At 53.4% G+C, this 57,671-nt stretch carries 53 protein-coding genes, 1 tRNA gene and 3 riboswitches (2 of these 57 cut by a window edge); of the genes, 32 read left to right on the top strand and 22 right to left on the bottom strand.

Translation table 11 applies throughout. The annotated features are described in order from the left end of the window. From LMED105_RS07125 to LMED105_RS07115, 3 genes are all read left to right on the top strand, one after another. Nucleotides 1-181, top strand: the 3' portion of a protein-coding gene (locus LMED105_RS07125; protein ID WP_008249715.1) for a hypothetical protein. 407 nt of this gene lie to the left of the window's left edge; only the last 181 of its 588 coding nucleotides appear in the window; its start codon lies off the left edge, out of view; its stop codon occupies nt 179-181. Nucleotides 182-278: 97 nt separating this feature from the next. Continuing rightward, nucleotides 279-599, top strand: a complete 321-nt coding sequence (locus LMED105_RS07120) for a hypothetical protein (protein WP_008249712.1) — start codon at nt 279-281, stop codon at nt 597-599. 167 nt (nt 600-766) lie between these two features. After that, nucleotides 767-1,753: a CsgG/HfaB family protein gene (locus LMED105_RS07115; RefSeq protein ID WP_198006810.1), complete on the top strand. Its 987-nt coding sequence runs from the start codon at nt 767-769 to the stop codon at nt 1,751-1,753. A 74-nt stretch (nt 1,754-1,827) separates the two neighbouring features. Here the strand turns inward: LMED105_RS07115 and LMED105_RS07110 are convergent, their stop codons facing one another. Together LMED105_RS07110 and thiC are read right to left on the bottom strand one after the other, a co-directional pair. Then, complete coding sequence (locus tag LMED105_RS07110; protein ID WP_008249709.1) at nt 1,828-3,138, bottom strand: hemolysin family protein; 1,311 nt, start codon at nt 3,136-3,138, stop codon at nt 1,828-1,830. A gap of 264 nt (nt 3,139-3,402) precedes the next feature. Then, the gene (gene thiC, locus LMED105_RS07105; protein ID WP_008249707.1) at nt 3,403-5,319 is read right to left on the bottom strand and encodes a phosphomethylpyrimidine synthase ThiC; all 1,917 of its coding nucleotides are present in this window, start codon (nt 5,317-5,319) and stop codon (nt 3,403-3,405) included. A gap of 266 nt (nt 5,320-5,585) precedes the next feature. Here thiC and LMED105_RS07100 point away from each other — a divergent pair, with 266 nt between their 5' ends. Further along, nucleotides 5,586-6,143, top strand: coding sequence for a cob(I)yrinic acid a,c-diamide adenosyltransferase (locus LMED105_RS07100; protein WP_008249705.1), 558 nt, complete (start codon nt 5,586-5,588; stop codon nt 6,141-6,143). A gap of 1 nt (nt 6,144) precedes the next feature. Here the strand turns inward: LMED105_RS07100 and LMED105_RS07095 are convergent, their stop codons facing one another. The 4 genes from LMED105_RS07095 to mscL all read right to left on the bottom strand — a co-directional run bounded on the left by LMED105_RS07095 (nt 6,145) and on the right by mscL (nt 12,148). After that, a complete protein-coding gene (locus LMED105_RS07095; protein WP_008249704.1) occupies nt 6,145-8,202 on the bottom strand; it encodes a site-specific recombinase in 2,058 nt (685 codons plus the stop codon). Nucleotides 8,203-8,246: 44 nt separating this feature from the next. Further along, nucleotides 8,247-10,064: a glutamine--tRNA ligase/YqeY domain fusion protein gene (locus LMED105_RS07090; protein WP_008249702.1), complete on the bottom strand. Its 1,818-nt coding sequence runs from the start codon at nt 10,062-10,064 to the stop codon at nt 8,247-8,249. Between the two features lie 46 nt (nt 10,065-10,110). After that, nucleotides 10,111-11,400: a D-amino acid dehydrogenase gene (locus tag LMED105_RS07085; protein ID WP_008249700.1), complete on the bottom strand. Its 1,290-nt coding sequence runs from the start codon at nt 11,398-11,400 to the stop codon at nt 10,111-10,113. 54 nt (nt 11,401-11,454) lie between these two features. Continuing rightward, a riboswitch (glycine riboswitch) is annotated at nt 11,455-11,566 on the bottom strand. Continuing rightward, a riboswitch (glycine riboswitch) is annotated at nt 11,567-11,662 on the bottom strand. Between the two features lie 45 nt (nt 11,663-11,707). Further along, nucleotides 11,708-12,148 (bottom strand): large conductance mechanosensitive channel protein MscL, encoded by a 441-nt coding sequence (gene mscL, locus LMED105_RS07080; protein ID WP_040512736.1) that lies wholly within the window; start codon nt 12,146-12,148, stop codon nt 11,708-11,710. Nucleotides 12,149-12,290: 142 nt separating this feature from the next. Here mscL and LMED105_RS07075 point away from each other — a divergent pair, with 142 nt between their 5' ends. From LMED105_RS07075 to LMED105_RS07005, 15 genes are all read left to right on the top strand, one after another. Next, the gene (locus LMED105_RS07075; RefSeq protein ID WP_008249696.1) at nt 12,291-13,016 is read left to right on the top strand and encodes a YebC/PmpR family DNA-binding transcriptional regulator; all 726 of its coding nucleotides are present in this window, start codon (nt 12,291-12,293) and stop codon (nt 13,014-13,016) included. Nucleotides 13,017-13,037: 21 nt separating this feature from the next. After that, nucleotides 13,038-14,309: a phosphoribosylamine--glycine ligase gene (gene purD / locus LMED105_RS07070; RefSeq protein WP_008249694.1), complete on the top strand. Its 1,272-nt coding sequence runs from the start codon at nt 13,038-13,040 to the stop codon at nt 14,307-14,309. 15 nt (nt 14,310-14,324) lie between these two features. Next, entirely contained in the window at nt 14,325-15,236 is a 912-nt protein-coding gene (gene hemF, locus LMED105_RS07065) for an oxygen-dependent coproporphyrinogen oxidase (RefSeq protein ID WP_008249693.1), read from the top strand. Nucleotides 15,237-15,239: 3 nt separating this feature from the next. Continuing rightward, complete coding sequence (gene nadD, locus LMED105_RS07060) at nt 15,240-15,890, top strand: nicotinate-nucleotide adenylyltransferase (RefSeq protein WP_008249691.1); 651 nt, start codon at nt 15,240-15,242, stop codon at nt 15,888-15,890. 42 nt (nt 15,891-15,932) lie between these two features. Beyond that, nucleotides 15,933-16,355: a ribosome silencing factor gene (gene rsfS, locus LMED105_RS07055; RefSeq protein ID WP_008249689.1), complete on the top strand. Its 423-nt coding sequence runs from the start codon at nt 15,933-15,935 to the stop codon at nt 16,353-16,355. Between the two features lie 15 nt (nt 16,356-16,370). Continuing rightward, nucleotides 16,371-16,841: a 23S rRNA (pseudouridine(1915)-N(3))-methyltransferase RlmH gene (gene rlmH / locus LMED105_RS07050; RefSeq protein WP_008249687.1), complete on the top strand. Its 471-nt coding sequence runs from the start codon at nt 16,371-16,373 to the stop codon at nt 16,839-16,841. A gap of 8 nt (nt 16,842-16,849) precedes the next feature. Next, nucleotides 16,850-17,521 (top strand): nucleoside triphosphate pyrophosphatase, encoded by a 672-nt coding sequence (locus LMED105_RS07045; RefSeq protein ID WP_008249685.1) that lies wholly within the window; start codon nt 16,850-16,852, stop codon nt 17,519-17,521. Nucleotides 17,522-17,541: 20 nt separating this feature from the next. After that, nucleotides 17,542-19,017, top strand: a complete 1,476-nt coding sequence (gene rng, locus LMED105_RS07040; RefSeq protein WP_040512730.1) for a ribonuclease G — start codon at nt 17,542-17,544, stop codon at nt 19,015-19,017. 6 nt (nt 19,018-19,023) lie between these two features. After that, nucleotides 19,024-20,202 (top strand): 8-amino-7-oxononanoate synthase, encoded by a 1,179-nt coding sequence (locus LMED105_RS07035; RefSeq protein WP_008249681.1) that lies wholly within the window; start codon nt 19,024-19,026, stop codon nt 20,200-20,202. Next, complete coding sequence (locus LMED105_RS07030; protein WP_008249679.1) at nt 20,199-20,942, top strand: hypothetical protein; 744 nt, start codon at nt 20,199-20,201, stop codon at nt 20,940-20,942. The genes LMED105_RS07035 and LMED105_RS07030 overlap by 4 nt, the downstream gene beginning before the upstream one ends. A gap of 17 nt (nt 20,943-20,959) precedes the next feature. Further along, on the top strand, nt 20,960-21,760 hold the full coding sequence (locus LMED105_RS07025) for a methyltransferase domain-containing protein (protein WP_008249677.1): 801 nt from the start codon (nt 20,960-20,962) through the stop codon (nt 21,758-21,760). After that, entirely contained in the window at nt 21,757-22,374 is a 618-nt protein-coding gene (gene bioD / locus LMED105_RS07020) for a dethiobiotin synthase (protein ID WP_008249676.1), read from the top strand. Before LMED105_RS07025 ends, bioD begins: the two co-directional genes overlap by 4 nt. A 6-nt stretch (nt 22,375-22,380) precedes the next feature. Further along, the gene (bioA, locus tag LMED105_RS07015; protein WP_008249674.1) at nt 22,381-23,727 is read left to right on the top strand and encodes an adenosylmethionine--8-amino-7-oxononanoate transaminase; all 1,347 of its coding nucleotides are present in this window, start codon (nt 22,381-22,383) and stop codon (nt 23,725-23,727) included. 9 nt (nt 23,728-23,736) lie between these two features. After that, nucleotides 23,737-24,732, top strand: a complete 996-nt coding sequence (gene bioB, locus LMED105_RS07010) for a biotin synthase BioB (protein WP_040512726.1) — start codon at nt 23,737-23,739, stop codon at nt 24,730-24,732. 194 nt (nt 24,733-24,926) lie between these two features. Then, nucleotides 24,927-25,328, top strand: a complete 402-nt coding sequence (locus LMED105_RS07005) for a hypothetical protein (protein ID WP_008249669.1) — start codon at nt 24,927-24,929, stop codon at nt 25,326-25,328. 193 nt (nt 25,329-25,521) lie between these two features. Here the strand turns inward: LMED105_RS07005 and LMED105_RS07000 are convergent, their stop codons facing one another. From LMED105_RS07000 to LMED105_RS06990, 3 genes are all read right to left on the bottom strand, one after another. Next, a complete protein-coding gene (locus LMED105_RS07000) occupies nt 25,522-26,652 on the bottom strand; it encodes a porin (protein ID WP_008249665.1) in 1,131 nt (376 codons plus the stop codon). 292 nt (nt 26,653-26,944) lie between these two features. Further along, the gene (locus LMED105_RS06995) at nt 26,945-27,754 is read right to left on the bottom strand and encodes a hypothetical protein (RefSeq protein WP_008249663.1); all 810 of its coding nucleotides are present in this window, start codon (nt 27,752-27,754) and stop codon (nt 26,945-26,947) included. After that, the gene (locus LMED105_RS06990) at nt 27,754-28,887 is read right to left on the bottom strand and encodes a glycosyltransferase family 4 protein (RefSeq protein WP_198006809.1); all 1,134 of its coding nucleotides are present in this window, start codon (nt 28,885-28,887) and stop codon (nt 27,754-27,756) included. Before LMED105_RS06990 ends, LMED105_RS06995 begins: the two co-directional genes overlap by 1 nt. A 163-nt stretch (nt 28,888-29,050) precedes the next feature. Between LMED105_RS06990 and rfaQ the strand changes: the two genes are divergently transcribed. Then, entirely contained in the window at nt 29,051-30,094 is a 1,044-nt protein-coding gene (gene rfaQ, locus LMED105_RS06985; protein ID WP_198006808.1) for a putative lipopolysaccharide heptosyltransferase III, read from the top strand. On the opposite strand, the gene msbA is transcribed toward rfaQ, so the two are convergent. The 4 genes from msbA to LMED105_RS06965 all read right to left on the bottom strand — a co-directional run bounded on the left by msbA (nt 30,067) and on the right by LMED105_RS06965 (nt 37,296). Further along, on the bottom strand, nt 30,067-31,833 hold the full coding sequence (gene msbA / locus LMED105_RS06980; protein WP_008249657.1) for a lipid A export permease/ATP-binding protein MsbA: 1,767 nt from the start codon (nt 31,831-31,833) through the stop codon (nt 30,067-30,069). The genes rfaQ and msbA overlap by 28 nt on opposite strands. Before the next feature lie 573 nt (nt 31,834-32,406). Beyond that, a complete protein-coding gene (gene dnaE / locus LMED105_RS06975) occupies nt 32,407-35,937 on the bottom strand; it encodes a DNA polymerase III subunit alpha (RefSeq protein ID WP_008249656.1) in 3,531 nt (1,176 codons plus the stop codon). A gap of 61 nt (nt 35,938-35,998) precedes the next feature. Beyond that, nucleotides 35,999-36,559 carry a flavodoxin family protein gene (locus LMED105_RS06970; RefSeq protein ID WP_008249653.1) on the bottom strand — a complete coding sequence of 187 codons (561 nt, stop codon included), beginning with the start codon at nt 36,557-36,559 and terminating at the stop codon, nt 35,999-36,001. A 26-nt stretch (nt 36,560-36,585) separates the two neighbouring features. Then, complete coding sequence (locus tag LMED105_RS06965; protein WP_008249651.1) at nt 36,586-37,296, bottom strand: pirin family protein; 711 nt, start codon at nt 37,294-37,296, stop codon at nt 36,586-36,588. A 98-nt stretch (nt 37,297-37,394) separates the two neighbouring features. Between LMED105_RS06965 and LMED105_RS06960 the strand changes: the two genes are divergently transcribed. Both LMED105_RS06960 and gluQRS read left to right on the top strand, forming a co-directional pair. Then, nucleotides 37,395-38,306: a LysR substrate-binding domain-containing protein gene (locus LMED105_RS06960; protein WP_008249648.1), complete on the top strand. Its 912-nt coding sequence runs from the start codon at nt 37,395-37,397 to the stop codon at nt 38,304-38,306. A gap of 12 nt (nt 38,307-38,318) precedes the next feature. Then, nucleotides 38,319-39,227, top strand: a complete 909-nt coding sequence (gluQRS, locus tag LMED105_RS06955) for a tRNA glutamyl-Q(34) synthetase GluQRS (RefSeq protein WP_008249646.1) — start codon at nt 38,319-38,321, stop codon at nt 39,225-39,227. Between the two features lie 9 nt (nt 39,228-39,236). Here the strand turns inward: gluQRS and LMED105_RS06950 are convergent, their stop codons facing one another. Together LMED105_RS06950 and LMED105_RS06945 are read right to left on the bottom strand one after the other, a co-directional pair. Beyond that, nucleotides 39,237-40,856, bottom strand: a complete 1,620-nt coding sequence (locus tag LMED105_RS06950; RefSeq protein WP_008249643.1) for a DEAD/DEAH box helicase — start codon at nt 40,854-40,856, stop codon at nt 39,237-39,239. Nucleotides 40,857-40,975: 119 nt separating this feature from the next. Continuing rightward, a complete protein-coding gene (locus tag LMED105_RS06945; protein ID WP_008249642.1) occupies nt 40,976-41,905 on the bottom strand; it encodes an NAD(P)-dependent oxidoreductase in 930 nt (309 codons plus the stop codon). 120 nt (nt 41,906-42,025) lie between these two features. Between LMED105_RS06945 and LMED105_RS06940 the strand changes: the two genes are divergently transcribed. Next, nucleotides 42,026-42,259 carry a CsbD family protein gene (locus tag LMED105_RS06940; RefSeq protein ID WP_008249641.1) on the top strand — a complete coding sequence of 78 codons (234 nt, stop codon included), beginning with the start codon at nt 42,026-42,028 and terminating at the stop codon, nt 42,257-42,259. Here LMED105_RS06940 and LMED105_RS16235 read toward each other — a convergent pair. Further along, nucleotides 42,249-43,829 carry a diguanylate cyclase gene (locus LMED105_RS16235; RefSeq protein ID WP_156799583.1) on the bottom strand — a complete coding sequence of 527 codons (1,581 nt, stop codon included), beginning with the start codon at nt 43,827-43,829 and terminating at the stop codon, nt 42,249-42,251. The genes LMED105_RS06940 and LMED105_RS16235 overlap by 11 nt on opposite strands. Nucleotides 43,830-43,994: 165 nt before the next feature. On the opposite strand from LMED105_RS16235, the gene LMED105_RS06930 reads away from it, so the two are divergent. The 3 genes from LMED105_RS06930 (at nt 43,995) to LMED105_RS06920 (ending at nt 46,056) form a co-directional block, all read left to right on the top strand. Continuing rightward, nucleotides 43,995-44,081: transfer RNA gene (locus LMED105_RS06930), tRNA-Leu, on the top strand. Nucleotides 44,082-44,095: 14 nt separating this feature from the next. Then, the gene (gene queA / locus LMED105_RS06925; protein WP_008249639.1) at nt 44,096-45,184 is read left to right on the top strand and encodes a tRNA preQ1(34) S-adenosylmethionine ribosyltransferase-isomerase QueA; all 1,089 of its coding nucleotides are present in this window, start codon (nt 44,096-44,098) and stop codon (nt 45,182-45,184) included. Next, a complete protein-coding gene (locus LMED105_RS06920) occupies nt 45,181-46,056 on the top strand; it encodes an alpha/beta fold hydrolase (RefSeq protein ID WP_008249638.1) in 876 nt (291 codons plus the stop codon). Before queA ends, LMED105_RS06920 begins: the two co-directional genes overlap by 4 nt. A 52-nt stretch (nt 46,057-46,108) precedes the next feature. Here LMED105_RS06920 and LMED105_RS06915 read toward each other — a convergent pair whose 3' ends face one another. The 5 genes from LMED105_RS06915 to LMED105_RS06895 form a co-directional block, all read right to left on the bottom strand. Continuing rightward, nucleotides 46,109-47,554 (bottom strand): NAD(P)(+) transhydrogenase (Re/Si-specific) subunit beta, encoded by a 1,446-nt coding sequence (locus LMED105_RS06915; RefSeq protein ID WP_040512635.1) that lies wholly within the window; start codon nt 47,552-47,554, stop codon nt 46,109-46,111. Nucleotides 47,555-47,578: 24 nt separating this feature from the next. Further along, on the bottom strand, nt 47,579-47,872 hold the full coding sequence (locus LMED105_RS06910) for an NAD(P) transhydrogenase subunit alpha (RefSeq protein WP_008249635.1): 294 nt from the start codon (nt 47,870-47,872) through the stop codon (nt 47,579-47,581). 13 nt (nt 47,873-47,885) lie between these two features. Then, nucleotides 47,886-49,013, bottom strand: a complete 1,128-nt coding sequence (locus LMED105_RS06905) for a Re/Si-specific NAD(P)(+) transhydrogenase subunit alpha (protein ID WP_008249634.1) — start codon at nt 49,011-49,013, stop codon at nt 47,886-47,888. A gap of 234 nt (nt 49,014-49,247) precedes the next feature. Then, nucleotides 49,248-50,120: a cobalamin-binding protein gene (locus tag LMED105_RS06900; RefSeq protein WP_008249633.1), complete on the bottom strand. Its 873-nt coding sequence runs from the start codon at nt 50,118-50,120 to the stop codon at nt 49,248-49,250. A gap of 5 nt (nt 50,121-50,125) precedes the next feature. After that, nucleotides 50,126-52,051, bottom strand: coding sequence for a TonB-dependent receptor (locus LMED105_RS06895; RefSeq protein WP_156799582.1), 1,926 nt, complete (start codon nt 52,049-52,051; stop codon nt 50,126-50,128). Between the two features lie 193 nt (nt 52,052-52,244). After that, nucleotides 52,245-52,454: riboswitch (cobalamin riboswitch) on the bottom strand. Between the two features lie 58 nt (nt 52,455-52,512). Between LMED105_RS06895 and LMED105_RS06890 the strand changes: the two genes are divergently transcribed. Both LMED105_RS06890 and mnmA read left to right on the top strand, forming a co-directional pair. Continuing rightward, the gene (locus LMED105_RS06890) at nt 52,513-53,028 is read left to right on the top strand and encodes an NUDIX hydrolase (protein ID WP_040512632.1); all 516 of its coding nucleotides are present in this window, start codon (nt 52,513-52,515) and stop codon (nt 53,026-53,028) included. 2 nt (nt 53,029-53,030) lie between these two features. Next, nucleotides 53,031-54,110, top strand: coding sequence for a tRNA 2-thiouridine(34) synthase MnmA (mnmA, locus tag LMED105_RS06885; protein WP_156799581.1), 1,080 nt, complete (start codon nt 53,031-53,033; stop codon nt 54,108-54,110). On the opposite strand, the gene LMED105_RS06880 is transcribed toward mnmA, so the two are convergent. Further along, a complete protein-coding gene (locus tag LMED105_RS06880; protein WP_008249629.1) occupies nt 54,104-54,715 on the bottom strand; it encodes a glutathione S-transferase C-terminal domain-containing protein in 612 nt (203 codons plus the stop codon). The genes mnmA and LMED105_RS06880 overlap by 7 nt on opposite strands. A 191-nt stretch (nt 54,716-54,906) precedes the next feature. Here LMED105_RS06880 and purB point away from each other — a divergent pair, with 191 nt between their 5' ends. The 4 genes from purB to LMED105_RS06860 all read left to right on the top strand — a co-directional run. After that, entirely contained in the window at nt 54,907-56,283 is a 1,377-nt protein-coding gene (purB, locus tag LMED105_RS06875; protein ID WP_008249627.1) for an adenylosuccinate lyase, read from the top strand. 112 nt (nt 56,284-56,395) lie between these two features. Next, complete coding sequence (locus LMED105_RS06870) at nt 56,396-56,842, top strand: type IV pilin protein (protein WP_008249624.1); 447 nt, start codon at nt 56,396-56,398, stop codon at nt 56,840-56,842. Next, complete coding sequence (locus LMED105_RS06865) at nt 56,835-57,323, top strand: Tfp pilus assembly protein FimT/FimU (protein WP_008249622.1); 489 nt, start codon at nt 56,835-56,837, stop codon at nt 57,321-57,323. Before LMED105_RS06870 ends, LMED105_RS06865 begins: the two co-directional genes overlap by 8 nt. Continuing rightward, on the top strand, nt 57,316-57,671 hold the 5' end (the start) of the coding sequence (locus LMED105_RS06860) for a hypothetical protein (protein WP_008249620.1). It continues 364 nt past the right edge of the window; the window shows 356 of its 720 coding nt (coding positions 1-356); the start codon lies at nt 57,316-57,318; the stop codon falls past the right edge of the window. Before LMED105_RS06865 ends, LMED105_RS06860 begins: the two co-directional genes overlap by 8 nt.

Raw genomic sequence — 57,671 nt, 5'->3', positions numbered from 1 at the left:
TTCAATTGGCAACAACTTCAGCCTGAACCTTGACAATGCCAGCCTGGCTGAATTGTCAGTGGCCCAGTGCAACGTCAGCGACAACGTGGCCGTGGCTGAATACCGTTGGGACCCCACTCGCCTGACAGCTTCAGCCACTGCAGTTGGCAACAATATTTCAATTGGCAGCGCGCGTCCTTAATTGAACTTTCTTGCCCCGGGCGACAACCTACAGCCAATGGTCGCTTGGGGCAAACCGCCCCGCTAACACCATCCGGAAACATCAAGGAAACCATCGAATGAATTTACTCAAGCTTTGTATTGCCACCCTTGCCCTTGGCTTCAGCAGCGCAAATGCCCAAACCTTTGAGGGCAATGTCAGCTCATTCGAAACACCGTTTGGCATGCGCAGTGTCACCGACATCGACTCCCCTGCAGGCACACGCCGCGACGCAAACCTCAACCGCACCCAAGTTGAATCACCTGGCTGGGGCTTCGCCTCCACGGCCATCGGCAACTTGATCAATGTACAAACCGAAGGCAACAACAACACCGTTGTCATTACCGCCACCCAGATCAACAACGGCTCTCAAAACGCCTCCATCGACGGCGGCTTCTGATTCCAAGTTACTTACTGCTCTTGAATACACAAAGGCCCACTATGTTCCGCTACCCGCTTCCAAAGTTTGCATTGATCTCGGTGATTGCCGCATCGGCCAGTGCTTGTACAACGCTCCCCTCTTTCAGTGAAGCGGAGTACGTCAGCCCCTTTGATGGGGCAAGCGTAGTGGAAAACACAACCCGCTACAGCCCTGCACTTGAATGCCTGAAACCCTTGGTAGGCGGGCGAGGCCCCAATGCAAAACGCTTTGCCGTGGGGCGGGTCAGTGACTTCACAGGCAAAGAAGACCTGGTCAACGGAAAACGAATCACACAAGGTGCAGCCTTGATGGTGATTTCTGCTCTGGCAAAAACCGGGGTCCCAATGGTCGAGCGGTTCGACACTACCATCGCCGACATGGAATTGAAGTACGCCGACAACAAACTCATCACTGACAACCCGGACAGCAAAGCGCATCGGCAAATTTTTTCAGGCTCCCTGCCCGGCTCTGATTATCACATCGTGGGTGGCATCACCGAGGTGAATTACAACATTCGCAGTGGCAGCCTGGAGTCATCCATTCGATTCATTGGCGCAGCCGCCCGCTACTTTGTCATGAACGTGGCAGTCGACCTGCGTGTGGTGAATACCAAAACGCTTGAAGTGGTGAATACGCAAAGCCTTCAAAAACAGATTATTGGCACTGAATTGAATGGTGGGTACTTCCGGTTGTTCAGCGATGGGCTCGTCGATGTCAGCGCTGCTGAAAGAACGCAAGAACCCATTCAAAAAGGGGTTCGCATGGTGATTGAGCATGCGGTGTTCAACATGCTGACCGAGATGAACAATGTGTCAGCGCAAAGCTGTGCCAGGTTAAGTACAGCGAAATCCGGCGAATTGCGCAACAAGCCCATTGTGCTCACACCACCACCCGCTTCAACGGCCTCAAAGCAAGACCCCAGCGTTGTGATTGACCCCTACACCGGTGAAATCATTCGCGAAGCTGCCAATGAGAACACCGCAACCGCATCATCACAAAGTGAAGTCACTGAATTAAAAGGCCTGTTTGGAAGTGGCGGTGCTGCGCCTGCAACGTCTCAGGAATCAACCAGCAATACCACCCGCGAAATGCAAGAAAAGCTGCTGTGGGGCAACCGTCCACAAATTCGTTAATCGCTCGTAAAACTGCGGCCACAGCAACAAAAAAGCCTCAAGTTTCCTTGAGGCTTTTTTGCTGGTTTGCTGCCTTAGGCCGATTCATCGACCTGTTCGCCGCCTTCCTTGATCGGTGAGGCCAAAATTTTATCGATTCGTTTTTGGTCCATATCCACCACTTCAAACCGCCAACCTTCCCAATCCACCGTGTCTCCGGTGGCTGGCAAGCGCCCAGTCAGCAGCATCACCATGCCGCTCAGGGTGTGGTAACGGCCCTTTTCTTCTTCTGGCACACTCTTGATGTTCAAGGTGTCTTTCAGTTCCAGAATGGCAATGGCGCCGTCGAGCAACCAGGATCCATCGTCACGCTGCACTGCCCAAGAATCTTCCTTGTTGTGCGGGGTAAATTCGCCGGTTAGGGCTTCCATCAAATCATGCAGGGTCACAATGCCTTCAAGCTCGCCGTACTCGTCGATCACAAAAGCAATGTCCATGTTATTGCTGCGGAACTGGGTCAGCAGCTCCATACCCGTCAGGGTTTCAGGCACAAACACGCACTGCTGCAAATTACTGGAAAAGTCGGGCATCTTGCCCTGCGCGGCGTAAGCCAAAGCCTGCTTGGCGTGAATAACACCAATCAGGTTGTCCAGATTGCCATCTACCACCGGGAAGCGCGAGTACTCCGACTCAATCACCCGTTTCAGGTTCTCTTCCTGAGGCAGGCGAATGTCCAGATACAACACATCTGAACGGGGGATCATGAGTGAACCCAGTTGGCGATCGTCCAAGCGGAACACATTGCGCAACATGGTGTGCTCGCTGCTTTCAATCACGCCTGAAACCGAACCCTCGTCCAGCATGGCGTGAATTTCTTCCTCAGTCACACCATTGTCCGTGTTTTCTTTCACACCCATAATGCGCAATAAACCACGGGTAGAAAAAGATAAAAACATGACGAAGGGGCGTGTAGCGATGGCCAGAATTTGCATGGGCCTTGCCACCAAGCGGGCAATGACCTCCGGGCTGATTTGCCCCAAACGCTTGGGCACCAGTTCACCGACCACAATTGACACATAGGTAACACCAACAACCACAATGGCAGTCGACACCACATCTGTCATCGCCACTTCCAGGCCGAAGGTTTGCAGCCAGAGCGCCAGTGGTTTGGCCAATACAGCCTCACCGACAATACCGCTAAGCACGCCAATCGATGTGATACCAATTTGCACAGTCGACAAAAACTTGGTGGGATCTTCAGACAACTTAAGCGCAACCGCAGCGGATTTGTCGCCTTCTGCAGCCAACTTCACCAAACGCGCCTTTCTGGCCGTAACCAGCGCAATTTCGGACATGGCAAACAAGCCATTGGTCACAATAAGACCAATCAGAATCAGCACTTCCATGTCGACACTCCAATATTCAAGGGCGCAACAAAGGCATCAAGCACAAAGCTTGTTTGAGCATTGCCAGGCAGGAAGGACTTGGAAAAACGACGCGCAACAGGCGCTTTGAGGGGGGTAGCCATTGATGGCTGAGTGAAGTTTAAGCAACTTCGACAACTGGAACTATCCATATACGGTCGGGAAAGGCCCGAGCACTCCTGTAAGAAAAAAACACCGCCTAATCGTACAAAGACGAGGGGGCGGTGTCAATTTTTCTTTTAAAAATCAGGTCTTGTGGTAAATCTCAGACCCTTTCTTGATGAACTCAATCGATTTTTCTTCCATTCCCTTGCTCAAGGCATCTTTCTCGGAAACTCCCAGCTTTTCGGCGTATTCACGCACATCTTGGGTAATTTTCATAGAGCAGAAGTGCGGACCACACATGGAACAGAAGTGGGCCACTTTCATGCTTTGCTTGGGCAAGGTTTCATCGTGGAATTCACGGGCCGTGTCGGGGTCGAGACCCAAATTGAATTGGTCATCCCAACGGAATTCGAAACGGGCCTTGCTCAAGGCGTTGTCTCGGATTTGTGCACCGGGGTGACCTTTGGCCAAATCAGCAGCGTGGGCTGCAATTTTGTAAGTGATGATGCCGTCCTTCACGTCTTTTTTGTTCGGCAAACCCAAGTGTTCTTTGGGGGTGACATAACACAGCATGGCGCAGCCGTACCAGCCGATTTGCGCTGCACCAATTCCACTGGTGATGTGGTCGTAACCAGGGGCAATGTCGGTGGTCAGTGGGCCAAGGGTGTAAAACGGGGCTTCATGGCACTCTTTCAATTGAATGTCCATGTTCTCTTTGATCAGTTGCATCGGCACGTGGCCAGGGCCCTCAATCATCACCTGCACATCGTGCTTCCAGGCAATCTGGGTCAGTTCACCCAAAGTGCGCAGTTCGCTCAACTGGGCTTCATCATTGGCATCCCAAATTGAGCCAGGGCGCAAGCCATCGCCCAGCGAGAAGCTCACATCGTAAGCCTTCATGATTTCGCAAATGTCTTCGAAATGCTCGTACAGGAAGCTTTCCTTGTGGTGCGCAAGGCACCACTTCGCCATGATGGAACCACCCCGAGACACAATGCCGGTCATGCGGCTTGCCGTCATCGGCACATAGGCCAAACGAACACCGGCGTGAATGGTGAAGTAATCCACCCCTTGCTCGGCCTGCTCGATCAGCGTGTCACGGAAAATTTCCCAGGTCAGGTCTTCGGCCTTGCCATTGACCTTTTCCAGGGCCTGGTAAATTGGCACGGTACCAATCGGCACTGGGCTGTTGCGCAAAATCCATTCGCGGGTTTCATGAATGTGCTTGCCGGTGGACAGATCCATCACCGTGTCGCCGCCCCAACGAATGGACCAGGTCATTTTCTCGACCTCTTCACCAATTGAAGAAGACACTGCCGAGTTACCGATATTGGCATTGATTTTCACCAGAAAGTTGCGGCCAATAATCATCGGCTCAATTTCAGGGTGATTGATGTTGGCGGGAATAATCGCGCGGCCACGGGCAATTTCATCGCGCACGAATTCAGGCGTAATCTGCTCGGGAATGGACGCCCCAAAAGACTGCCCAGGGTGCTGACGCGTCAACAGGTCAACCATCTTGGCGCCGATTTTCCCGCCAGCGTGTTTGAGGCTTTCAATGTACTCTTGGCGGCGCAGATTTTCACGAATGGCCACATACTCCATTTCTGGCGTAATGATGCCTTGGCGAGCGTAATGCATTTGCGACACATTCTTGCCAGCCTTGGCCTTGCGGGGTTTGCGCTGCAGGTTAAAACGCAGCTCGGTCAACTTGGGGTCGTTCAGGCGTTCAATGCCATATTCGGAACTCGGGCCACTCAGCAGGTCGGTGTCATTGCGCTCTTCGATCCAGGCGCTGCGAATCGCAGGCAGCCCTGAACGAATGTCAATTTTCGCATTGGGGTCTGTGTATATGCCCGAGCAGTCGTACACATAAATTGGCGGGTTTTTCTCGCCGCCGAATGAAGTAGGCGTGTCGTCTTGTGAAATTTCACGCATGGGCACCTGAATGTCGGGCCGGGAGCCCTGCACATAGACCTTGCGGGAATTGGGAAGTGGTTTGACCGCAGCTTCGTCAACCTTGGCGGTTGCGGCTAGAAAGTCTGGATTGGCGCTCATTAATACTCCTGTTGGGCGTGAATCGTGTTTGTGCCGGGTGCATAAACATTCCACCCAGCCACCCTAGGGAGTAAGCCAGTGAAACGCTTCCTGCAAACAGCATTATCTGCACAGGTGTGAGGGTTTTTCTCACCCGGCAACAATTTGCCAGGACCCCTGCGTTAAACTTCAATAAGCTCAAAGTATAGGCCCGCCACGTAAAGACCTCAATAAGCGGTTTGCACAAGGCGCTCTTTTTGTTCAACTTTATCGGATCACGCAATTCAATGGGTAACAGACTCAGTTCAATCACCACCCGCACTGGCGACGATGGCACGACAGGCCTGGCCGACGGCAGCCGTTTGGCGAAAAACGACCTTCGCGTTCATGCCATGGGCGATGTCGATGAATTGAACAGCCACCTTGGTTTGATACTGACCGAAGCCCTGCCCGAGCGACTGGCCACCGAACTTACCCGCATTCAGCATGACCTGTTTGATTTGGGAGCCGCCCTTTGCATGCCAGGCTTTGATGTATTTCCTCCCCAGGCAGTGGCAAGACTGGAGGACCTCATCAAGGAATTCAATGAGCCCCTGCCTCGCCTGGAAGAATTTATTTTGCCCGGCGGCAGCAAAGCCTCGGCTTATACCCACGTGGCTCGCACCGTTTGCCGCAGGGCGGAACGTGTGTTGGTCGACCTGAATCAACAACAGAAACTACCCGAAGATCTGCTGCTGTACATGAACCGCCTTTCCGACTTTTTGTTTGTGGCCTCCCGCTGGATTCACCACAAAAAAGGCGTTCGCGATGTACAGTGGAAAAAAGGATTCAACCGCCCTGAATAGTTTATTTTTCCTCAGTGACTGAATCGTTTTGCAGCCCAGAGTTGTCTTTTTTAGGTGTTGGTGGAAAGAAAAACTCCGTGGGTGTCTTAAGAAATCGCAGGCCCACCTTACGGGTCAGATCGAAAACACCCAAGTGGTGAACGCCACGCGCTTTTACCGCTGTATACAAAGCCAAGGCAAAGCTGACCGACAAGTTTCCCGCCCCAATCAAAGCAACGCCTACCAAAGCGAACAACAAGCCAGATAACCCTGACTCAAACCCTCCTGCCTGCATGGAATAGCCGACCTGGGCTGATGAAAATGCAAAGTGTGTTGTGTCGATCGGCAAGCCTAATAAAAAGCCGATGAACCCCAGTGAGCCAAGCATAAGCCCCAAAAACAAACTTCCCATGATCGCGCCAAGGTTATGCTCTGCATAATCGGCTAGCCGCGCTAAGCGTTGAACCCCCAGCAGTTTGCGCAACCAGATTACCTTGCGAATGCGAAGTGGCACCCTTTCATAAATACACAAATTGTCGTAGTACCCCGAAACGACTCCGGTCAAGAAAAGGGCGATACCCGCCATTGCGGCATGCGGTATGGCCATTGACGCTAAAGGGTTGACCTGATGAAGGAAAAGATCCCTTTTTTCCTCATCAATGGGAGGCGAGCCGAATAATAATGTCCAACCGTACCCGATCAGCAAAGCAGTAGAGAAGGCGAGCAACATATTCCCTGCAATCGCAATAAACTGCGTTCTTGCAACTTGGGCAATCAAATCGACCACGCCATCCATGGAGCGCAATCGACCGTTGCGGGAATCGATCGCAGATGCAATGCGTGCGGCAGTCATGGCAGGCTGTTTAGTCGCAACTGTGCCATGTAGCAAATGAATGACCACAAAACAGGCGCCGTAATTCAAACTAAAAATCATGGCTTCCCAAAATGGCGGAAGTTTCAGCGCCACCATCCACACTTTAATGAACGCAAATATCGCGATTACAAAACCGCCAATCACCGCAGCACGTCCCATTTGCCAATACTCAGACCTGGACTCTGCGGTGTAATGTTCGCCCGCCTTGCTCGCATGCTCAGTAATTCGCAAAGCCAGCTTGTCGGTTAATCCTTGCCAAAGATCTGCGATGGAATGTTTGCGATTCTCTTCTCGAGTTAAGGTACACAAAAATTCTACACAAACGCTCACCCGATTTTCAGTGGGTAGCGCACCCGTGAGTTGCAACAACTTACGCATGCGAGCAATAGACTGCTCAAGACGAATCAAATGCATGCTTAAAGTCACAGAAATTCCCAGCACCTTGGCTTGCGCATAGGCTCTCTTGATTTGATCCGTGCATTGATCAAGCAAAACATCGAGATGATCACCCAAATCTGCCAGTGACTCATGTTGGTTTAGGCGCTCATGAGCCTGCGCGATCATTGCGCGAAGTTCTAGGTGCTGCTCTACGAAGGGGGATGTGTGCCGATCAGACATACCCAAACATCTAACTACTTCAGCCTCAATTCCCAGTGCCGCAATTCGAACAGCCAACATTTCAAGGGCTTCCAACATTTCGTGTTGAATACGCAACCAGATTGGCAAACGAGGATCAAGCCACTCAAGCAAAAAGAAAAGCCGGGTCCAGCTCTCTGTAGAAATCGATCCGAGCCACTCATGGTCGTCAGCTTTCGGGAACATTAAGTTGAGCGACTCACGCACGGTTTTGTCGTCTACTGTGGCAGGTAGCAAACGCTGAAAAATTCTACTCTTCATCGCTTTGCCAAAAGTTTCACTGCCCAGAATGCCGAGCTCGGCAAAGGTATACCTGTAACGTGATTCTTTCAGGAATTGTTCAAGATAGCCTTTGACCTGCACGCGCAGGTCATTGGACTGTTCAAGCGCCTCCACCAGCATGGAGAATCGCCGCTCGATTTCGAAGTCAGAGCCAGGAGCCCCTTCTCGAAACCATTCCATGAGGTGGCACAGGTGGGCAATGTCCGCCTCGTGCTCGTTGTCTGGACCCATCCCGTTCAGGATGGTCAGCAGCGCACCTCGAATATTGTAGTTTGGGTTCGTTGCCATATTCTGAATACCTAGTCCGAGGGCTAGTGTACCCGATGAATTGGCTATTTACTCCAACTGTCCTTCAGCGTAGTCGCCCGGTTAAACACCGGGTTGTCCAAGGTATTGTCTTTCAGGTCGTGAACGAAATAACCATGGCGCTCGAACTGGTAAACAGTTCCAGTGAAAGCGTCTTTCAAGCCAGCCTCCAGGTAAGCCTTCACCTCAGTCAGTGAATTCGGGTTCAAGCTGTCCATGAAGTTCTTGCCACCTGAATCTGGGTGCTCTTCGGTAAACAGGCGATCATAAAGGCGCACCGTGGCGGGCAGGCAGTCCTCTGCATCCACCCAGTGAATATTGCCTTTCACCTTGTAGGTATCTGCACCCGGAGTACCCGATTTGCTATCCAGAAACACCTGGGCATGCACTGCAGTCACCTTGCCGCTTTCATCTTTGTCGCAGCCGGTACACTCAATCACATAGCCATAACGCAATCGAACCCTGTTGCCGGGAAACAGGCGGAAAAACTTTTTCTCCGGGTTCTCCTGAAAGTCTTCTGCCTCAATCCACAGACGCTTGCCGATTGTGAACTGGCGCATGCCCCACTCGGGGTGATGCGGGTGAACCGGCGCTGTACACAAGTCGGCCCAGTCGTCGTCTACGTTGTCCAGAATCAGCGGAATAGGATCCAGCACCGCCACCGCGCGGTGAGCGATTGGGTCCAGCGTGTCGCGCAATGCGCCTTCCAGCACGGAATAGTCAATCCAGGAGTCCGATTTGGACACACCAATTCGGGCACAGAACAACTGAATCGCTTCAGGGGTATACCCACGACGGCGCAAACCCACGATGGTCGGCATGCGGGGATCGTCCCATCCACTGAGTTTGTTTTCGGTCACCAATTGCTGCAATTTGCGCTTGCTGGTCACCACATAGCTCAGGTTCAAACGTGCAAATTCAATTTGCTTGGGCAGCGGGTGGCTCAACAAGGGCTTCAGTACACTACCATCGGCCGCCTTGTGTTCGCTGGCCAGGTTGTTCAGCAACCAATCATAGAAGGGGCGCTGGTCCTCAAATTCCAGTGTACAGAAGGAATGGGTAATACGCTCCAGCGCATCCTCAATGGGGTGCGCAAAGGTATACATGGGGTAGATACACCAGTCATCGGCTGTGCGGTGGTGAAAGGCACGGCGAATGCGGTAAATGGCCGGGTCGCGCATGTTCATGTTCGGGCTGGCCATGTCGATTTTGGCACGCAGCACGGCAGCACCGTCTGGCAATTCACCGGCGCGCATGGCACGGAAGCGGGCCAAGCTTTCTTCGGCAGGCCTGTTGCGGAACGGTGAATCAACACCCGCTTGGTTCAAGGTGCCCCGATTGGCCCGCATGTCGTCGGCGTTTTGTTCGTCCACGTAGGCCAAGCCCGCCTGGATCAGAAACTCAGCCGCCAGATACATAAACTCAAAATAATCGCTGGCGTAATACAGGTTGTCGTCGCCGAAGTTTTCCCACCGAAAACCAAGCCAGTGCACCGCATCCAGAATCGAATCCGCAAACTCTTCGCTTTCTTTTTCAGGGTTGGTGTCGTCAAAGCGCATGTGGCAAGCGCCGCCGTATTCCTTGGCCAAACCGAAATTCACGCAAATGGCCTTGGCGTGGCCCACATGCAAATAACCGTTGGGTTCAGGCGGGAAACGCAAGCGAATGCTTGCTGGGTCAGCGGGCGCACCTTCGTGCGCATCGGCACCGCCAGGCCGGCCGCCCCACGGGCGCACCTGGTACTCGGGCTTTTTCAAGTCCGCATCGATGATGTTGCGAAGAAAATTGGAGGCTGGGGCGTTGTCAGCCCCGGCATGGGTATTTTTGTTTGCAGAATCAGACATCAGCACATCCTGTTGGCGAATGCGCTGATGTTAGCAAAAACAAGCCTTAGGCAACGGCCAAGGCCTCGCCCTTCTTGGAAGAAATTCCAGTAAATGCGAAATCTAGTTCGGGCTGCTTGCCATTCATGATGGAGGCGATTGAGCGGCCTGAGCCACAAGAGTGAGTCCAACCCAAGGTACCGTGGCCTGTGTTCAGGTACAGGTTTGAAATTTTGGACACACCAATGTACGGCACATTCGAGGGTGTTGCGGGGCGCAAACCCGTCCAGTACACAGCCTGCTCTGGGTCGGCCATGCCGGGGAACAGTTCCATGACACGGCGGGTAATTGCCTGGCAACGCACATGGTTCAAGTTGGTACTGTAGCCATTCAATTCTGCGGTGCCTGCAATGCGCAACTTGTCGCCCAGACGGCTGAATACCAGTTTGTATTCATCGTCTGTCAGGCTGACTTGTGGGGCCTTGCTGGCGTCGTCGATTTGCAGGGTGGCCGAGTAACCTTTGGCTGGGTAAATCAGCAGGTCAACGCCCAGGTCCTTCACCAACATGGGGCTGTAGCTGCCCATGCACAAAAGGTACTTGTCGGCTTTCAGCACTTGGACCTGACCATCTGCGCCACGCACGCGCACGCCGCTGATCTGGCCGCCTTCGGTATCCAGGCCCAAAATTGCAGTGTCGTACTTGAATTCAACACCCTTGGCTGCACAAAGCTTCGACAGGTTTTGGGTAAACACATGCGCATCGCCGCTTTCATCGGCTTCTGTGTAGGTGGCGCCAGCAATTTTGTCTTTCACGGTGGCCAAGGCGGGTTCCAAGCGAACGGCTTCTTCAGCGCTGATCACTTTGCGGTCACAACCAAACTCGCGCATGATTTCAGCGGGTTCCAACGCATCGTCAAACTCCTGCTGGTTGGTGTAAAAGTGCAAAATGCCTTTGGTCAGGCAGTTGTACTCAATACCAGTCTCGGCGCGCAGCTCTTGCAAGGTGCTGCGGCTGTAGGTGCCCAAATTCACCATTTGAATGATGTTGTGGCGGGTTTTCTCGGGTGTGCACTCACGCAAAAACTGCATCCCCCAGCGCCACTGGCGGGCGTCTGCGCGCAAACGAAACAAAAGGGGTGCGTCTTCTTTCATCAACCACTTCAGCACTTTTTTGGGTGCGCCAGGGTTGGCCCAGGGTTCAGCATGTGACACAGAAATTTGGCCACCATTGGCAAATGAGGTTTCCATGCCTGCGGCAGGCTGACGGTCGACCACAGTGACGTCGAAACCTTCTTGTTTCAAAAACCAGGCGGAAGTAATGCCGGTAACACCAGCACCAAGAACAATAGCTTTCATGAGGAATAGGCTCCACAAACAGTAAAAAGGGCTTTCGGCAAACCATTTGCCTTGTAGCCCCTCTCTGTCCATTTGCCTGAAAGATTCACAACGGATTGCGTTGCTTGCCTCTTCGGCGGCTGTACTTACGAGGCGATTGGCCGCGCACAGCGCTCTCCAGATTTGACGTTCTGAACCTGTACTGAAGCCTGAGCGTTCATGGGGATTGCGCCTTCGGCGGGCCAGCACAGATACGCACCAGCCACTCTCCAGATTCAGCTTCAAATTGTACTACTGTGAATCTGGAGAAGCCAGTCTAAATTAAATCTTACTTTTTCAATGAGTCACGAATTTCACGAAGCAACAAAATATCTTCGGGCGTGGGGGCCGGCGCGGCTGGTGCGGCTTCCTCTTCTTTTGCAAGCGAGGCTGTCAGCTTACCGACCTGGCGCACCATCATGAAAATGATGAAAGCCAAGATTACAAAATTAATCATGACAGAAATAAAACTGCCATAAGCCAACACAGGCACGCCTGCCGCTTTCACTGCAGTTAGCGTGGGCTCTACGTTGGCGGGAATTTCTGCCAAGGGCAGATACAAATTGGAAAAGTCCAGCTTCCCAAAAATACGGCCCACAATCGGCATGATCACATCGTCAACCAGGCTTTTCACGATGCCGCTGAACGCGCCACCAATAATCACCGCCACAGCCAAATCAACCACATTGCCTTTTACTGCAAACGCCTTGAAGTCTTTGAGCAAACTCACGTTGCCTCCTTGTTGAATGTATACAAATGTAAAAGTCCAATACCCGCGCAGATTATCGCTGTGGATTCCTTTCTGGGCAATACGGCAGGTGCGTGGTGGTGATAAAATCGCACCTCTTTGATTCAACAACAGAAAGTGAGCCATGGCAGGACACAGTAAATGGGCCAACATTCAGCACCGTAAAAACCGGCAGGATGAAAAACGCGGCAAGGTGTGGACGAAAATCATTCGTGAGGTCAGCGTGGCAGCCCGTGTGGGCGGCGGCGACGTTGCCACCAACCCACGTTTGCGCTTGGCCATGGAAAAGGCAGCGGCTGCCAACATGCCCAAAGACAACGTGCAGCGCGCCATTGCCAAGGCCACCGGTGAAGCCGAGGGCGTGAACTACGAGGAAATTCGCTACGAAGGCTATGGCGTGGGCGGCGCAGCAGTCATTATCGATTGCATGACAGACAACAAAGTGCGCACGGTGGCTGAAGTTCGCCACGCGCTGACCAAGCACGGCGGCAATTTGGGCACCGATGGCTCGGTTTCCTTTATGTTCAAGCATTGTGGCCAATTTATTTTTGCCCCAGGCCACAGCGAAGACACGATCATGGAAGTGGCACTGGAAAACGGTGGCGACGACGTGATTACCTCTGACGACGGTGTGATCGAGGTGACTTGTCCTGTGCCTGAGTTTCATACCCTGAAAACAGCGTTTGAAGCTGCGAACATGCAATTCGAAAACGCAGAACTGACCATGAAACCAGCCAGCGAAACCGAGCTGGAAGGCGACGACGCCATTCGCATGCAAAAGATTATTGACATGCTGGAAGACCTGGACGACGTGCAACAGGTTTACACCAACGTGATCATCAACGAGTAAAAAGTACGGAGCACTGCAGACATGAAAATTTTGGTGATTGGATCAGGCGGCCGCGAACACGCCATGGCGTGGCGTATTTGCCAAACCCCAGGTGTAACAAAGGTCTTTGTTGCACCCGGCAATGGCGGCACTGCCCTGGAAGCCAAAATGGAAAATGTGCCGATCAGCGACCTGGCTGAACTGGCCGATTTTGCGACCAAAGAACAAGTGCACCTTACAGTAGTTGGCCCTGAAGCCCCGTTGGCCGCCGGTGTGGTTGATCTGTTCCGCCAGCGCGGCTTGCGTATTTTTGGCCCAGCCAAACTGGCTGCCCAATTGGAAAGCTCAAAAGACTACGCCAAGGCCTTCATGAAGCGGCACAAAATTCCAACTGCTGAATATGAAACATTTACCGACGCTGCCAAGGCCCACGATTATGTGAACGCCAAAGGCGCACCGATTGTGATCAAGGCCGATGGCCTGGCCGCAGGTAAGGGCGTTGTGGTGGCCATGAGCCTCGAAGAGGCCCACCAAGCCATTGACGACATGTTGCTGGGCAACAGCATGGGCAGCGCCGGTTCGCGTGTGGTAGTTGAAGAATTTCTGGAAGGCGAAGAAGCCAGCTTTATTGTGATGGTCGATGGCGTGAACGCCTTGGCCATGGCCAGCAGCCAGGATCACAAACGTTTGCTGGACGGCGACCAAGGCCCCAACACCGGCGGCATGGGTGCGTACAGCCCGGCCCCGGTTGTTACGCCGACCATGCATGCCCGCGTAATGCGCGAAGTAATTTACCCGACCATTGCCGGCATGAAAAAAGACGGCTTGGTGTACACCGGCTTCTTGTATGCGGGCTTAATGATCGACGACAAGGGCGACATCAAAGTGCTGGAGTTCAACTGCCGCATGGGCGACCCGGAAACCCAACCCATCATGATGCGCCTGAAAAGCGACTTCGTGAATTTGCTGGACCACGCCATTGACGGTACGCTGGACAAGGTTGAAGCAGAATGGGACCGCCGCACGGCTTTGGGTGTAGTGATCGCTGCGCACAACTATCCGCAAACCCCGCGCACGGGCGATGAAATCACCCTGCGCGCTGAAGCCAGCGACCAGGCAGTGGTGTTTCATGCCGGCACTGTCGAGCAAAACGGCAAGGCCGTGACTTCAGGTGGCCGGGTTCTGTGCGCCACTGCTTTGGGAGACACCGTGCGCCAGGCGCAGGCCAAAGCCTATGAATTGATCGACACCATCAGCTTTGATGGCATGCAGTTTAGAAGCGATATTGGCTATCGCGCCATCAATCGCAAGTAATCAGGACCTAGAACAATGACACCCTCTGAACTGAATCAGGTGAAGCAATACCTCCAGGGCCTTCAAAGCAGCATCATTGAGGGCATTGGTCAGTTCGAAAACAAACCTTTTTTGAACGATTCATGGGAAAGGGCTGAAGGGGGCGGCGGTTGCAGCCGCGTGCTGGAAGAAGGCAGTTTGCTGGAGCGTGGCGGTGTCAATTTCAGCCATGTGATGGGCGACAAGTTGCCCGGCTCAGCCACCGCCAGCCGCCAAGGCCTCGCGGGTGCCAGTTTTGAAGCCATGGGCGTTTCACTGGTATTTCACCCCCGCAACCCTTATGTACCCACAGTGCACATGAATGTGCGCCTGTTTGCAGCCACCACCGTGGAAGGTGAATCGGTGTGGTGGTTTGGCGGCGGCATGGACTTAACTCCTTATTATGGCTTTGAAGAAGACGCAAAACATTTTCACCAAAGCTGCAAAAATGCACTCGACCCCTTTGGTGCGCACTACCATGCCAAGTTCAAGAAATGGTGCGACGAGTATTTTTACCTGAAACACCGCAAAGAACCCCGCGGTGTGGGTGGCGTGTTCTTTGATGATTTTTCCGAGCTGGGTTTTGAGCAGAGCTTTGCAATGACTCGCAACGTGGGCGATGCCTTCCTGAAAGGCTACCTGCCCATTGTTGAACGCCGCATGAACATGGCCTACGGCGAACGCGAACGCGACTTCCAGGCCTATCGGCGTGGCCGCTACGTTGAATTCAATTTGGTATTCGACCGTGGCACCCTGTTTGGCCTGCAAAGCGGTGGCCGCACCGAATCCATTTTGATGAGCATGCCCCCGCAGGTGAAATGGCGCTACGACTGGCAACCCGAGGCGGGCAGTGCGGAAGCCAGGCTGTACACCGATTTTTTGGTGGACCGCGACTGGCTGGCCGCTTAAACCATGGCCGGCCGGCAAATCTGCATCATCGGCGGCACGTTCAACCCCATCCACATGGGGCATTTGCAAATGGCTCGTTCAGCCCAAGCACAGTGTATGGCCGATGAAGTGTGGTTCATGCCCGCAGGCCAGCCTTGGCAAAAACCCAATGCCGAGCTTGCACCTGCCGACGTTCGCAAAAAACTGGTCGAACTGGCCATTGATGGCGTGCACTCCTGGCGCGTAGAGCCCTTCGAAATTGAGCATGAAGGCCCCACCTACACCGTGGACACGCTCGAAAAACTCAGCGAACAGCACCCCGACCACAAGTTTTCTTTCGTGATTGGGGCTGACCAACTGGCCAACCTGACCAGCTGGAAACACTGGCAAAGCCTGTTTGATTACGCCCGCATTGGCGTGGTAGACCGCACCCAATGGGGCGATTTTCAGGTTCCCGAGGCATTAAAACGACATTTGCTTCAAGACCGCCTGTTTCGTATACCCATGCCCAGCGTGAACATCAGCTCAACCCAAATTCGGAGACAATTCGAGCTACTGGGCTCAGCCAATGCCGAGGTGGAGGAAACCGCCCGCTTTAAACTTGAAGCCTGCCTGCCCACCGCCGTGTTCAAGTACCTGACACAGCACCCAGTTTATGGTCGCGCCCAGCCCTGAAAGTTGTTAGAATTCAGGCAATTAACAAACCTTTGGAATTGCATGGAATTGCGTAAATTGCAGCGCGTCGTGATTGACGCCCTCGAAGACATCAAGGCACAAGACATCGCCATCTTCGACACGACCCACCTTACCGGTGTTTTTGACCGAGTCATCATTGCCTCAGCCTCTTCAAACCGCCAAACCCGCGCTTTGGCCAACAACGTTCGCGAGAAAACCAAGGAGGCTGGCGGTGAAGTGTTCAGCACCGAAGGTGAAGACACAGGCGAATGGGTACTGGTCGACCTGGGCGATGTGGTGGTGCATTTGATGCAACCCGCCATTCGCGAGTATTACAACCTGGAAGAAATTTGGGGTGGCAAGCCAGTGCGCGTGAAGTTGAACCCGCACAGTCTAAGCAAACCCATGCCCGGCGTGGATTATTTCCCGCAACAGGCCGAGGCCTACTCAAGCCAGTACAACTAAGTTTTTCTCTTCGCTTTGAAAATCCACGTCATCGCCCTGTCTCACAAAATCGAGCCATGGGCGCAACAGGCCGTTGATCAGTTCCAGAAACGCTTTCCGAACGACTGGAAACTGACCATCAAAGAATTGAAACCGGAAGACCGGTCTGCAGGCAAACCCGTTGACCAAATTCTCGCCAAAGAGGCCGAGCGCATTCGTGCGGCCATACCCAATGGCGCACGGGTGGTTGCACTCGATGAACGGGGTGAGCGCCACACCAGCAAAGCCTTGGCTGAGCAACTTCAGAAATGGCACAACAGCAGTGAAACCCTTTGCCTGTTAATCGGCAGCGCCGACGGCCTTGATGAAAACCTGAAGCAGCAATGCCAGGGCATGTGGCGGCTTTCCGACCTCACCCTGCCCCATGCGCTGGCGCGCGTGCTGCTGGTGGAAGCGCTGTACCGCGCATTTTCAATTACCATTGGGCATCCGTACCACCGCGAATAAGCCCAACCATGAACACACCCGTTCTCCCGGAACACAGCGGCTTACCTGGCCAGGTTTGGCTTGCTTCACGCAGCCCGCGCAGACTCGAATTGCTTCAAACCCTTGGATTGCAAGTGCAGGTGTTCTTAGCGCAGAGCAGCCCAGAGGCCGAGGCACTCGAAGCGCCTTTTGAGCACGAAGACCCCTTGCTGTACGTGCAACGGGTTACGCAACTGAAACTGAATGCCGCGCTTGAGGCCATGCGTGCGCAGCAATTAAGCGGGCTGGTGCTTGCCGCCGACACCACTGTGGCACTGAATGGCAATATTCTGGGCAAACCGGAAAATGCCGCACAGGCCTTTCAAATGCTGCAAAGCTTGTCCAACACCATCCACGAAGTTCACACGGCAGTGGCAGGCGCGTGGCTTCATGTCGATGGCAGCACCACTGCGACCAGAAGCACCGTGCAAACGTCACACGTGGAGTTCACAAAACTTCCCGAAACCTTCATCCATGCCTACATTGCCAGCGGCGAACCTTTCGACAAAGCGGGCGCCTACGGCATTCAGGGGATCGCGGGGCAATACGTTCGTCACATTTCCGGCAGTCATTCTGGCATTATGGGTTTACCACTGTTTGAAACCAGCGAATTGATTCGTCATATTCAAACGGTGGCCCAAGCTACGAAAAGAATCGATTAATACCCAAGAAGCAAAAGATGATCAACGAACAAATACTGGTGAACGTGACACCGCAGGAAACGCGCGTGGCCATTGTTCAGCACGGCGCTGTGCAAGAACTTCACATTGAACGAACATCAACCCGCGGCATTGTGGGCAATGTGTACCTGGGCAAAGTGGTGCGTGTGCTGCCCGGCATGCAATCTGCATTTGTCGACATTGGGCTGGAGCGTGCAGCGTTTCTGCATGTGGCCGACCTGTGGGAACACCGCACTTACAACCACCACCAATCGAAGCAGAATGGAAACCCACCGCCTGCCATTGAGAAAATGGTCTTCGAGGGGCAAACCATTATCGTGCAGGTCAGCAAAGACCCGCTGGGCACCAAAGGCGCACGGCTCACTACGCAAATCAGCTTGGCTGGCCGCATGCTGGTACACCTGCCGCAAGACCCACACATTGGCGTGTCACAGCGCATCGAGAATGAAGGCGAGCGAGAAGAGCTGCGCGCAAAACTCACCCGCCTGCTGCCTGAAAACACCGGTGGCTTTATTATTCGCACCCACGCCGAAGAAGCCACTGACGAGGAATTGACTGCAGATGTGAATTACCTGCGAACCCGCTGGCGCGAGATGCTGGAATTAACCCGCACCAAACCCGCACCCAGCTTGATTTACGAAGACCTGACCATGGCGCAGCGTGTGGTGCGTGACCTGGTGAGTGCAGACACCCAAGCCATTCTGATTGATTCAAAAGAAACCCTGAAGAACCTGCTGACCTTTGCTGAAACCTATGCACAGGAAACCAAAGACCGCCTGCAATTGCACCAGGGCGAACGGCCCTTGTTCGAGCTGTACAACATTGAAGATGAATTGCAAAAAGCGCTGGGCCGCCGGGTTGAATTGAAATCGGGCGGTTATGTGATCATCGATCAAACCGAGGCGCTGACCACCATCGATGTAAACACCGGCGGCTTTATCGGTGCACGCAATTTTGAAGAAACAGTGTTCAAAACCAACCTGGAAGCCGCACACGCGATTGCGCGGCAACTGCGCCTGCGCAACCTGGGCGGCATCATCGTGATCGACTTCATCGACATGAGCACCGAGGAACACAAAAAAGCCGTGTTAAGCGAATTGCAAAAGGCCCTGGACCGGGACCGCGCCCGAACCAGTGTCACCGACTTCTCCGCACTGGGCCTGGTTGAAATGACCCGCAAGCGCACCCGCGAAAGCCTGGCGCATTTGTTGTGTGAACCCTGCCCAAGCTGCCAAGGCAAGGGGCAGGTTAAAACTGCGCAAACCGTGGCTTACGAAATTATGCGGGAAATTGTGCGCGAAAGCCGCCAATTCAACCCAAAAGAATTTCGTATTTTGGCAAGCCCTGCTGTAATCGACCTGTTTCTGGAAGAGGAAGCGCAACACCTGGGCATGCTTGAAGAATTTGTGGGCAAACCAATTACCCTGCAAGTGGACAACTTGTTTGTGCAGGAACACTACGACATTATTTTGACCTGAACTGCAATGAACCTGAGCCAAGCCAGCCAGCAACGCCTTGAACTTTTGGCCCAAGACAGCTTGAAGCGGGTGTTGCTGCCCTGCCCATTGAACCAGCGTGCATTCGATTTCTCCAGCAACGATTACTTGTGCCTGGCCCAGCGCGGCGACATTGTCGAAGCAGGCCATGAATGCGCGAAAAAATACGGCGCAGGCGCAACCGGATCGCGTTTGTTGTCAGGCAACCTGGACTGCTTTGAACAACTGGAATCGCAAGTTGCACAATTCAAAAACGCTGAAGCCGCGCTGGTGTTTTCAAGTGGTTACCAAGCCAATGCCAGCGGGCTTGCCGCACTGCTGGACAAAAGCCTGTGGAGTGGCGTTGATCCTTTGGTTTTCACCGACCGACTGAACCACGCCAGCCTGCACCACGCCTGCCAGTTGGCAGGCGTGAAACAAATTCGGTTTCGCCACAACGACATGGCGCATTTGGCTGAACTGCTGGCCAAACACACCGAATCCACGCAGCCGAAAATCATTGTGTCAGAAACAGTTTTTGGCATGGAAGGTGATTTGCTGCCGGTTGAACAACTCGCAGAAATTGCCCTGCAACACAAGGCTGTGGTGTACCTGGATGAAGCGCATGCCACAGGTGTATGGGGCCCACAGGGACGCGGACTGGGTGCGATAACCGACCCCGCCATTGACGCTCTGAAAGCCATGGGGCACTGGGTGATCATGGGCACTTTCAGCAAGGCTGTGGGGGTAAGCGGTGCCTACATCGCATGCAGCGAAACATTCAAGCAATATTTGGTCAACCGCTGCACAGGCTTTGTGTATTCCACTGCGCCCTCGCCTTTCGTGATTGGTGCGGTCAGCAAAGCCCTGGAAATCATTCCAAACCTGAACAAGGAACGGTGCGCGCTGCACACTGCCGCCGAAACACTGCGCAGCCGCGTACATGAACAGGGGTTCGACACGGGGTTATCGAACACCCACATTGTGCCCCTGGTGGTGGGCAGCAACACCGCATGCCTCGAACTCAAAGCCCATTTGCAGCAAGCGGGTATTCGAACATCTGCAGTGCGCCCGCCCACGGTACCGCCAAATGCTGCGCGAGTTCGACTTGCACTCAACACAGGCCACCAGCAAGCCGTGTATGAGCAACTGCTGCACGCGCTCACCCACTGGAAGGTGAGCGCATGAAGCAGCCCGAAATTACACAAGTGCTGTTCATGGCTCACGGCTGGGGCTACAACCACCGTTTTTTCAACGCCTTGCTCAATGCCCTGCCAGCAAATACACGCAACACCACCTTGTTTGTCTGCCTGGAAGCAGGCTATTTTCCCGAGCAAGCCCGGCAAGGTCTGATGATTTACACACAGGGGATCAACAACCAGAGCCCTTGGGTGCACTACCCCGCTGAAGTGCTACACAGCCTGGTACTGGCCCACGCCGAAGTACCCTGGCTGGGCCTCGGGCATTCGCTCGGGTTTTCGAAACTGCTTGATTTTTCAGTGCGCTGGCACAGCCTGTTCAGCTTGCACGGATTTACGCACTTCACCAACAACCGGGTGCTTGCCCGCATGATCCACAAGGCCGAACAGAATATGGCCGAGGTATTGGCAGACTTTCACAAACGCTGCGGGCACGATGCGCACTGGGCCACTTTGAACGAACAAACCTTGTTGGCCGACCTGCGCAGCATGCAAACGTTAAACGCTGCACAGGCCTTGAAACAGGCCCTTTCCCATGGTGCAGAATTGCACGCCTGGGCCAGCAACACGGATGAAATAGTGCCACTCGCGCTGGCACAGCAATCCTTCGATCCCACTCTGAAACAGCAAAACCGTGGGCTGTACACACTGGCTTCCGAGCACGCAGGCATTGCCACCGCCCCTGCGCGGTATACTGACATCTTGTTGCCCCTTCTTAGCCAGCATTAATTTCAAGCTACATTGAAATGTCTGAAAACGCATTGCCGCGAAAACCGAATTCAGCCCGGGCTGCCTCAAGCCGCTTTTCCGATGCTGCCCGCGATTACGATCACCATGCTCGCGTGCAGAAACACTCAGCCCAACATCTGGGTCAGTGGCTGGATCAAATGCTGCCGGTCAATTTCAACCCAAAGGCTTGCGTCGATGTGGGCAGTGGCACCGGTTTTTTAACCGAGCATTTGTTGAACAAATTTCCGCAAAGCGCCGTGCATGCCGTTGATTTGGCGCAAGGCATGCTCACCGAGCTGAAGCGCAAGTACCCCACTGAGCGCCTGCACACCCACCTACTCAATGGCGAGGAGCTGGCCGTAGAACACCTGTGGATTCCAAACCATTCACTGCTGGTGTCAGGCATGTGTGCGCAATGGTTCAGCAACATTGAAGAGGCCATTCGACGCTGGCTCTCGGTGTCCAATACCATCGCCTTCAGTGTGTTGCTGGATGGCTCATTTCAAGCCTGGGAGGTAGCGCACGAGGACACGGGGCAAACCAGTGGCTTGCGGCCCCTGCCCAGCCACGATGATTTGCAAAACATCCTGAACGCACTGGTTGCAGAGGGCATTGCCGCCAGCACTGCACACCACACCAAAAACTTTCTGGACCATCATCCTGATGGGCTTTCCTTTGCACGCAGCCTGCGTGCCATTGGTGCAGACCAACCCCGCGTAAACCACACGCCAGTGAACCTTCGCAAGGTAATATCCGCCTTGGGCGAAGCCTGCACCATGAACTACCACATTGGTTTTTACTATCTGGAACGGCCGTGAAACATTTGTTTGTGACTGGCACCGACACCGGCATCGGTAAAACAATCGCTAGCGCCTGGTTGTGCAAACACTGGCAAGCCGATTACTGGAAACCCGTTCAAAGCGGGCTTGACGGTGGCAGCGACAGCGAGTGGATTGCTCGCTTGAGCGGCTGCACAGTGCACCCGGAAACGTATCGCCTCACCCAGCCCTTGTCGCCCCACCAGGCGGCAGACATTGATGGCATAAAGATTCAGCTCAGTGACTTTGTGTTGCCCAAAGCAGAGCGACTGATTATCGAAGGCGCCGGCGGGTGCATGGTACCCTTGAACTGGCGCGACACCATGCTCGACCTGATGAAACACCTGAACAGCTGCGCCCTGCTGGTGGCCCGCAGCGGGCTTGGCACAATTAACCACACCTGCCTTTCACTGCAGGCCTTGAAAGCTGCTGGCGTGCCTGTGTTGGGCGTGGTGATGGTGGGTGAAACACACCCAGCCAACCGCGAAGCCATTGAACATTTCGGCGAAGTACCGGTGTTGGCTGAATTGCCGGTTTTCAATGAATTGAGCCCGCAGGCACTGGCTGAATTTTGCATGCCAGAGCGGCTTATTCGCGCGCTAGGCAGTTTGTAAGCCCCTATGAAACAACTTACCCACACCGAATTGCTTGAACTGGATTCGCAATACTGCTGGCACCCGTTTACGCAAATGCAAACCGCTGCGCCACCCTTGGCAGTGGTACGTGGTGAAAGCGAATTTCTGTTTGACGCACAAGGTCACAAATACTTTGACGCTGTTTCAAGCTGGTGGGTGAACATTCATGGCCACAGCAACCCGGCGATTGCCAAGGCTATTGCCCGGCAAGCGCTAGAGCTGGAGCATGTCATGTTCGCCGGTGTAACCCACCCCCCCGCCGTGCAACTGGCTGAACGCCTGGTAAAGAGTGCCCCAGCCCCCATGGCCAAAGTGTTTTATTCCGACAATGGTTCGACTGCCATTGAAGTGGCCCTGAAAATGGCCTTTCAATATTGGCAAAACAAAGGCGTGACCACCAAAAAACGGATCATTGCGCTGGAAGGCGGTTATCACGGCGACACCTTCGGTGCCATGGCCACCGGCAAGTCCAGCGGTTTTTACGACCCATTCGCTCCTTGGCTATTTCAAGTTGATTTCATACCCATCGGTGTTTGCGCCTGCACGGAAGAAGAGACCCTGGCTGCACTCGACCAGTTATTGGCCAACAATGCCGGAGACATTGCAGCCCTGGTGTTGGAGCCCTTGATTCAAGGTGCCAGCGGTATGCGATTCATGCGCCCAGCCCACGTGGCTGAATTGTGCAAACGCTGCGAAGCGGCCGGTGTGCTGGTCATTTTCGATGAAGTGTTTACCGCATTCGGCCGAACCGGCACCCTGTTTGCCGCCGAGCAGGTGGCTCAGTTCGGCGGGCAAGCCGATATTATTTGCATTTCAAAAGGGCTTACAGGGGGCTTCATGCCCATGGCGGCTACCCTCACCAGCCAGGCTGTGTACGATGCATTTTTAAGCGACAAGGTGGGCAACGCCTTGCTGCACGGCCATTCCTACACCGCCAACCCACTGGGTTGCGCTGCGGCCCTGGCCAGCCTTGCCTTGTTCGATGAAGAAAAAACCTGGGCAAATATTCAGCGCATTGAAGCCACACATCAACGTTGGTTACCCACCTTGGCTTGCCACCCCCTGATTGAAAACCCGCGCGTGTGCGGCACCGTGGCGGCCTTTGAGCTAAAATCCAGTCACAGTCAGTATGGTTCAAGCGCGAGTCAATGGATACGCCAAACGTTTCTCGAATTGGGCATTGTGGTGCGCCCCTTGGGCAACACTGTGTATTGGGTGCCACCTTATTGCACCACACCCGAAACACTCGAGAACGCCTACCAAACACTGATGCAAGTATTAAAACGCTGGGGCAGCCTGATTGCACCTGGCCCCGGAAGCGAATTGTTCTGAAGGATGCACATGGAAAGCCAAATTACCTGGGTTGAAAACAAGAAAACAGCCCCACCCACCGTGGATACTCAGCGTTGGAGCGTAGAGGCCATTGAAGCCTTGTTCGCCCTGCCTTTCAATGACCTTATTTTCAAGGCGCAACAGGTACACCGTGAGCATTTCGATGCCAACACCGTGCAACTTTCCACCCTGCTTTCCATTAAAACCGGCGGCTGCCCTGAAGACTGCGGTTACTGTCCCCAATCGGCCAAGTACAACACTGGTGTTGAAGCTGAAAAGCTGATGCCCATTGAGGAAGTGCTGAAAGCCGCCCAAGCCGCCAAAGACAAAGGCGCCACACGTTTTTGCATGGGTGCTGCATGGCGCAGCCCCAAAGACCACCAGGTTGATGCGGTGGGCGAAATGGTGACCGCTGTGAAAGCCATGGGGCTGGAAACCTGCGTTACCCTGGGCATGCTGAAAGAACACCAAGCCAAGCAATTGCAAGAGGCTGGCCTTGATTACTACAACCACAATCTGGACACCTCGCCCGATTTTTATGGCGACATTATCAGCACCCGCACTTACCAAGACCGCTTGGACACGCTAGACCGCGTTCGTGATGCAGGCATCAAGGTGTGTTGCGGTGGCATTGTGGGTTTGGGTGAAACGGTAACCCAGCGCGCAGGTTTGATCGCTCAACTGGCCAACATGGCCGAGCCACCAGAAAGCGTACCCATCAACAACCTGGTGAAAGTTGAAGGCACACCATTGGCCGACAACGCCGAAATTGATCCGCTTGATTTTGTACGCACCATTGCTGTGGCCCGCATCACCATGCCCACCAGTTTTGTGCGTTTGTCAGCCGGCCGGGAAAGCATGAATGAGAGCACCCAAGCGCTTTGTTTCCTGGCGGGTGCCAATTCAATTTTCTACGGCGAAAAACTGTTGGTAACAGACAACCCGGAATTGGAACGCGACACCAAGTTATTTGAAAAACTGGGCTTAAAGCGACTTGAGAATTAAGCACCGAAACTTATTGTTTTTATTCAAGAATCATCAAATAGCAGGTTTAAATATCTGATTCAAATCAATGGTTTGGCGGGGTGAAGGCAACCCTTCTCCCGCTTTATCCACATCAAAATTACGCGCATAATTAAAGCCTTGCATGCGAAACAGCGCAAATTGCTTGAATTGCTGCTGTTGAAGGGAATAAGAACATGAAAAAAACATTGATTTGCGCCTGCTTAGTGCTAACACCTTTGCTGGCACCCGCCTTGGTCAGTGCCCAAGCTGGCGGCGTGACATTGAATATCGATGGGCAAAACCCGTTAAGCAAATGGGGCCGCTGGACCAGTTCTGAGAACGGTGGCTTGGGCTATGGGTTCAGACTGAACCAGGACCGCAACAAAGCCCCCATGGGCGCCCAATGGGGTACTGGAGACTGGGTATTCAAGCTAAGCCGTGAAGAAGGCAACAAATACCCCGATTTGTTTTTTGGCTTGAAAGTATCCGAAACCCAACTTCAAACCACCTCACTGGGTTGCATGAGCAACAGTGGCAGCGCTACACGGTACAGCAGCACCTTGTGCGGCGTACAACTGGACATGAATTTGCAGTAATTGGTTCTTCGATTGAATAGAGCCGAGTTGAGTTAAAAAAGCACCTGAATAAACCAGGTGCTTTTTTTTCGCCCGATTTTTCGGCTTTATGTGCGAATGGATGAGGGTGTTGCGCTGGCTGAAATAGAAAAAGCCACCCGAAGGTGGCTTTTTCAAACTTTGCATTCAAACCAAGCCTAAGCCTGGCGTTGAATTAGAAGTTGTGGCGCAGACCAATTGTGAAGTTGTCACGCTCTGTCTTGTTACCAGCTGTACCAACAGTTGATGCTTCAACTTCGCTTTCTACGCGGTTGAAACCAACGTATGTACGTGTACGCTTGCTGAAATCGTAGTAGTAAGCGATTTGAGCTTGTGTATTTTCACGTGCTTCTGTGTTCAGGTCGTAACGCTCGGAGGAGCCGTACATACCGAACAGGCCAGAGTTGGCAGTCAAAGGCATAGTTGCAGACAATGCATACTCGATACCGCTGTCTTCGCCGTTAGCAGCGTTTTGAGCTTCGTAAGAGTTCTGAGCCACCAAACCAGCAACGGTGAAGGCACCGAAGTTGTACGATGCAACACCCTGAATTGTGCGCTCGATGTCGCCGTTACCCAATGGGTTGTTCAGTTCTTGCTGATCAAAGTTAGCGAAACCACCACCAACAGTCAAAGCACCAACCTTGTAGGTTGCTGTGATTTCAGTTGCGCGGAAATCGTTTTCTTTAACCAGTGTTGCTGTGTTGTTAGACTGGTCGTTGTCGCCTTGCATGGAGTGACGGGCGCTGATTTGTACGCTGCCGAAGTTACCAGCGTAGCCGAAGGAGTTACCTACGCGCTGTTGACGCTGAATAGCCCATGTGTTTGATACGATTGCACCACCACCACCAACAGTTGTCAAAGGACCACCGTTGTTAGACACAGAACCAATCAAAGAAGCTTGGTTGTACAGAGGAGCTTGAGAATCGTTACCACCGTCTTGTGAACCGATTACAAACAAACCGTATGAACCCTTCAAACCCAAGTAAGCGTGACGTGTAGACATAGGACCAGCTTCGCCGGCAGCGCCAGACTCAACTGCATCAGTGGTCACACCGAATTCGTAGGCAAAAATTGCGCTCAGGCCACCGCCCAAGTCTTCAACACCGCGCACGCCCAAACGTGAGGAAGCGTCTTCTACTACGAAGCTGCCGCCGGCTTGGTTAGTTACGCCGCCTGTGCGTGTTTCGCCAGACTGGTGATCCAGAGTCTGGTGGATACGACCGTACAAAGTTACGTTTGATGAATCAGCAAATACTGGAGCGGCAAATGCCAGGCCCAGAGCAGCAGCTACTAGCTTCTTGTTCATATTTCACCCTTATTAGTGTTGGTTGAATCTTTGCCGCCATTTCTAGCGGCACGAGAGACAATGTACACGGGGACCCTTGGGCCGACCAACCAAATCGTGGTGTGAGAATGGGGAAATTGGTGTTTTTGTCGCTGACGTGCAACAGGAGAAATTGATCAAACCCATAGTTTTATGACATCAACAATTCACCAAAATCGCCTTGAGAACCGCAAAAAGCCTTGCGAATGAAAAACTTAGAATTTCAGAACCAGGTAAAGCCGACCCCAAAGCGGGTGGCTTCTAAAGCCAAGCCTTAACTGTGACTTTTAACCAACAAGAGGCGGTCTGAACGGCCCATTTCGGCGCAAATTAGGGTGATCACTTCTGAAGAAGTAATCACTCGGTCCGCGTACGCAATCAAGCCCATGGCTTGCGGCAAAGCCAGTTGTAGCCAAGCTGGCTGACTGGTGTTTAATTGCCTGGCCAATAAGCGATTCTCCCCAATCACTGCAGCCACTGTTAAGTGCACATTACTATCTAGCTTGGCCAGGCTGCTGTGTAAGGCTTGCCATTGCATATCCAAACCGGGTGCATTTTCTTCTGCGTACAGCAAGGCCACAGCCTTAGGCAGGCCGGGTGAAGTTTTGCGGTAAAGCTGGGTTGCATAAGCCAAGGCTTGGGGCCCAGCCTGCAACGAAGGCCGTTCAGCTTGCAGAAAATCCGATAACTCTTGCTGTATAAAATCTCCGCTGATACCCAACATTTTTTGCACGTGCTGAAACTGCGTGGCCGCTTGCAGGTTCAATTCAGGCAAGGGTACCGAAGCAGAAATCCCAATACACAGATCAAGCTTCAAGCCGCGCAGCTTTTTAAACTGGGCGCGTTTTTCGAGGTAATAAGAAAGGCGAGTTTGCGCAGGGCGGCGCGGCTCTAGGGTGCGCAAAGGAATGTACACGGGCACCCGCTCATCCATTTCAAACAAAAACAAGCTGCTGCGGGGGCCGAACAAAACCCAATCTGCACCGGGGTGCTCCACTTGCAATTGCCCCAAGGCGGCGCGTGCTGCCAAGGCATTGTGCAGCCCTTGGCCAAACCACACAACGATTCGCTGAACCGAAGGCATCAGGATCGACCCAGCCTTGGTGTTTGAATGGTGCCCACCAAACCATCGATATTGCTTTGTTTGCCAAACTGGGCCAGCACCGTTTGCCGCCCCAGCGCGGCCATGTCACGGGCTTTGTGGGGTTCGGCAAGCACAGCACCCAGTGCTTGAACCCAGGCATCCAGCGCACCGGGCGCATGGGGTGCCGGGCATACATAGCCCGTTACACCACTTTTTACTGTTTCAGGCAGGCCACCCACATTGCTGACCACCACAGGCACACCCAAACCCAAAGCTTCAATTTGGCTCATGCCCAAGGGCTCATAACTGGAAGGCATCACCAATACATCGGCACGTTTAATCAGCGGTGCCACTGGGTTCAACATGCCGGGCAGCACCACATGCTTACCCAAGCCCAAACGCTGTGCCTCAGTTTCTATGGCTTGGCGGGTTTCACCCTCGCCGGCTGCCACATACAACAGGTTCGGAAACTGAGGGAGCAAAGCTTTCACCACCTGCAACATGAAGCTGTGCCCTTTCTCTACTCGAAACATGGCTGCATGGGCAATCACAGGGCGCTGCTGCAAATCACTCAAGCGCGCATCAAGTTCAGGGGGCAAACCTAGCGCCGCAGCGGCGGCGATACTTTCAAAATCAATGCCGGGGTAAAGAACCCCGATTTTCTCGGGCAACACCCCACTGTTTTGCAAAAGTTGGTCTTTCAGGGCCTGACTGGGCGTGAAAGTTTGGTCAAACATTTGGTTGTAAGTGAATGCTTTGGCCGGGCCAGGCTGGTAGGTGCGCATGCGGATTAAAGTGGGCCGGGGCTTGAGCAAACCAATTTTTGCCAAGGCATGCACGGTAATGGAACACAAATTGGCATCGTGGCTGCTGTGGCACACCACCGCCACGGGTTTATGTAGCCGAACCAAATTGGCAAGCCTTAATACACTGGGAGGGTGAATGGCGTTGCGAAATGCTACAAATTCAACATTCAAACCCAGCTTGTAGGCCTCCTGAGAAATGCGGCTGCCGGGCCGACACAATATATAAGGTGTGTAGCCTTTGGCTTTCAGGCCCACCGCCTGCTCGAGCAACTGCAGTTCTTGACCACCGATATTTTTGGAACTTTCAGAGAAGAAAATGCTGGTCATTTGAATTGGAAAACAAAATTGGTTGGAATCACGGTCTATATTCGCTCTGTGTTTGCTCAACGTTCGCGCTGGTTCATTTGTCAGTTTAATGCGCCACCGCACACGCATGGGCGTGAATTCACTCTAATCAATACCGGGTTGAAATACTTTGCAGAAAATTTTGGTGATTAAATTAAGGCACCACGGCGATGTGCTGTTAACCACGGCCTTGTACCACGCCTTGCACGACCAATTCCCGGGCGTACAGGTTGATACGCTGATTTACAAAGAAACCACGCCCCTGTTGCAAAACAATCCACACTTAAACCGGGTGCTGTGCATTGACCGGAAGCTGAAAGGTTTTGCAAGGTTGAAGGCCGAACTTGGCCTGATTTTTCAAGTGAGGCGCACCAGTTACGATGCAGTGGTGCATTTAACCGATCAATGGATTGGTGCGTTGATTGCACGCTTTTCAAATGCTCCAGTGCGCGTACAAATGGCCTATGCAAAACGCGACAAGGCCCTGTGGCATGCTTGTTTTACGCACCGCGTGGTACCTCCACCCCGCGGGCAAGCACACGCCGTGGAGCTGAACCTGCTGTGCCTGCAAGCCTTGGGCATTAACCCCCGCAGCCTGCGCGGTGAAATGGTGTTGCGCCCAAGCCCCGAGAATCTGGACAAAGCCGACAAACTGCTGGCCCAACACAAGGTGAATGGACCATTTGTGTTGATTCACCCTGCTGCTCGCTGGCCCTTCAAATGCTGGGAAGACGACAAGTTTGCTGACGTGGTTGTGCATTTGCTAAACCAGGGTTTACACGTGGTGCTGACATGCAGCCCAGACCCCGTGGAAGTGGCCATGACCGCCGAGATTGAGCGGCTGGCACGCACCAAGCGTTCGCCGGGCTCAAACCAACTGGTGAATGTGGGTGGCCAAATGAGCCTGCCTTTGCTTGCGGCTTTGTTGAAATTGAGCAAGTTTTATGTGGGCGTAGATTCGGCCCCTATGCACATGGCAGCGGCATTGAATGTACCGCAAGTGGCGCTGTTTGGCCCCTCGTGGGTACAAGAATGGCGGCCTTGGTCAGACAAAGCCACAGTCATTTATGCTGGCGATTTTGGGCCACTCCCCCACCCCGACAGCATCAATACCGATGACACCACGCGTTTGCTGGCGGCCATTCCCACTGAGGTTGTAATTCAGTCAGTGGATAAACTTGTGGACTGATTTTGAATGGAATGCAGGTAGTGGTATTTGCCCTGCCTTGCCAGCAACTCCTGATGGGTACCCTGCTCAATCAACTTGCCCTGGTCCAGCACGATTATAAAATCGGCCGTGGTCAGCGTGGACAATCGATGCGCAATCACCAGTGTGGTTCGACCATGGCGCAATCGTTCCATGTCCTCTTGAACTTCACGCTCTGCTTCGGAATCGAGTGCAGACGTGGCTTCATCGAGGATAAGAATGGGCGCATTTTTCAGGAACGCCCGTGCGATTGAAATCCGCTGGCGCTGGCCGCCAGACAATCTCAGTCCGTTGTCGCCCAGCACCGTATCCAGACCATTTTCAAGTTTTTCAATAAAAGGCAGGGCATTGGCCATGCGGGCGGCATTCAAAATGGCTTCATCGCTGGCACCGCGCATTTCGCCGTAAGCAATGTTGTTGCGCACGGTGTCGTTTAACAAATGGCTTTCCTGGGTTACCACTGCAATTTGGCGGCGAAGGCACTGCAAATCCCATTGTTTTAAATCGACACTGTCCAGCTTCACCACGCCGCTTGTGGGGTCCAGAAAACGGGGCAGCAGGTTAATCAGTGTGGACTTGCCACCGCCCGACACACCCACAATGCCCACGGTTTGGCCAGGCTTTACCCACAAATTAATGTCAATCAGCGTGGGTGCCTCTGCGCCGGGAAAGGTCAGCCCCACTTTGTTGAATTCAATGTAACCGAGGGCCCGATCGGTGGTGTGGGTACCGCTGGAGTTTTCAATGGAACGGTCGACAACCCGGAATACATTGTCTGCCGCAGCCAGGCCTTTCTGAAGTTGCTGGTTAATATTAGTGAGGCGCTTGACCGGGGCCAGCAACATCATCATGGCAGTCATGAACGACGCGAAATCGCCCGCAGTCATGCTGTCACTTTCAGCCAAAATACCCGCGAAGTACACCACAGCAGCCACAGCGGCGGCGAGTATCCACTGAACAATTGCAGAGTTGGCCGCACTGGTGGCCACCAGCTTCACGCGCGACTTCATGATTTCATCTGCACTTTTCATGAAGCGATCGGTTTCCACCTGTTGTGCACCATAAATTTTGATGATTTTTTGTGCACCAATGACCTCAGAAATGCTTTGCACCAAATCGGCATGCGAGGTTTGCGCGCTGTGCGCAAAGCGGTTCAAACGCTTGGCCGCCACGGATACACCAATGGCGATCAAAGGAAGAATTGCAAAGCAGATCAGGGTGAGTTGCCAATTGGTGTAAAGCAGAATAGCCATAAGGCCAATGACAATTGCACCGTCACGAATCAGCACAGTGATGATGTTGAAACCCGCTTCGGTGACCGCATCCACGTTGGTAGACACCGTAGAAATGATTTTCCCGGCGGGTTGCTCAACAAAATATGAATTCGGGAAACGCAAAATTCGGGACAGCATGTCAAATCGCAAATCGTGAACCACCAAGCCAGCCAGTTTGGCGCTGCAATACTCGTTGATGTACGTGGCCAAACCGCGGATGAGGAACAATACAATGATGATGACCGGCAGCCACTTCGCCATTTCGGTTCGCTCGCCGGAAAAGTTCTCGTCGATCAGCGGCTTCATCAGGCTGGCAAACAAGGGCTCGGTGACAGCGGCGAACACCAGGGCAATTAGAGATGTCGCAAAAAGCGGCCAATAACGCAGGCTGTAGGAAAGCAGGCGTTTGTATAGGCCTTTGGCGGTGTAGTCAGTGATTTCGGGCATGCAACGTGAACGTGGATTGGATGCTCGAAGTTTACACGGTTGTGGGTGGCAAGCGGGTTCGACTCAAGCGGCATGTGTTCGTCGCCCAATCAGCGTGTTCGCTTGCACAATCAGCGCGAATCCCAATCTCTCGCCAGAAAACCTGTTTATCCCTTGCTGAGCCTTGCGATGCCTGATAACGATCCTCCTAAAAAGCGGGTCGGAATCGTTCTCTGTCGCCCATGCTGGGCAACACCGGCCCTGCTCGGCACGCAAGGGCAGGTTTTCTTGAAGGCGAGGCGATTGGGACATCGCTGCTGATTGATCACGCAACCGAGCCCTAGCGGAGTGTGTGGAAGATTCGCCAACGGCGGTGCTTCGGCCAACTCGGCAGTGGGTTTGCCTGTTACGAACTTCAAGAAAACCGCCCCGTTTGGATTCATTCGCTGCGTTTGGCGATTAGCCAACACCGAGACTCGGCCATGTGTTTTGCCGAGGGAGGTGAGCAAGAATGAATTCAAAAAGGGATGAAGCGGTTTTCGGTGAGGAATCGGGCAGCCCCGCTGAGTTGGCTGGAAGAATAAGGCCGCTCGTCTAGCCAAACACCCATTTCGCCTTGCCCTCACCCAGCCAGCCTTGCATTTCAATCAGCAAATCTTCTTCGGGCCGCACTTTCCATTCACTGCTCAACTGGGCCACGCAGGCTGCATGGCCATTGTGATAGTCAATTTCAACCAGGCAACCCTGCTCCGGGTCACGAAACGGTTCCAGCATGGCGCGCAGCTTTTCAGCATCCGATTGCCCATTCATACTCAGCCTCAAGCGGCTGACAAAGTGAGCACGCGCACTGGCGAGCGAATACAGGTTCTCGGCTGAAATTCGCAAACCACCGGTGTACGAATCTTCAGACACCTTGCCCTGTAAAACCAGCAAGGAGTCTTCTTTCAACAAGTTGCGATTGGCCTCAAACTGCTCATTGAAAATGGACAACTCAACCTGTGCCGTGGAATCGTCGAGCAACACAATGGCCATTTTTCCACGCTTGGTCATCATGGTGCGCAACGATGCGATAACACCCGCCATCCACACCATGTCCCGGCCAGGCGAAAGGTCTTTCAGGCGCAACTTTACAAACTGGCGCACATTCGCTTCATCGGCTTTGAACAGGTGCCCGCTGAAGTAATAACCCAAGGCCGCTTTTTCTTGTTGCAGTTTTTCGCGTTCGCTCCAGGTGGGTACTTCCACCAATTCCGGCGGCGCATCGCCCCCAAGGTCTTCACCAAACAAGCTGACTTGCGAGGCTGTGGCAGCTTGCTGTGCTGCCCATTCCATGGCCTGACCCGAACTGGCCAACAATTTGGCACGGTCAGGGTTCAAGGCATCGAATGCGCCTGCGCGGATCAGTGCTTCAATCACCCGGCGGTTGATTTGTTTGCTGTCTACCCGTTTCACAAAGTCGAACAGACTGGTGAACGGGCCATTGGCATTGCGCTCGGCCACAATCGCTTCACAAGCGGCCTGGCCTGTACCTTTCACCGCACCCAAACCGTAACGAATGGCGCTGGCGCGTTTTTCACCATCAATGCGCACCGCTGTGAAACGGAAGTTGGATTCGTTCACATCCGGGCCCAGCATGGTGACTGTGGTGCCCGCTTTTTTTCCCGGCACCTGGCACATGGCCATGGCGTCTTCAACAAAGATTTTTACTTTGTCGGTGTCGTCCATGTCAGAACTCATGGACGCCGCCATGAACTCAGCTGGGTAATGAGCCTTCAACCAGGCCGTGTGATATGCAATCAGCGCGTAAGCAGCCGAATGTGATTTGTTGAAACCATATTCCGCAAACTTTTCCATCAAATCGAAAAGCTGCTTGGCCACCGCCGGGTCTACGCCGCGCTCGGTTGCACCGGTCGTGAAAATTTCACGCTGCTTGGCCATTTCTTCGGGCTTCTTTTTACCCATCGCACGGCGAAGCAAGTCGGCGCCACCCAGGCTGTAACCCGCCAAAATTTGGGCAACCAGCATCACCTGCTCTTGGTAAACAATCACACCGTAGGTGCTTTTCAGGATGCCTTCGAGCTTGGGGTGGAAGTACCACTCCGCACGCCCTTTCCCGGTTTTCGAAGTTTCTTTTTTACGGGCAATAAAGTCGTCCACCATGCCGGAACCCAAAGGACCGGGGCGGTTCAGCGCCATCAAGGCGATGATGTCTTCAAAGTTGTCAGGCTTTAATTTCTTTTCAAGGTCTTTCGCGGAACGCGATTCAGACTGAAACACAGCGGTGGTGTTGCCATCTGAGAACAACTGATACACAGCCGGGTCGTCCAGCGGCAGGTCTTCCAAGCGGAAGTCGCGCTGGTCTTCATAGTTTTCGCGCACCCAGCGCACAGCCCAGTCCAGAATGGTCAGGTTGCGCAAACCCAAGAAGTCGAACTTCACCAGGCCCACGGCTTCGACGTCGTCTTTGTCGTACTGCGACACCACGGAATCGGTAGAACCATCGGCACAATACAAAGGGCAGAAGTCAGTCAACTTGCCCGGCGCAATCAACACGCCACCCGCGTGCATACCCACGTTGCGGGTCAGGCCTTCGAGTGGCCGAGCCACGGCAATAATTTCCTTGGCTTCGTCTTCGTTTTCCACCCGTTCACGGAAGGTAGGTTCGTCGGCCATGGCCCGGTCCAGGTCCCAAGGGTCGGCGGGGGTTTGCGGAATCAGCTTCGACAGGCCGTCGCAATACATATAGGGCATGTCGAGCACGCGGCCCGCATCACGAATAACTGCTTTCGCACCCAAAGTACCGAAGGTGGCGATTTGGCTGACCGCATCGCGCCCGTAGTTTTGCTTCACATAGTCGATGACGCGGTCGCGGTTGTCCTGGCAGAAGTCAATGTCGAAGTCGGGCATTGAAACCCGCTCAGGGTTCAAGAAACGCTCGAACAGCAAGTCGTACCGCAGCGGATCAAGGTCGGTAATGCCCAGTGAATAAGCCACCAGTGAACCTGCGCCCGAGCCCCGGCCCGGGCCAACTGGCACACCGTTTTTCTTGCCCCAGTTAATGAAGTCCTGAACGATCAGGAAGTAACCGGGAAAGCCCATCCCAATGATGGTGTCGCATTCAATTTTCAAACGCGCTTCGTATTCCGGACGCATTTTTTCCCGTTCCTCGATACTCGGGAACAGGTGCGCCAAGCGTTTTTCCAAACCTTCCTTGGACAAATGCACCAGGTAGTCATCCAGTGTCATGCCATCGGGCGTGGGGAATGCGGGCAGCTTGGGCTTGCCCAATTCAAGCGTTAAATTGCAGCGCTGGGCGATTCGAATGCTGTTGCGAATGGCACTGGGAATGTCGGCAAACAGTTCTGCCATTTCCTGCGCGGTTTTGAAATACTGCTGCTCGGTGAAGCGGCGAGGCCTGCGCGGATTCGACAAAATTTCGCCCTGCGCAATACACACCCGCGCCTCATGCGCACGGAAGTCTTCGGGCTTCAAAAACTGGATTGGGTGCGTGGCCACCACAGGCAACTGCAACTTGGCAGCCAACTGGCAACTCAAATTCACCAGGTTCTCGGCCTGGGTTGAGCCATCGCGTTGCAGCTCGATGTAGTACCGGCCTTCAAAGTGTTTCAGGAATTTTCGGGCAGAGTCTTCTGCGCGGGCCATGTTGCCGCCCAGCAAGAACTGGCCAATATCTGAACTTGCAAAGCCTGAAATGGCGATCAGACCATCACAGCCCACTTCATCAAACCATTCAAACTTCAGCGTGGCTTTGCCGCGCTTCTGGTTGCGCAAAAACGCCCGGCTTAACAACTCGCAAAGTTGCAAATAACCTTTGTGGTTTTGCACCAGCAACAACATGCGTGCGGGTTGTTCTTCGTCGCGGTCGCTTTCAATCCACACATCGCAAGCAGCAATTGGCTTAACGCCAGCACCACGCGCCTTGCCGTAAAACTTGATCAGACCAAACAGGTTGGACAGGTCGGAAATGGCCAGGGCAGGCATACCGCAGCCAGCGGCGGCTTTGACAGCCTCGCCCACGCGCACCATGCCGTCGAGCACCGAGAACTCGGTGTGCATGCGCAGGTGAACAAACGTGGAAGGCAATGTGGGGGATGAATTAGTCATCCCCCCATTTTATCCGCAAACGGATATTTGATTACAGCCCATTCACGTCTTGGGCTAACTATTAGGCCGACAACTTCTTTGCAAACTCGGCCACCCTGCTGCCGTAAATCTTCGCAGTTTCAAGGTCAGACGCAGGCGGAGTAACGTCTGCAGGGGCATTGTCGGATTGGGTCATCACGCCCACCCAAGAGCCCACACGATTCAGTTCTGCCACATCACCTGGCTTTTGCGCGCCGGGTGTGGCACTGCCCACCCAGATCATGCCGTGTTGCATGGCGTAGGTTACAAAATATTGCAGCGTGCTGAGCTTGTCGCCACTCATGGAAAGCGAGTTGGTAAAACCACCCGCCACCTTGTTTTTCCAGCCTTGGCTGAACCACACTTTGCTGGACGCATCAGCAAACTTTTTGAAGTCTGCCGAAGCCCCGCCCATGTAGGTGGGCGAGCCGAAAATAATGGCGTCAGCCTTGGCCAACACGTCCCATGTGGCATCGTTCACGTCGTTCACAGAAATCAGGTGGCTTTGTACACCTTCCACAGCATCCACGCCCTGCTGAACAAACTCGGCCACTTTTGCGGTGTGGCCGTAACCACTGTGATAAACAATTGCAACTTGTGTCATTTTTTACTCCCTCGTTGTTGTAACAATCAAGCGGGCAAGTCGAAGAAAAGAACTTCGGCCTGTTCACTTACGTCAAAATTCAGCTCACGTTCACCTGCAATCAAGAGTGCATCGCCGGTTTGCAACAGCACATTGCCCACGCTCAGCGAACCCTTGGCCACATGCAGATACCCTTTGCGTGCGGGGTCCAGCTCGCGGTGCACGCTTTGATTGCTCAAGCGGCCTGCGTACATTTTTGCGTCCTGGTGAATAAAGGCAATTTTCTTTGCCTCGGCCTCGGCTTTGTCGCCTGTTACCACCAGTCCCAACTGGCCGGTAATGCTTTCCACATCCAGGTCGTGGTCTTTGTAGCCAGGTTCAACGCCATTCACCGCAGGCTCAATCCAGATTTGCAGCAAGTGCGCAGCCTCGGTTTTGTGCGCATTCATTTCGGAATGGCGAATACCGGTGCCTGCGCTCATGCGCTGAATCTGATTGGGCTTGATGGCAGAACCACCGCCCAGACTGTCCCGGTGGCTTAGTTCGCCACCCAACATGTAGGTGATGATTTCCATGTCGCGATGGCCATGGGTACCAAACCCGGTTTGCGGTTGAACAATGTCTTCATTGATCACGCGCAAAGGGCCAAAGCCCATGTGCTTGGGATCGTAGTAGCTGGAAAAGGAGAAGCTGTGATAGCTCTCAAGCCAACCATGGTTGGCATAACCGCGCTCGCTGGATTTTCTGATCTGGAACATGTTCAACCTCCTGTTGAATGATGAATTCAGTGTAGGTGGTGCCATGCAGCCAAACAAGGCGTAGAATTTGACGAACTCATTCAAAAAAACTGAACCCCATGACCATCAACCTCGACAGCCTTGCCCTGCTTGAATTGATTGAAGCACGGGGCAGTTTTGCCGCCGCTGCGGTGGCCTTGAACAAAGCGCCTTCGGCAATCACCTACCAACTGCGACAACTGGAAGAAAGCCTGGATGTTCTGATCTACGACCGGTCGGGCCACAAAGCCAAGTTGACCCCTGCGGGCAAAGCCCTGCTGGAGGAGGGTCGCAAACTACTGGAGAGCACCGACGCACTCACCAAGCGTGTGAAAGCCGTGGCCAGTGGCTGGGAGGCCGAGTTGCGGATTGTGCTGGATTCAGTGGTGCCGTTCGAGAAGGCCATTCCCTGGATTCAGGCGTTTGATGCGCTGGAAAGCCCCACCCGGCTGCGTTTCTCGAGCGAAGTGCTGTCGGGCACCTGGGAGGCTTTGTACTCGGGTCGAGCCGACCTACTGATTGGCAGTCGTCTGGATCAAAACCAGTTTGCCAGCGCCACCGGCTTACACATTCAAAGCTTCGGTCAATCACTTTTCGTGTTCGCGGTAGCGCCCGATCATCCGCTGGCCCATGCGGAAGAGCCCTTGTGCATAGACACCATTCGCCAATACCGTGCAGTGGCCGTGGGTGACACCTCCCGAAACTTCAAACCCCTGACATTTGGTTTGCAAAGCGGGCAGGCCGTGCTGACGGTACCCAATCTGCAAACCAAGGTGAAAGCCCAACTGGCCGGTTTGGGTTGTGGCTGGCTGCCCTGGAATTTGATTGAGCACGAAGTTGCGAACGGCGACTTGCTGATCAAGAAAACCGAGGATGTGACCCGGCAAAGCAGCCTGTGCTTTGCATGGCAACGCGGAAGCCAAGGCAAGGCGCTCGACTGGTGGACCAAGCACCTGGCCACAGTGCAACTTAACTTCCAGCCACCTCAATAAACCGTGCAGAACATGCCCGCTCCAGCGCCCTACATTGGCCGATTCGCCCCCTCGCCCACTGGCCCACTGCATTTGGGTTCGCTGGCCACCGCACTGGGCAGCTTTCTGGATGCCAAGGTGCACCACGGGCAATGGCTTTTGCGCATTGAAGACATTGACGAGGGGCGTTGCGACACGGCTTCTGTTGAACACATTGTGCGCACCTTGAAACGCCATGGCCTTCAATGGCAAGGGGAGGTGTGGGTGCAATCGCAACGGCATTCAGTGTATGAAACCGCTTTGAAACACCTGAACATTCTGAACCTAACCTACCCCTGCGCCTGCACCCGAAAGGAAATCGACGACGCCAATTCACAGCGGGCGCTTGGCGAAAACCGCATTTACCCCGGCACTTGCCGCCATGGCATGCCTGAAGGCCGCGAGGCACGCGCAATTCGTTTTCGCTGCCCGACCGAGCCAATACAGTGGCACGACCACCGGCTAGGTACATTCAATGACGACTTGAATGCCAGTAGTGGCGATTTTGTATTGAAACGAGGCGATGGGTTTTGGGCTTATCACCTAGTCGTGGTTGTCGATGATTTGGCAAGCAAGGTGACGCACATTGTGCGCGGCGAAGACCTGGCAGACACCACCGCCCGGCAAATTGCTGTTTGGAAGGCCTTGCAGGGCGGGCTTGAGACACAAGCTATTGTGAATCCCCCAAGCTATTGGCACCTGCCCGTTATATTGGCCGAAGATGGCCAAAAATTATCCAAGCAAACCGGTGCCTTGGCCGTGCCTGAACAAGACCCGGTGCTGAATTTGAACACCGTGTGGCAACACTTTGGTTTGGGCAAAATAAAAGCCACTGAAGTAACTCAGTGGCTTGAATTGGCGACCCCGGTTTGGGCCAACTACCGGGCAGCACAGGCTGCTTAGTTTCTAGGCTCAGTTTCTTGGGTTGCCACCCAACAAAAACGCCACAGGCGCAGCATTCTTGCTCTTGGGTTTGTTCGCAGCCGAAGCGGATTGACCCGAAGCAGCCGCTTCAGCAGCCGCCTTGTCTTCTTTGGATTCCTGATAAGGCTGGTTAAACAGCGAGTCTTTCACCCGAGTTTGGGCCAGCTTGGCGCGCAAGCGTTCGTATTCAGCATCGCGATGAATTGGCGCGTTGTCGTTGAAACGGGCACCTTGATAGGACATGTCACGTGACGGACGACGTTCACGGGCTGGCGCAGCTTCATCGCCACTGCGTGCAGGGCGACGATCAGAACGACCCTCGTAGGTGCGGCCCTCAGTGCGGCCATCGCTGCGCCCCTCACTGCGACCTTCGCGACCACTTCGCTCTTCCCTTGGCGCCCGCGCCCCGGGCACAAAGCCCTCAAGCTCTTCACGTACAAAGGCTTTGCCAATCAACTTTTCAATGTCTTTCAAGGCACGTTCATCGCGTTTTACGACAAACGAATACGCCGTGCCCTTGGCACCCGCGCGGCCTGTGCGGCCAATGCGGTGCACGTAATCTTCAGGCGTGGTGGGCAGGTCATAGTTGATCACGCAAGGCAAATCAGCAATGTCCAAACCACGGGCTGCCACATCGGTGGCCACCAATACGGTTACCTCACCAGCCTTGAACGCTTCCAGCGATTTGGTTCGTTCAATCTGGGTTTTGTCACCGTGAATGGCTGTGCTCGACACACCCTCTTTTTCAAGGTGGCGCGCCAATCGGGCTGTGCCCAACTTGGTGTTTGAAAACACAATCACCTGGCTCAGTGCTTTGCTTTGAATCAGGTGGCAAACCGCCATGCGTTTGTCTTCTTCACTGTCCAGCGCAAAAATAACCTGCTTGATGTTCTCAGATGTGGCATTACGGCGCGCCACTTCAATCAAGGTGGGCGACACCATGAAGCTTTTGGCCAGCTTCTGGATTTCAGGCGAAAACGTGGCTGAAAACAAAAGGTTTTGGCGCGTTTTTGGCAACAAATTGATAATTCGTTGCAGGTCGGGCAAAAAGCCCATGTCCAGCATGCGGTCGGCTTCATCCAGCACCAGCACCTGGACCTGTCCCAAGTTAATACTTTTTTGCTGAACGTGATCCAGCAGGCGGCCAGGCGTCGCAATCACCAACTCAACCCCACGGCGTAAGGTCTGAATTTGGGGGTTGATGTCAACACCGCCATACACCACGGTTGAACGCAGCGGTGTGAACTTGGCGTAAGTGTGCACGTTGGCAGCCACCTGATCAGCCAATTCGCGGGTGGGCGTCAAAATAAGCGCACGAACCGGGTGGCGGGCAGGCGAGGTGTTCTCGGTGGCCAAGGGCATCAAGCGATTCAAAATGGGCAGCGAAAACCCGGCGGTCTTGCCGGTACCGGTTTGGGCTGCGCCCATGACGTCTACGCCAGTCATCACAACCGGGATGGCTTTGGCTTGAATGGGTGTAGGTTGGGTGTACCCCTGGGCATCAATGGCTTTCTGGATGTCGGGGTGCAGCGCGAAGTCTGCAAAGGTTACATTCGCGAGTGCGGCTTCTTCAGCAGCGCTGATGGTATACGGTTCAGTTTGTGTCATGCACGCATTCTAAGCCTATTTGATGCTTATTATTTGTGCAATTGCTTTAAATTCACTTGCTGCACCGGCTGGGTGCAGCAAATGTACTTTTCATACAACAGCCAATCGGCGCTGCCTGCTTAAAGGTTTTCAGCAATAAACTCGTCGACATGTTTTACAGCCAAGCGCCCCGCATTGGCTTGCGAACTTTCAGTGCCCCAGGCCACGTGCGGCGTGATGATACAGCGAGGGTGTTGCCACTGCACCATCAGGTGATCGCGAGGGGGTGGTTCCACTTCCAGTACATCGAGTGCAGCGCCACCCAGGTGCCCACTTTCAATGGCTTGTTTCAATGCATCAAACTGCACCAAACCACCGCGTGCGGTGTTGATCAAAATCGCGCCTTTCTTCATTTTGGGAATGGTATCGGGCCCGATCAAGCCTTTGGTTTGCTCATTCAAGGGGCAATGCAGGCTAAGCACATCGCTGTGAGCCAAACCATGCTCAAAAGTCACATAACCATCGCGCGGCTTGTCTACCCCTTGGCGTTCAATGTGCAAAATGGTCATGCCAAAAGCCTTGGCAAATTCGATCAGCTTGCCACCAATCGCCCCGCTGCCCAACACGCCCAGCGTTTGGGTATGCAGGCCACGCATGGGCAGTGTGTGCAGGCAGAAAAAGCGCGATGCGCTCCAACTGCCATCGTGCACCAGTGCTTCCCACTCCGGCACACGGCGGGTCAACTGCAAAATGCAGGCCATGGCGTGTTCAGCCACTGATTCAGGGCCGTAATTCACCACATTGCTTACCTTGATGCCGCGCTCGGCGCAAGCCACTTTGTCCACATTGTCGGTACCGGTGGCCACCAGCTGAATCATTTTCAGCTTGGGCGCTGCATCCAGCTCGGCTGGGCCGATTTTCACCTTGTTAATGATCAGAATTTCTGCATCCTTGATGCGCTCTTTCAGCGTGTCTGCCGTGGTGAACGGGTATTCAGTCCAGGTGTGTGCGCACTCTGGGCGTGGCAAGGGGGTACGTACGGTCTCGCTTTCCAGCCAAACAATCTTCATGGGCAATGTCTCCAGTTGGGTTGCTAGAAGGCTACCGGCTAATTGCCGGCTTCGACACTGGGGCTAACCATGAAAATGCGGGGCAAGTTACACTGCTGAACACACTGGGAGGATACAAAAGTGGCGGGTAAATACGAAGGCAAAATCAATATGGCAGTGGGTGTGACCAAACAAAAAATTGGCGAACTGACTGGCAACAAACAACTGCAACGTGAAGGCCAATTTCAGAAACTGAAAGGCGCCACCCAAGACGCCGCAGAGACCGCGAAAACCACGGTGAAAAGCACAGGCAAAGCCTTGGGAAAAGAGGTCAACAAAAGCCTGACCCAGATACGCAACAAACTCAAACCTTGACTGCCGCATCACGAATTACCGATTCACTGGCCACTCCGGCAATTCGATAACAATTTTTACCCGCTTTCTTGGCTTGGTACATTTGCTCATCACTAATTTCAAGCAGTTGCTGAATGGAATGCCCGTGCAATGGATGCATGGCCGCACCAATACTGCAAGACACCGTCAAGCCATGGTTTTGCCGGACACGCACCAACAACTTGTCGCAAGCAAACGATTCAATAATTCGCTCGGCAATGTTTTTAAGCAATTGAATATTGCAGCGGGCCACAATAATGGCGAATTCGTCGCCGCCCAAGCGCGCAACATGATCTACGTTCCGGGTGGCGCCTTTCAGCAAAGTGGCGCTGGTTTTCAGGATTTGATCACCTGCCTTGTGCCCAAGGGTGTCATTCACCGCTTTAAATCCGTCGAGGTCGAGAAACATGAGCCCCATAGTTTCTCCGGGCAACAGTCGTGAAAGCCTGGCCTCCAAAGTCATATCAAAACCCCGTCGGTTCAATACACCAGTCAACGGGTCGCGCTCTACTTCATTGCGCAGATCCTCCACATTTTTTCGAATGCTGACATCGTCCACAATCAACACCGCATGAGCCCCCTGAATTTTGTCGCTGTACACCGCAAACCGGAATTGCAACACCCGACCATCCGTGAAATTCAGCTCAACAGGCATTTCATGATTGCCAAAATAGTCAGTCACCAGGTCTTTTAGACGTATCCGCTGCTCTCGAACCACTCCGGCCTGAATTAACACTGCCTCCAGCTTGGCCGACTCAGGATTGATCGTGTCAATTCTCAACATTTTTGCAAGCGCTTTGTTCAGGTACAGCAAATTGAAACGCTCGTCCAGATAGGCAACACCACTGGCCAGAGAAGACAACAACAGATCAAGCCTGTTCTTCTCGGACACGGACCGAGCGTGACTTTCCTCCATGGCCTTCATTTGCAACTCAATGGCCTGAGCCATGCTGTTGAAGGCCGCACCCAGACAGGAAATTTCATCACGTCCGGCCACCTCGATTCGGGACTGAATTTTTCCAGATTGCAGCTCCATGGCCTTGCTGCGAAGGTCCTCGAGCCGGGCGGACAAGGTATTGCTCAAGCCCAACAGAATCATTGAGCAAGCCAGCGCACTCAATAGGAACACACCCGCGAGGTAAAACAACATGTCATTGCGGCTGCGATACACCTCATTTTCATCAAACAACACCTTCAACTGTTGCCCGGAAGCGGGTAGATCAAAAATCGACAACAAAGGGGCAGCAGGTACGGTCAGCTCATCGGGCACATCGCCCATGGCATAAACAAGTTCATTGCCCTTGCTCACCCATACAGCAGCAGGCTTGTAACGCGAGTAGAAATCCCGAACGGTCGAAGACAGCCCATTCAGCGCGTGACCATGGCTGGCCAAATGAGCCTTGGTCAATTCGGACTGAAAACTTTCCTGAACCCGAAACAAGTCCTGCTCGGCCAACTTGCCCATGTGTACGTATTGAATACCCGTGAAAATGCCCCCCAGCAGCAACTGGGCTACAAAAGTAGTAAGCAACCATTTCCACTTGAAAGACATTGTGAACAAACCCGTTTTGGATAAGGTACACAAGCAGTATGTGGGTTCGTTGCGCAAGCGGTAATCCCACGAGAGGGGCACATTTTCGGCAATCGCAAAAAAAATGACTTATTTCTGCAAAGGGGTGTTGTGTTCAATATTGTTTTTTGCCATAATTGCGGGCTTGCCGAGGTGGCGGAATTGGTAGACGCGCTGGACTCAAAATCCAGTGTTAGAGATAACGTGCGGGTTCGATTCCCGCCCTCGGCACCAGCCCCCAGGACAACATGAAAGCAACCATGAAACTGTCCGAATTCGATTTCAATCTTCCAGAACAACTTATTGCCCAACATCCTCCGGAAATCCGTGGAGAGTCGCGCTTGCTCGTTTGCGAGAACAACAAACCCATCGAAGACCGCCTGTTTGAGCATGTACTAAACTTGCTTGGACCCAATGATGTTTTGGTGATCAACGACACCAAAGTGCTGAAGGCCCGCCTTCAGGGCCACAAAGCCAGCGGCGGAAAAATCGAAGTCATGCTGGAGCGCATTCTCGACGACAAGCGTTTCACCGCCATGATTCGGGCCAGCAAGTCACCCAAACCGGGCAGTGAAGTGGTGTTGGCTGGCGTGGCCAAAGCGCGCGTGCTTAGCAAACACGACATGATGTACGAGCTGGAGTTGCTGGAAAGTAGCCTCAGCCTGCCTGATCTGCTGGATGCGCATGGCGCCCTGCCCCTACCGCCTTACATTGAACACAACGCGAATGCCCAAGACGACGAACGCTACCAAACCGTGTTTGCGCGGGAGCCAGGCGCCGTAGCCGCACCCACAGCTGGCCTGCATTTCACCGAACAATTGCTTCAACAAGTGCAGGCACGCGGGGTGAAACTGCTGAACCTGACATTGCACGTCGGCGCTGGCACATTCTTGCCGGTGAAAACGGACAACGTGGACGAACATGTGATGCACAGCGAGCGCTATGCGATTTCAGGTGCTGTAATTGCCGCGATGATCAAAGCCAAAGAAAACGGTGGTCGAGTAGTGGCAGTGGGCACCACTTCCCTGCGTGCACTGGAGGCTTGGGCCACAGAAACAGGCTGCAATTTAAATACCACCGAGGGTGTGGGCAAGGCAGCAGAATTTGCGCGCAGCGGCCATGCTGGCGACACTCAAATTTTTATCAAGCCCGGCTATACCTTCAAGGTGGTCGACAGGCTGATCACCAATTTCCATTTGCCCAAAAGCACCTTGCTGATGCTGGTGTCTGCTTTTGCCGGAAAAACCAACATACTCAATGCATATGCGCATGCAATTGCGCAACAATACAGGTTCTTCAGTTACGGCGACGCCATGTGGCTTGAACGCACCGAATGATCGAATCTGCTTACCCCATTGTTTCCCACGATGGCAGCGCCATTCAAATGATGCGCTGGTCGAAATCCGGCAACAAACCCAAACTGCATTGGGCCCATGCAACAGGTTTCAACGCCAAAACATACACACCATTGCTGCGCGAATTGCTGCCTCACTTTGATGTGCACACCTGGGACATGCGCGGGCACGGCGAAAGCCGCTCGGCAGGTAACCCCAAAACTTTTCGTGGCTGGACCACCTACTACCAAGACCTGATCGCCGTGCTTGACCAGGCCAGTGAACCCATGTGGCTTGCAGGGCATTCAATTGGCGCCACAACCAGCCTTGCAGCTGCAGCACAAAGGCCTGACAAGGTAAAAGGCCTTGTGTTGGTGGAACCGGTGCTACTGGATCCAAAGCAGGGGTTTGCATTGCGCCTGGCCAATTGGTTTGGCTTTGCTGACCGAATTGCAATGGCCGCAGCAGCAGCGAGAAGGCGGGCAAGTTTCCCGACACATCAAGACGCTTTTGAGAATTACCGCAGCAAAAAAGCTTTCGGAACATGGAGCGACGAGTGGTTACAAGCCTACGTGGAACATGGCTTTGTGCCGACCAGCAACAATGAAGTTGAACTGGCCTGCCCACCCCATTGGGAGTCGTTGACCTTTCAACACACCGAACCCAATGCCGCACGCTGGATTCGGGACCCGGGCTGCCCCATCCATATTCTTGCAGCTGGCAAAGGCTCTACGTTTCCCGCCACTGCACACGCGCGAATTCGAAAACGTTTGCCCAAGGCCCACATTGAAGTGATTGCCGATGCCACGCACTTCTTGCCCATGGAACACACCGAACTGGTGGTGCAACGCATTTGCGACATTGCAAAAAAATAAAGCCCGATGATTTCTCACCGGGCTTCTTAAAAACAAGGCAATTGCGTCGAATTTACTCGACCGCTTTCACCATGTCTTCGATTACTTTCTTGGCATCGCCAAACACCATCATGGTCTTGTCCATGTAGAACAACTCGTTGTCCAAGCCGGCGTAACCCGCGTTCATTGAACGCTTGTTCACGATAATGGTTTTGGCTTTGTAGGCTTCCAGAATTGGCATGCCTGCAATCGGGCTCTTGGGGTCTTTAGCCGCAGGGTTCACCACGTCGTTCGCACCCAGCACCAACACCACATCGGTTTGCGCAAATTCGCTGTTGATGTCTTCCATCTCGAACACCTGGTCGTAAGGCACTTCAGCCTCGGCCAGCAACACGTTCATGTGGCCGGGCATACGGCCTGCAACTGGGTGAATGGCGTACTTCACCGTAACACCCATGTGCGTCAGCTTCTCACTCAGCTCTTTCAGGGCGTGCTGCGCACGGGCAACGGCCAGGCCATAACCGGGCACAATCACCACGGTTTCAGCGTTGGTCAGCAAGAAAGCCACGTCGTCGGAAGAACCGCTTTTCACGGTGCGTTGCTGGCCACCGCCTGCGGCACCTGCATCAGCCTCGCCACCAAAACCACCCAGAATCACGTTGAAGAATGAACGGTTCATGGCCTTACACATGATGTACGACAAAATTGCGCCAGAGGAGCCCACCAGCGAACCTGCCACGATCAACATGCTGTTGTTCAGCGAAAAGCCAATACCTGCTGCCGCCCAGCCGGAATAGCTGTTCAGCATGGACACCACCACGGGCATATCGGCACCGCCGATTGGAATAATCAGTGTTACACCCAGAATGAAGGCAGCAATCGTCATGATGATGAAGGGTGTCCAGTCTTGCGTCACGGCAAACCAGATGCCACAGCCCACCATCACAAGGCCCAACACCGCATTGAGCTGATGTTGACCGGTGAAGCGCACAGGTGCACCTTGAAACAGGCGGAACTTGTACTTGCCACTCAACTTGCCGAAAGCGATCACTGAACCCGAGAAGGTAATTGCACCCACGAAGGTACCAATGAACAACTCGATTTTGTTGCCCAGTGGAATGTCGAAGTTGCCTTTGGCCGTGATGCCGAAGGCATCCGGTTCAGCAACAGCTGCAACCGCAATCGCCACAGCCGCCAAACCAATCATGCTGTGCATGAAGGCCACGAGCTCAGGCATCTTGGTCATTTCGACGCGCTTGGCCATGATAGTACCCAAGCCACCGCCCACAACCAATCCAGCCAGCACCCAGCCCAGGCCAGTCACCGCAGATTGCCCCGCAATTTCAGCCAGCTTGAAGATCAAACCGATTGTGGTGGCAATTGCAATTGCCATACCTACCATGCCGAAGGTGTTCCCCAAACGAGAAGTTGTGGGGTGTGAAAGGCCCTTCAGAGCCTGAATGAAACAGATTGACGCCACCAGATACAACAGCGTCACTGCGTTGAAACTCAATTCCATAAATTTCTCCAGATCGCTGTTGGTTTATTTGTTCTTTTTCTTGAACATTTCAAGCATGCGACGGGTGACCAAAAACCCACCGAACACATTCACAGCGGCCAAGGCCACAGCCAGCACACCCATGAACTTGCCCAGGGGCGTTACAGTCAGCGCGGCTGCCAGCATGGCACCCACAATCACGATTGCGGAAATTGCGTTGGTCACCGCCATCAAGGGGGTGTGCAGCGCGGGGGTTACGTTCCAAACCACGTGGTAACCCACGTAAATGGCGAGTACAAAAATAATCAGGTTGACCACGGTGGGGCTAATTGCGTCCATGTTGGCTCCTTCCTTAAGCGTTTTTGCGTTTGAGTTCGCCGCCGGTGCACATCAGGCACGCAGCAACAATGTCGTCTTCCATGTCGATCTTGAAGGTGCCTTCGCCGTCGAAAACAAGCTTCAGGAAATCGATCACGTTGCGGGCATACAGCGCAGATGCATCCGCAGCCACCATGGCGGCCAGGTTTGCATAACCCACGATTTTTACGCCGTTGACGTCGACAATCTCGTTCAGTTTGGACAAGGGGCAATTGCCGCCCTGCTCCACAGCCAGGTCGATCACGACTGAACCGGGCTTCATGGCACGCACGGTGTCTTCGTGCAGCAATGTGGGCGCCTTGCGGCCAGGAATCAATGCCGTGGTAATCACGATGTCGCTTTTGATCGCCTTTTCATGAACGGCAGCGGCCTGGCGCTTCATCCAGCTTTCGGGCATGGGGCGGGCATAACCACCCACGCCTTGAGCAATTTCACGTTCTTCGTCTGACTCAAAAGGTACATCCACAAACTTTGCACCCAACGATTCCACCTGTTCTTTCGTGGCGGGTCGTACGTCAGATGCTTCAATTACCGCACCCAAACGCTTGGCCGTTGCAATCGCTTGCAAGCCTGCAACACCAACACCCAGAATCAACACGCGAGCGGCTTTGACTGTACCGGCGGCGGTCATCAACATGGGCATAAAACGCTGGTAAACGTTGGCCGCAATCATCACGGCTTTGTAACCGGCAATGTTGGCTTGTGATGACAACACGTCCATGCTTTGCGCGCGAGTAGTGCGTGGCGCGGCTTCCAGCGCAAATGCAGTCAGGCCAGCCTTATTCATGGCTTCCAGGGAAGCATTGTCAAAGGGGTTCAGCATGCCGACCACCACTTGGCCTGCACGGTAAGCAGACAACTCGTTTTCTGCTGGCGCACGCACCTTGAGGATCATGTCGCAGTTGCTGATCACATCCATTGCGCGATCAACGATTGTGGCACCCACATCGCTGTAGGCCTGATCGGTAATCGAGCTGGCAATACCTGCACCTGCTTGAACAAACACTTCGTGTTTTTGAGAAATGAGCTTCTTCACCGTTTCAGGTGTTGCGGCTACACGCGTTTCTCCGGACCTTGTCTCGGCCGGGATTCCGATTTTCATGGAACTTCTCCTTGTGGGAAAGCGCTTTTATTTGATGTTTAGGAACTGCAAATACACTGCTGGTGCGGACTATAGCACGGTAGTATCACCCAATCTAAGGGATAACCACAACCCAGCATCTGACAATAATTCTTGTCAAATGATAATTGAATCGTTTGAGATTGTGTTGAGTCAATGATCTAAGCATCATTTGGCAAAAGGTGAGAAGCGAAGGGCTGCTTCTGAATCAAAAATTCAGCGGCGAGCCTGCTCAACATGCGCGCACACCAGCTTGGCAGCTTGAATCAGACGGGGGCCATTGCGCACCAAAATATCGTTCGGCAAGGTGTACACATGGTTGCGCTTTACGGCGGGCATTTGCGGCCAGGCGCTCCATTGCACTACAAAACCCTGATGATCCCGGCCAGAACCACTTGCCAGCAGCACTTCAGGCTTGCGCTTTAAAACCCCTTCCACACTGACTTGCGCGGCAAGGTTTGGCAAATCACCAAATACGTTTCGGCCACCGCACAAGCCAATTACTTCTGATACGGCATGCTGCCCGCCCAAAGTCATCAATGGCTGACCCCACACCTGATAAAACACGGGCACCTGTGTACGACCCCGGTACTCTGCGCGCAAGGCCTCGAACTGCTGCAACCAATCGTCTATGCGGGAAGCACTGCCCTGCTCTGTGCCCAGCAGCTTCGACACCCGGCGCATAGTAGTGGCCACCTGCTCAATTTTCTTGGGCTCGCTGACAAATACGGGTACGCCAGCTTTGCGAAGTTGTGCCACGACCTGCATTGAAATACCCGATTGCCACACCAGTACCAAATCGGGCTTGCGGGCGAGAATGGATTCTGCGCTGAGCATCCAGGGGTTTCCTAACTTGGGCAAGGTATTCACGCTTTCCGGAAAATTGCTGGAACCATCCACCGCGATTACCTTGCTCATCCCCCCCACGAAATCCACAATCTCAGTCAAGTGGGGGGCAAGCACCAACACGCGTTGAGCCTGCTGTGCGCAGACGGTTTGATTGGTGTCGTCGTGGACGCAGACAGCAGCCACTGCCGGGCCAGAAAGCCAGGTCAGGCAAATCGCTGCGAGCAAACGAATGCATTTCATGACAATTAAAACTCGGCATTCAGATTGACAAAAAACGCACGACCGATTTCCGGATAAATGCCGTTCGGGCCGAACTGGGTTCGGTAGTATTGCTTGTCCAACACGTTTTGAACTTGGAACACCACGCTGTACGAATCAGCACGATATCTCCAGTTCAAATCGAGCACGCCAAAGCCCGGGATCTGCAGATCCGTATTCGCGGCTGAACGTTGATCCGACTGAATATTCAAAATGGCCTCTGTCGACACACTCGATGTCCAGTCATATTCGGTAGCCACCTTCAAATTGTGGGCAGCCACCAGAGGAACACGGCCTCCACTCAGCGAGCCTGATTTAAACTCAGCATCCAAATACTGGTATGCCGCGATCATGCGCAGGTCTTTCCGAATACTGCCATTCCATTTCAGCTCTGCGCCTTGCCTGCGCAGTTCGTCCAAATTGCTGTTCAAACCGTTGATGAACATCGTAGGGTCCACAATGGTCGGGTCGAAAAACAATTCATTGTCCACATCCATCACGAACAGCGTCGAGCTGAACTCACCATTCCACAAACCTGTTTTCAAACCCACTTCAAATTCGTCAGCAATTTGAGGATTCAAAAATGGAACACGTGTGGTGCCAACACCCGCAAACCCGTTTTCATTGGCATTCGGAATTCTGAAACTGCGAGCCAATTTCGAGAACAATGTGAGATTTTCGGCAGCTTTCCATGAAGCGCCTAACTGGTGCGCCACCAGAGAATAATCGCGTGTCTGGCCACTGGCCTTTTGCTGCTCGGAACGCTCGTAACGACTACCCGCGTTGATTCGCAGAACATCATTCACAGTCCAGTCATCTTCAATAAAAATCGCATTGGATTCCAGCGTACCTGCATCGAACCCACGCAAAGCTGCTTTTTCAATGTCGTAACCAACCCGAATCACATGGGCACCCGTGCTGTGGGGCAGCGTGAAAGTGAGGTAAGGACTGATTTGATCTTGTTCATATTCCGAACGAGCGTCAAAAACGAAGGTACCAAAATCAAACGATCCCAATGCTTCGTGAGTGCGTCGACTTACACGCACACCAGTGCCCCAATTGCCGTAATCCGCCTCACCATAAAACCGGAATGTATTTCGCTCAAAAGAGCCGAAATCATTGGGGCTGTTCGTTTGCTTTGGGTTCTGCTCGAACTGCGCGCGGTTCAATGAACCGGGAAAACGCGACTTGGACCCCTCAGCCGAGAAAGATGCGCCTGCACTGTACACATCGCCTTGCCAATCCAGCGCAAGGCTACCCAAATCGCGGCTGGCTTCGCTGTTGTCGCGGTACCCGTTCGTAAACTCTTTTGATCCGTTGAACACAAGTGAGAAACCATTCGCACCACCGTACAGGGTTGCGCCCAATTCTTTGGTGTCATAGGAACCATAAGATGCAAATACGTCACCACCGAAACCTTCACGCCCCCTGCCTTTTTTAGTGGTAATTCGAATGACACCGCCACTGGCACCGCTGCCATAGGCAACAGAGCTTCCACCGCGAATTACTTCAATGGTTTCAATGCTACTAACAGGTATGCTGCCATAACGCGGCGTAACACCCTCGTTGTCGTTGAGCTTCACGCCATCGACCACAAACACCACGTTGGCCGACGCAGTTTCTCCAAAGCCACGTAAATCAACTGATGCACTGCGACTACCGTCCAGCGGTGTACGCACATTGACCAAAGCCAGCTTGGAAAGCACGTCACGTACGGTGGTGTAACCAGACTGGCGAATCTGCTCAGCGGTAATCACCGTGGTTGAAAATGGTTGATCTTTTTCTGACACAGCAGTGTGTGTGGAGGACACGAAAACAGGCGGCAGCGCATAAAAGGCCAATTCTTCCTGGGCAAGCGCTGGCGAAGCAGCCAACAAACAAACGATTGGTAATTTTTGAAAACGAATAGACACCTTGAACTCCAGTAAACCGCACCCACCGTGCAGCAATAAATTCACTGGAGAAGACAAAGAACAGGCGAAAGAACCATGCGCGCAACAAAACCACGGACAATACGCCAGGGTAAGTTACGGAAAAAAGTTCGATTAGAAGCAATTAGCCGCCTGCGCACTGCCTCCCCGCAGCACCAGTCGCTCGCCTGAATGGGACAGGCTGAACGGTCAAGGCCGGTATCCGGGCTTGTAAGTTTTGATGTGTCGCCTTCCCAGTTGCTGCGTTTAGAACAGCTTTACTACCAGTGGCAAAATGACACACCCGCACTTACTTACCGTTGCGGGGGCAGCGCAGGCTTGAACCTGCTTCCCGTTTAACTGCGCTCAAAAAATGAGCACAAGCACCTTAACCCTGCTATTCTAACGTGTTTTTTAACTCCCAAACCTCGGCGCACCCTGTTTAGGTAGTGCGATTGAAAACCATGTCAGAAGTCTGGAAACCCAGCGTTACAGTCGCGGCCATTGTTGAACATCAGGGCAAATTCCTGATCGTGGAAGAACACACCACCGACGGCATCAAACTGAACCAACCTGCAGGCCACCTGGACCCAGGTGAAACGCCACAATTCGGTGCTGCACGCGAGGCGCTGGAAGAATCGGCCTGGGAAGTAAAGCCTGTTGGTTTACTGGGCATCTACATGAGCCGCTATACCAGCTCGCGCACTCTGGAAGACGTCACCTACCTGCGTTTTGCCTTCGCGGCTGAAGTGGTGAAACACCATACCGACCGGGCACTGGACGATGGCATTATCCGCACCCTGTGGATGACTGCAGAGGAGCTGCGCGCCACTCAAGACCAACACCGCAGCCCCTTGGTGATGCGTTGCGTTGAAGACTTTCTGAACTGGAAGGCGGGCAAGCAACCTATTATGCCGCTTGAGCATGTGTACACGCACCCCAGCGTACTTGCTGGGCCAATGCCTCCCGGCGTATCGTAAATATCATGGCAAAAACAGTAGTTATTGGCATGTCGGGCGGGGTTGATTCCTCGGTGTCGGCATGGCTGCTAAAGCAGCAGGGTTACAACGTGATTGGTCTTTTCATGAAAAACTGGGAAGACGATGACGACTCGGAATATTGTTCCAGTCGGCAAGACTGGCTGGACGCTGCCAGCGTGGCCGACGTAGTGGGCGTGGACATTGAAGCCGTGAACTTCGCCAGCGAATACAAAGACCGGGTATTTTCGGTTTTTCTGAGTGAATACTCGGCTGGCCGCACACCCAACCCCGACATTCTTTGCAACAGTGAAATCAAGTTCAAAGCTTTTTTGGACCACGCCTACAGCCTGGGGGCCGATTACATTGCCACCGGTCACTATGCCCGCGTGCGGGAATTGAATGGCGAATTTCAACTGTTAAAAGCGGTCGATCACAGCAAAGACCAATCGTATTTCCTGCATCGGCTAAACCAGGCGCAACTCAGCAAAACCCTGTTTCCGCTGGGCGAAATCCAGAAAACCGAAGTTCGAAAAATTGCACTTGAGCTGGGCTTGGCCAACGCCACCAAAAAAGACAGCACTGGCATTTGCTTCATTGGCGAACGCCCGTTCCGTGAGTTTTTGAATCGCTACCTGCCTACTGCACCTGGGCCCATTCTGAACGATGAAGGCCAACAAATTGGCGAGCATGTGGGCTTGAGCTTTTACACGCTGGGCCAGCGCAAAGGCATTGGCATTGGCGGCCAGAAAGAAGGCAACGGTGAGCCGTGGTTTGTAGCTCGCAAAGATTTGCAGAACAACACCTTGTATGTGGTACAAGGGCATGATCACCCTTGGTTGCACCAAAAAGTACTGGTGGCGGAGCAGGCCCATTACATTTCAGGCCATGCCCCGTCAGACCCACAGCACATGGCTTGCAAAGCCCGTTACCGGCAGGAAGACTCTTCCTGTGATTTCAAACTGACCGAACAAGGATTCGAGCTGAACTTTGCGGAAAGCCAGTTTGCAGTCACTCCCGGTCAAAGTGCTGTGCTTTACCGGGGTGACGTGTGCCTGGGTGGCGGAGTAATTGCCAGTTACTGAGGTTTGGTGTCCTCAAAACTTGGACGACAGGCGATGCGTTCGGAATACTCATTCAATTCCGGATACAGTTCACGCCATTTCAACTCAGGCATGCGGAAATCAAGATAAAACAGGGCACAACCCACTGTGATATCCGCAAGGCTGAACTGCTCGGTCAGGTAAAAACCAGGCGTGGTTTTAATTCGATGAGAAACCCAAGCCAAACCATTGTGAATTTTCTGGGTTTGACGATCAATCCATGCCTGGCTTACTTTGTCGCCTTCATGAAATTTCTTCTCCAGAATAATATCCACCGCAGCTTGGCTGATACCTTGCCCCAAAGACTCCATGGTACGAACCAAGGCACGCATGTTTGGGTTGGTGGGCAGCAAAGGCACTGTTGGCATCATGTACTCGAGCGTGCCAGAAATGACCAAAGAATCGAATACGGTCTGGCCGCCATCCAAAATCAGGCAAGGCACTTTGCCAAGCGGATTGTGGTCGGCAATGCGGGTACTTTCATCCCACACGTTTTCCAGAACAAACTCGTACGGAATTTCTTTTTCTTGAAGCTGAACGCGAATTTTGCGCACGAAGGGGCTAGTCAGGGATCCCACTAGTTTCATCACAGTTCTCCTAAATACAATCCTGGATGAGATTGCGTCTTGTTTTTTACGACCTGAAAGTGTCTAACAGTTTTACGAATTGAACAAGCAGAATTCCAAAATACCACCACGGACACCACTCTGTCCGAACAGAGTCTGGTGAGACAGGTTACAATACAAGGCTTTGAAAAACCTCAATTTTTACCGCCCGCATGATCTCTTCAGACTCTTTAAGCACCCTTACCGCAATCAGCCCGCTTGACGGCCGTTATCAGTCCAAAGTGGCCAATTTGCGCCCCCTGCTCTCTGAAGCCGGGTTCATGCATCACCGCGTCATTGTAGAAATCGAATGGCTAAAAGCGCTTGCGAATGCCGGCTTTTCAGAGCTACCCGCTTTCTCCGCACAAGCCTTGGCGAAACTCGAGGCCATCAAAACCGAATTTTCAGAAGCCGACGCCCAACGCATCAAAGAATTCGAAGCCACCACCAACCACGACGTGAAAGCTGTTGAATACTTTATTAAAGAAAAGTTTCAAGCCGATGAAGAACTGAAAAAATCAGCAGAGTTTGTTCACTTTGCCTGCACATCTGAAGATATCAACAACATGAGCCACGCGCTCATGTTGAAAGCAACGCGCGAACAAGTCATTTTGCCGACACTGGACCGCATGGTGACCACTCTGCGCAATTACGCCCACCAGTTTGCTGACCTGCCGATGATGTGCCGTACCCACGGACAACCCGCCAGCCCTAGCACCATGGGTAAAGAGTTTGCTAATGTGGTACACCGGCTGGAGCGTGCAATTGCCGCCATCAAGGCTGTAGAATTACCCGCCAAAATGAATGGCGCCGTGGGCAACTTCAACGCCCATTTGTCTGCCTACCCGGAATTTGACTGGGAGAAACTCAGCCGCGACTTGATTGAAAGCCTGGGCCTGACCTTCAACCCCTACACTATTCAAATTGAGCCGCACGACGGCATTGCTGCCTTGATGGACGCCATTGCCCGCACCAACACCATTCTGATTGACCTGAGTCGCGACATTTGGGGCTACATTTCCCTGGGCTACTTCAAACAAAAACTGAAAGCCGGTGAAGTGGGTTCATCCACCATGCCGCACAAGGTCAACCCCATTGACTTCGAGAACGCAGAGGGCAACTTGGGCATGGCCAACGCCGTGTTGAAGCACCTGGCCGAGAAGTTGCCTGTTTCGCGCTGGCAGCGGGATTTGACCGACTCCACCGTACTTCGCAATTTGGGCGTGGGCATTGGCTATGCAGTGCTGGCCTATGAAAGCTGTCTGCGCGGCTTGGGCAAACTGGAAGTCAACGAGGCTGCAATCGCTGCCGACATTGACAATGCCTGGGAATTGCTTGCAGAGCCGGTACAAACTGTAATGCGCCGCTACGGTCTGCCCAACCCCTACGAACAACTCAAAGAATTGACCCGTGGCAAAGGCATCACCCAAGAGGGTTTGAAACAGTTTATTCAACAACTGGATCTGCCCGAGAACGAGAAAACTCGTTTGCTGGCCATGACCCCGGCAAGCTACATTGGCAAGGCTGCTGAACTTGCCAAGCGCATTTAACAATCACACCCGAGGCAAACCACCACCGTTTGTAAGTACCCTGCCTCGGGGATGATGAGCACGAAATACCCACGCATACTCAAGCACATACAGTTATTTTTGGTGTTTGACCATGCGTGCGGGCCTCGGATTTACCTTGATTGAACTGACGGTTGCAATTGCAATTGTTGGAGTACTCGCGACGCTCAGCTATGCAGGGTATGAAGCCTCTTGGGAAAAATCAAACTTTCGCACCATGCGGGAGTTTGGCGTGGAACTGGCATTAAGCCAGCAACTGCACCGGCAACGCTACGGACGCTACGCCCAAGGTGTTTCAAGCAACGGTACACCCAATGCCAATCGCTTGATTTTGCCGTCCTCAGCCAAATACCGGGTGCTTGTTTCGAATTCTGACTTTCGTGGCTATCGCGCAGAAGTTACACCCAGCGCTGGCGCCCCACTGAAATTGCCCGAAGCCTGCAGAACCCTGATTGTTGAAAGCGACATGGGTATTCAACGTTTTGGTGCCCGTTCTGCCGCCAATCAAAACACCTCTGACAGGTGTGTTCCCCATGGCTAAGACCAATCTGGGTTTCACGTTGATGGAAATACTGATTGGGCTTGCTGTGGTGGGTGTATTGGCGGTTTCGGTCATTCCCGGCATGAACTCGGTGTTGAACAAACAAACGCTAAAAGTGAAAGTTTCACGGCTGGACACCTATGTGGACCAAGCCCGTAACTTGGCTGCAATCACTGAATGCCCGGTCAAGATGAATCTGCAGCCAGCCAATGGTGCGGTGAACGTAAATGTAACCGTTCAACACGATTCGTTTATGAAAGGTTGTAGTGCGTGGTACGCGCAAACTGGCAGCCAAAACAACCGCGGATTTTCAGCCACCTTGAGTAACGTCACCTTGGCTGGCGCAGTGGACCTGAATTTCAATGCCGTGTCGGGTGTACTGGATACACAAAACCAAACACGCCTAACCCTGAACTACCGTGACAAACGCGCAGAAATTACCTACTTGGGCATCGGCAACGGAGTGGTGAGCTATGACTGACAAAAAACCAAATTGTCATGGCGCATCTTCAGTCAGTTTGCTGATTGGCATGGCCTTGTTGGCAATCAGCATCACTGGCGCACTCAAGTTAATGGGGGTCAGCATGCGTGCGCAGAACGATTTGAATACCGAAAACCTGGTTGACCAGGTCAACCGGATTGGTGAAATTGTAACGGTTCACCTGAACCGGGGCGGCAGTTACCAAAACCCGGACGTCGAGGCCAAAGGCATACAACTGTGCAGCTTGCAAAACCAGGCCGCGCAATGCAATGGATACCAAGCCACCAACAAAAACTTTTGCTTGAGTATCCCTACCCGGGTTAGTCGCAGCGGCAATGACGTGATTAA

The sequence above is a fragment of the Limnobacter sp. MED105 genome, from assembly GCF_000170915.1.
Classification (GTDB): domain Bacteria; phylum Pseudomonadota; class Gammaproteobacteria; order Burkholderiales; family Burkholderiaceae_B; genus Limnobacter.
The sequence above is the reverse complement of the archived record's forward strand: the minus strand, read 5'-3'. Positions and strand labels throughout refer to the sequence as shown.

Bases quoted from the DNA above. Each gene is read 5' to 3' on its own strand.
- LMED105_RS07045 (WP_008249685.1), top strand. From the start codon at position 16,850: ATGAACACACCCGTTCTCCCGGAACACAGCGGCTTACCTGGCCAGGTT.
- dnaE (WP_008249656.1), bottom strand. From the start codon at position 35,937: ATGACTAATTCATCCCCCACATTGCCTTCCACGTTTGTTCACCTGCGC.
- LMED105_RS06945 (WP_008249642.1), bottom strand. From the start codon at position 41,905: ATGAAGATTGTTTGGCTGGAAAGCGAGACCGTACGTACCCCCTTGCCA.
- bioB (WP_040512726.1), top strand. From the start codon at position 23,737: ATGGAAAGCCAAATTACCTGGGTTGAAAACAAGAAAACAGCCCCACCC.
- LMED105_RS06910 (WP_008249635.1), bottom strand. From the start codon at position 47,872: ATGGACGCAATTAGCCCCACCGTGGTCAACCTGATTATTTTTGTACTC.
- msbA (WP_008249657.1), bottom strand. From the start codon at position 31,833: ATGCCCGAAATCACTGACTACACCGCCAAAGGCCTATACAAACGCCTG.
- LMED105_RS06970 (WP_008249653.1), bottom strand. From the start codon at position 36,559: ATGACACAAGTTGCAATTGTTTATCACAGTGGTTACGGCCACACCGCA.
- LMED105_RS06905 (WP_008249634.1), bottom strand. From the start codon at position 49,013: ATGAAAATCGGAATCCCGGCCGAGACAAGGTCCGGAGAAACGCGTGTA.
- LMED105_RS06950 (WP_008249643.1), bottom strand. From the start codon at position 40,856: ATGACACAAACTGAACCGTATACCATCAGCGCTGCTGAAGAAGCCGCA.
- LMED105_RS06890 (WP_040512632.1), top strand. From the start codon at position 52,513: ATGTCAGAAGTCTGGAAACCCAGCGTTACAGTCGCGGCCATTGTTGAA.
- nadD (WP_008249691.1), top strand. From the start codon at position 15,240: ATGGCCGGCCGGCAAATCTGCATCATCGGCGGCACGTTCAACCCCATC.
- LMED105_RS06865 (WP_008249622.1), top strand. From the start codon at position 56,835: ATGGCTAAGACCAATCTGGGTTTCACGTTGATGGAAATACTGATTGGG.
- LMED105_RS07030 (WP_008249679.1), top strand. From the start codon at position 20,199: ATGAAGCAGCCCGAAATTACACAAGTGCTGTTCATGGCTCACGGCTGG.
- bioA (WP_008249674.1), top strand. From the start codon at position 22,381: ATGAAACAACTTACCCACACCGAATTGCTTGAACTGGATTCGCAATAC.
- LMED105_RS07110 (WP_008249709.1), bottom strand. From the start codon at position 3,138: ATGGAAGTGCTGATTCTGATTGGTCTTATTGTGACCAATGGCTTGTTT.
- LMED105_RS06965 (WP_008249651.1), bottom strand. From the start codon at position 37,296: ATGTTCCAGATCAGAAAATCCAGCGAGCGCGGTTATGCCAACCATGGT.
- LMED105_RS06880 (WP_008249629.1), bottom strand. From the start codon at position 54,715: ATGAAACTAGTGGGATCCCTGACTAGCCCCTTCGTGCGCAAAATTCGC.
- LMED105_RS07075 (WP_008249696.1), top strand. From the start codon at position 12,291: ATGGCAGGACACAGTAAATGGGCCAACATTCAGCACCGTAAAAACCGG.
- rsfS (WP_008249689.1), top strand. From the start codon at position 15,933: ATGGAATTGCGTAAATTGCAGCGCGTCGTGATTGACGCCCTCGAAGAC.
- LMED105_RS07090 (WP_008249702.1), bottom strand. From the start codon at position 10,064: ATGTCTGATTCTGCAAACAAAAATACCCATGCCGGGGCTGACAACGCC.
- LMED105_RS07120 (WP_008249712.1), top strand. From the start codon at position 279: ATGAATTTACTCAAGCTTTGTATTGCCACCCTTGCCCTTGGCTTCAGC.
- LMED105_RS06960 (WP_008249648.1), top strand. From the start codon at position 37,395: ATGACCATCAACCTCGACAGCCTTGCCCTGCTTGAATTGATTGAAGCA.
- LMED105_RS16235 (WP_156799583.1), bottom strand. From the start codon at position 43,829: ATGTCTTTCAAGTGGAAATGGTTGCTTACTACTTTTGTAGCCCAGTTG.
- LMED105_RS06990 (WP_198006809.1), bottom strand. From the start codon at position 28,887: ATGACCAGCATTTTCTTCTCTGAAAGTTCCAAAAATATCGGTGGTCAA.
- LMED105_RS07000 (WP_008249665.1), bottom strand. From the start codon at position 26,652: ATGAACAAGAAGCTAGTAGCTGCTGCTCTGGGCCTGGCATTTGCCGCT.
- hemF (WP_008249693.1), top strand. From the start codon at position 14,325: ATGACACCCTCTGAACTGAATCAGGTGAAGCAATACCTCCAGGGCCTT.
- purB (WP_008249627.1), top strand. From the start codon at position 54,907: ATGATCTCTTCAGACTCTTTAAGCACCCTTACCGCAATCAGCCCGCTT.
- LMED105_RS07025 (WP_008249677.1), top strand. From the start codon at position 20,960: ATGTCTGAAAACGCATTGCCGCGAAAACCGAATTCAGCCCGGGCTGCC.
- LMED105_RS06920 (WP_008249638.1), top strand. From the start codon at position 45,181: ATGATCGAATCTGCTTACCCCATTGTTTCCCACGATGGCAGCGCCATT.
- LMED105_RS06915 (WP_040512635.1), bottom strand. From the start codon at position 47,554: ATGGAATTGAGTTTCAACGCAGTGACGCTGTTGTATCTGGTGGCGTCA.
- LMED105_RS07095 (WP_008249704.1), bottom strand. From the start codon at position 8,202: ATGGCAACGAACCCAAACTACAATATTCGAGGTGCGCTGCTGACCATC.
- LMED105_RS06995 (WP_008249663.1), bottom strand. From the start codon at position 27,754: ATGCCTTCGGTTCAGCGAATCGTTGTGTGGTTTGGCCAAGGGCTGCAC.
- thiC (WP_008249707.1), bottom strand. From the start codon at position 5,319: ATGAGCGCCAATCCAGACTTTCTAGCCGCAACCGCCAAGGTTGACGAA.
- gluQRS (WP_008249646.1), top strand. From the start codon at position 38,319: ATGCCCGCTCCAGCGCCCTACATTGGCCGATTCGCCCCCTCGCCCACT.
- LMED105_RS07035 (WP_008249681.1), top strand. From the start codon at position 19,024: ATGAACCTGAGCCAAGCCAGCCAGCAACGCCTTGAACTTTTGGCCCAA.
- LMED105_RS07085 (WP_008249700.1), bottom strand. From the start codon at position 11,400: ATGAAAGCTATTGTTCTTGGTGCTGGTGTTACCGGCATTACTTCCGCC.
- purD (WP_008249694.1), top strand. From the start codon at position 13,038: ATGAAAATTTTGGTGATTGGATCAGGCGGCCGCGAACACGCCATGGCG.
- LMED105_RS06870 (WP_008249624.1), top strand. From the start codon at position 56,396: ATGCGTGCGGGCCTCGGATTTACCTTGATTGAACTGACGGTTGCAATT.
- LMED105_RS06900 (WP_008249633.1), bottom strand. From the start codon at position 50,120: ATGAAATGCATTCGTTTGCTCGCAGCGATTTGCCTGACCTGGCTTTCT.
- LMED105_RS07100 (WP_008249705.1), top strand. From the start codon at position 5,586: ATGGGTAACAGACTCAGTTCAATCACCACCCGCACTGGCGACGATGGC.
- queA (WP_008249639.1), top strand. From the start codon at position 44,096: ATGAAAGCAACCATGAAACTGTCCGAATTCGATTTCAATCTTCCAGAA.
- LMED105_RS07005 (WP_008249669.1), top strand. From the start codon at position 24,927: ATGAAAAAAACATTGATTTGCGCCTGCTTAGTGCTAACACCTTTGCTG.